This window comes from Bradyrhizobium sp., from assembly GCF_035652035.1.
GTDB lineage: Bacteria > Pseudomonadota > Alphaproteobacteria > Rhizobiales > Xanthobacteraceae > Bradyrhizobium.
Genome location: NZ_DASREO010000001.1, coordinates 1 through 53,470, shown reverse-complemented (window position 1 = coordinate 53,470; position 53,470 = coordinate 1). Strand labels below are relative to the sequence as shown.

42 protein-coding genes are annotated in these 53,470 nt (G+C 63.3%); 25 read left to right on the top strand and 17 right to left on the bottom strand.

Features of this window, described 5'->3' with window-relative positions:
* Nucleotides 1-155 precede the first annotated feature (155 nt).
* The 5 genes from VFB05_RS00215 to VFB05_RS00190 form a co-directional block, all read right to left on the bottom strand.
* Nucleotides 156-1,334, bottom strand: coding sequence for an acyl-CoA dehydrogenase family protein (locus VFB05_RS00215; protein ID WP_325007462.1), 1,179 nt, complete (start codon nt 1,332-1,334; stop codon nt 156-158).
* 10 nt (nt 1,335-1,344) lie between these two features.
* The gene (locus tag VFB05_RS00210) at nt 1,345-3,672 is read right to left on the bottom strand and encodes a bifunctional salicylyl-CoA 5-hydroxylase/oxidoreductase (RefSeq protein ID WP_325007466.1); all 2,328 of its coding nucleotides are present in this window, start codon (nt 3,670-3,672) and stop codon (nt 1,345-1,347) included.
* A 354-nt stretch (nt 3,673-4,026) separates the two neighbouring features.
* Nucleotides 4,027-5,322 carry a c-type cytochrome biogenesis protein CcmI gene (ccmI, locus tag VFB05_RS00200; protein ID WP_325007460.1) on the bottom strand — a complete coding sequence of 432 codons (1,296 nt, stop codon included), beginning with the start codon at nt 5,320-5,322 and terminating at the stop codon, nt 4,027-4,029.
* Nucleotides 5,323-5,395: 73 nt separating this feature from the next.
* Nucleotides 5,396-7,741 carry a hypothetical protein gene (locus VFB05_RS00195; RefSeq protein WP_325007458.1) on the bottom strand — a complete coding sequence of 782 codons (2,346 nt, stop codon included), beginning with the start codon at nt 7,739-7,741 and terminating at the stop codon, nt 5,396-5,398.
* Entirely contained in the window at nt 7,741-12,804 is a 5,064-nt protein-coding gene (locus VFB05_RS00190) for a hypothetical protein (protein WP_325007456.1), read from the bottom strand. Before VFB05_RS00190 ends, VFB05_RS00195 begins: the two co-directional genes overlap by 1 nt.
* Nucleotides 12,805-12,956: 152 nt before the next feature.
* Between VFB05_RS00190 and VFB05_RS00185 the strand changes: the two genes are divergently transcribed.
* Nucleotides 12,957-13,451, top strand: coding sequence for a hypothetical protein (locus VFB05_RS00185; RefSeq protein ID WP_325007454.1), 495 nt, complete (start codon nt 12,957-12,959; stop codon nt 13,449-13,451).
* Between the two features lie 91 nt (nt 13,452-13,542).
* Complete coding sequence (locus VFB05_RS00180) at nt 13,543-14,121, top strand: hypothetical protein (RefSeq protein ID WP_325007452.1); 579 nt, start codon at nt 13,543-13,545, stop codon at nt 14,119-14,121.
* A gap of 58 nt (nt 14,122-14,179) precedes the next feature.
* Here VFB05_RS00180 and VFB05_RS00175 read toward each other — a convergent pair whose 3' ends face one another.
* From VFB05_RS00175 to VFB05_RS00165, 3 genes are all read right to left on the bottom strand, one after another.
* A complete protein-coding gene (locus VFB05_RS00175) occupies nt 14,180-14,683 on the bottom strand; it encodes an RNA polymerase sigma factor (RefSeq protein ID WP_325007450.1) in 504 nt (167 codons plus the stop codon).
* 113 nt (nt 14,684-14,796) lie between these two features.
* Nucleotides 14,797-16,164: a cytochrome c3 family protein gene (locus tag VFB05_RS00170; protein WP_325007447.1), complete on the bottom strand. Its 1,368-nt coding sequence runs from the start codon at nt 16,162-16,164 to the stop codon at nt 14,797-14,799.
* 17 nt (nt 16,165-16,181) lie between these two features.
* Nucleotides 16,182-16,988: a pyridine nucleotide-disulfide oxidoreductase gene (locus VFB05_RS00165; protein WP_325007445.1), complete on the bottom strand. Its 807-nt coding sequence runs from the start codon at nt 16,986-16,988 to the stop codon at nt 16,182-16,184.
* Between the two features lie 418 nt (nt 16,989-17,406).
* On the opposite strand from VFB05_RS00165, the gene VFB05_RS00160 reads away from it, so the two are divergent.
* Nucleotides 17,407-18,567 carry an ankyrin repeat domain-containing protein gene (locus VFB05_RS00160; protein ID WP_325007444.1) on the top strand — a complete coding sequence of 387 codons (1,161 nt, stop codon included), beginning with the start codon at nt 17,407-17,409 and terminating at the stop codon, nt 18,565-18,567.
* Nucleotides 18,568-18,624: 57 nt separating this feature from the next.
* On the opposite strand, the gene VFB05_RS00155 is transcribed toward VFB05_RS00160, so the two are convergent.
* On the bottom strand, nt 18,625-19,260 hold the full coding sequence (locus VFB05_RS00155) for a hypothetical protein (RefSeq protein ID WP_325007443.1): 636 nt from the start codon (nt 19,258-19,260) through the stop codon (nt 18,625-18,627).
* A gap of 527 nt (nt 19,261-19,787) precedes the next feature.
* Between VFB05_RS00155 and VFB05_RS00150 the strand changes: the two genes are divergently transcribed.
* The 22 genes from VFB05_RS00150 (at nt 19,788) to VFB05_RS00045 (ending at nt 43,850) form a co-directional block, all read left to right on the top strand.
* The gene (locus tag VFB05_RS00150; RefSeq protein WP_325007442.1) at nt 19,788-21,092 is read left to right on the top strand and encodes an NAD(P)-binding domain-containing protein; all 1,305 of its coding nucleotides are present in this window, start codon (nt 19,788-19,790) and stop codon (nt 21,090-21,092) included.
* Between the two features lie 44 nt (nt 21,093-21,136).
* A complete protein-coding gene (locus VFB05_RS00145) occupies nt 21,137-21,505 on the top strand; it encodes a hypothetical protein (protein WP_325007440.1) in 369 nt (122 codons plus the stop codon).
* Between the two features lie 267 nt (nt 21,506-21,772).
* Nucleotides 21,773-23,023, top strand: coding sequence for an ABC transporter substrate-binding protein (locus VFB05_RS00140; protein ID WP_325007438.1), 1,251 nt, complete (start codon nt 21,773-21,775; stop codon nt 23,021-23,023).
* 125 nt (nt 23,024-23,148) lie between these two features.
* A complete protein-coding gene (locus VFB05_RS00135) occupies nt 23,149-23,976 on the top strand; it encodes an AraC family transcriptional regulator (RefSeq protein ID WP_325007436.1) in 828 nt (275 codons plus the stop codon).
* Between the two features lie 194 nt (nt 23,977-24,170).
* Nucleotides 24,171-25,181: a branched-chain amino acid ABC transporter permease gene (locus VFB05_RS00130; RefSeq protein ID WP_325007433.1), complete on the top strand. Its 1,011-nt coding sequence runs from the start codon at nt 24,171-24,173 to the stop codon at nt 25,179-25,181.
* A 1-nt stretch (nt 25,182) separates the two neighbouring features.
* Nucleotides 25,183-26,265, top strand: a complete 1,083-nt coding sequence (locus tag VFB05_RS00125) for a branched-chain amino acid ABC transporter permease (RefSeq protein WP_325007431.1) — start codon at nt 25,183-25,185, stop codon at nt 26,263-26,265.
* The gene (locus VFB05_RS00120; RefSeq protein WP_325007429.1) at nt 26,258-27,040 is read left to right on the top strand and encodes an ABC transporter ATP-binding protein; all 783 of its coding nucleotides are present in this window, start codon (nt 26,258-26,260) and stop codon (nt 27,038-27,040) included. The genes VFB05_RS00125 and VFB05_RS00120 overlap by 8 nt, the downstream gene beginning before the upstream one ends.
* Nucleotides 27,033-29,249, top strand: a complete 2,217-nt coding sequence (locus VFB05_RS00115; RefSeq protein ID WP_325007427.1) for an ABC transporter permease — start codon at nt 27,033-27,035, stop codon at nt 29,247-29,249. The genes VFB05_RS00120 and VFB05_RS00115 overlap by 8 nt, the downstream gene beginning before the upstream one ends.
* A 2-nt stretch (nt 29,250-29,251) precedes the next feature.
* On the top strand, nt 29,252-30,085 hold the full coding sequence (locus tag VFB05_RS00110) for a phosphoenolpyruvate hydrolase family protein (RefSeq protein WP_325007425.1): 834 nt from the start codon (nt 29,252-29,254) through the stop codon (nt 30,083-30,085).
* Nucleotides 30,086-30,106: 21 nt separating this feature from the next.
* Entirely contained in the window at nt 30,107-33,007 is a 2,901-nt protein-coding gene (locus VFB05_RS00105; protein ID WP_325007423.1) for a flotillin family protein, read from the top strand.
* 8 nt (nt 33,008-33,015) lie between these two features.
* Entirely contained in the window at nt 33,016-33,453 is a 438-nt protein-coding gene (locus VFB05_RS00100) for an SRPBCC family protein (protein WP_325007421.1), read from the top strand.
* Between the two features lie 2 nt (nt 33,454-33,455).
* Nucleotides 33,456-33,899 (top strand): SRPBCC family protein, encoded by a 444-nt coding sequence (locus VFB05_RS00095; RefSeq protein WP_325007419.1) that lies wholly within the window; start codon nt 33,456-33,458, stop codon nt 33,897-33,899.
* Nucleotides 33,900-33,912: 13 nt separating this feature from the next.
* Nucleotides 33,913-34,731, top strand: coding sequence for an FAD binding domain-containing protein (locus VFB05_RS00090; protein WP_325007417.1), 819 nt, complete (start codon nt 33,913-33,915; stop codon nt 34,729-34,731).
* Nucleotides 34,732-34,749: 18 nt separating this feature from the next.
* Nucleotides 34,750-35,226 (top strand): (2Fe-2S)-binding protein, encoded by a 477-nt coding sequence (locus tag VFB05_RS00085; RefSeq protein WP_325007415.1) that lies wholly within the window; start codon nt 34,750-34,752, stop codon nt 35,224-35,226.
* Nucleotides 35,227-35,237: 11 nt separating this feature from the next.
* A complete protein-coding gene (locus tag VFB05_RS00080; protein WP_325007413.1) occupies nt 35,238-36,812 on the top strand; it encodes a xanthine dehydrogenase family protein molybdopterin-binding subunit in 1,575 nt (524 codons plus the stop codon).
* 1 nt (nt 36,813) lies between these two features.
* Nucleotides 36,814-37,836: a xanthine dehydrogenase family protein molybdopterin-binding subunit gene (locus VFB05_RS00075; RefSeq protein ID WP_325007411.1), complete on the top strand. Its 1,023-nt coding sequence runs from the start codon at nt 36,814-36,816 to the stop codon at nt 37,834-37,836.
* 11 nt (nt 37,837-37,847) lie between these two features.
* Nucleotides 37,848-38,729: a MoxR family ATPase gene (locus VFB05_RS00070; RefSeq protein WP_325007409.1), complete on the top strand. Its 882-nt coding sequence runs from the start codon at nt 37,848-37,850 to the stop codon at nt 38,727-38,729.
* Nucleotides 38,726-39,844: a VWA domain-containing protein gene (locus tag VFB05_RS00065; RefSeq protein ID WP_325007407.1), complete on the top strand. Its 1,119-nt coding sequence runs from the start codon at nt 38,726-38,728 to the stop codon at nt 39,842-39,844. The genes VFB05_RS00070 and VFB05_RS00065 overlap by 4 nt, the downstream gene beginning before the upstream one ends.
* Nucleotides 39,841-40,731 (top strand): amidohydrolase family protein, encoded by an 891-nt coding sequence (locus tag VFB05_RS00060; RefSeq protein WP_325007405.1) that lies wholly within the window; start codon nt 39,841-39,843, stop codon nt 40,729-40,731. Before VFB05_RS00065 ends, VFB05_RS00060 begins: the two co-directional genes overlap by 4 nt.
* Nucleotides 40,732-40,771: 40 nt before the next feature.
* Complete coding sequence (locus VFB05_RS00055; RefSeq protein WP_325007402.1) at nt 40,772-41,620, top strand: MBL fold metallo-hydrolase; 849 nt, start codon at nt 40,772-40,774, stop codon at nt 41,618-41,620.
* Between the two features lie 18 nt (nt 41,621-41,638).
* Nucleotides 41,639-43,210, top strand: a complete 1,572-nt coding sequence (locus tag VFB05_RS00050) for an isochorismatase family protein (protein ID WP_325007400.1) — start codon at nt 41,639-41,641, stop codon at nt 43,208-43,210.
* 13 nt (nt 43,211-43,223) lie between these two features.
* Nucleotides 43,224-43,850 carry an FMN-dependent NADH-azoreductase gene (locus tag VFB05_RS00045; protein WP_325007398.1) on the top strand — a complete coding sequence of 209 codons (627 nt, stop codon included), beginning with the start codon at nt 43,224-43,226 and terminating at the stop codon, nt 43,848-43,850.
* A 124-nt stretch (nt 43,851-43,974) separates the two neighbouring features.
* Here VFB05_RS00045 and VFB05_RS00040 read toward each other — a convergent pair whose 3' ends face one another.
* The 8 genes from VFB05_RS00040 to VFB05_RS00005 form a co-directional block, all read right to left on the bottom strand.
* Nucleotides 43,975-44,907, bottom strand: a complete 933-nt coding sequence (locus VFB05_RS00040) for a sugar-binding protein (protein ID WP_325007395.1) — start codon at nt 44,905-44,907, stop codon at nt 43,975-43,977.
* A 92-nt stretch (nt 44,908-44,999) separates the two neighbouring features.
* The gene (locus VFB05_RS00035) at nt 45,000-46,082 is read right to left on the bottom strand and encodes an ABC transporter permease (RefSeq protein WP_325007393.1); all 1,083 of its coding nucleotides are present in this window, start codon (nt 46,080-46,082) and stop codon (nt 45,000-45,002) included.
* A complete protein-coding gene (locus VFB05_RS00030) occupies nt 46,082-46,846 on the bottom strand; it encodes an ATP-binding cassette domain-containing protein (protein ID WP_325007390.1) in 765 nt (254 codons plus the stop codon). Before VFB05_RS00030 ends, VFB05_RS00035 begins: the two co-directional genes overlap by 1 nt.
* Nucleotides 46,847-46,858: 12 nt before the next feature.
* Nucleotides 46,859-48,181 (bottom strand): xylose isomerase, encoded by a 1,323-nt coding sequence (xylA, locus tag VFB05_RS00025; RefSeq protein ID WP_325007388.1) that lies wholly within the window; start codon nt 48,179-48,181, stop codon nt 46,859-46,861.
* Nucleotides 48,182-49,636: a xylulokinase gene (xylB, locus tag VFB05_RS00020; RefSeq protein ID WP_325007386.1), complete on the bottom strand. Its 1,455-nt coding sequence runs from the start codon at nt 49,634-49,636 to the stop codon at nt 48,182-48,184.
* Between the two features lie 346 nt (nt 49,637-49,982).
* Nucleotides 49,983-51,332 (bottom strand): carbohydrate porin, encoded by a 1,350-nt coding sequence (locus VFB05_RS00015; RefSeq protein WP_414643120.1) that lies wholly within the window; start codon nt 51,330-51,332, stop codon nt 49,983-49,985.
* Between the two features lie 180 nt (nt 51,333-51,512).
* Nucleotides 51,513-52,568, bottom strand: coding sequence for an ABC transporter permease (locus tag VFB05_RS00010; RefSeq protein WP_325007384.1), 1,056 nt, complete (start codon nt 52,566-52,568; stop codon nt 51,513-51,515).
* Nucleotides 52,565-53,470, bottom strand: a 906-nt coding sequence (locus VFB05_RS00005) for a sugar ABC transporter ATP-binding protein (RefSeq protein ID WP_325007382.1), incomplete at its 5' end; no start/stop codon positions are given. The genes VFB05_RS00010 and VFB05_RS00005, both read right to left, overlap by 4 nt.

Sequence of the window (53,470 nt, the reverse complement as noted above, 5' to 3'; positions counted from 1 at the left end):
GGCATCAGCCAGCGTTCGAGCTCGTCTTCCCATCCCGCCATGGTCAGCCCTCCAAGAGCCGACCACCCATGAATCATTGAAAAATTGATTCGGGAATCCTATAAAGCACGCAGAACCGACATTCTGCCAAAGTAGTGCTAGCTAGTCAATAGCGCTCACCGAGGTTCCAGCAGCTCGCGCGCGACAATCAGCTTTTGGACTTCGGTCGCGCCCTCGTAGATGCGAAGCGCGCGGATTTCGCGATACAGGCTTTCGACGACCTCGCCCTTGCGCACGCCGCGCCCTCCGAACATCTGCACGGCACGATCGATGACGCGTTGCGCGGTCTCGGTGGCCGTGAGCTTCGCCATGGCCGCCTCGCGCGTGGTCGGAAGCCGCTGAACGTCACGGCGCCAGGCCGCGCGATATGTCAGGAGCGCCGCGGCGTCGGTGTCGGTCGCCATGTCGCCGAGGGCGGCCTGGGTCAACTGGAGGTCGCCGAGCGTCGCGCCGAACATGTGCCGGCTCCTCGCATGCGACAGTGCCTCATCGAGCGCGCGACGCGCAAAGCCGAGCGCCGCCGCGGCGACCGAGGCGCGGAAGATATCGAGCGTTTGCATCGCGAGCTTGAAGCCGCCGCCCGGCGCGCCAAGCCGACGGCTGGCCGGGATACGGCAGTTCGTAAACCGCAACGTCGCCAGCGGATGCGGCGCAATGACCTCGATGCGATCTGCAACAGCGAATCCGGGATCATCCGGGAAGACGACAAAGGCCGAAATGCCCCGGGCGCCCGGCGCCTCCCCGGTTCGCGCGAACAGCGTATAGACGTCGGCGATGCCGCCATTGGAGATCCACGTCTTCTCCCCGTCGATGACGTAGTCATTGCCATCAAGACGTGCCGCGCAAGACATGGCCGCGACATCCGAGCCTGCGTCCTTCTCCGAGAGTGCAAAGGCTGCCAGCCATTCGCCCGAGCGGACCTTGGGCAGCACGGCCCTGCGCAGCTCCGCAGAGCCCGCCAGCGCGATAGCACCCGAGCCAAGCCCCTGCATGGCGAAGGCGAAGTCAGCGAGACCATCGGCATAGGCGAGCGACTCGCGCGACAGGCAGATCGAGCGGGAATCGATCGTGGTGGCATCACCATCGGCTGCCGCGACGGCGCAATCGAGCAGCCCCGCCTCGCCCATCGCACGCACGAGCCTGCGGCAGGCGCTGTCGACATTGTCGTGGTCGATCTCGTCCAGGCTCCCCGACCGCACGAAGCGGTCAAGCGCCCCGGCCAGCGAATGATGGCGCGGCTCGAAGAACGGCCAGTCGAGCCACTCGCGCCTGATCGCCTTGGCAACGGAGCCCATCTGTTGCTCCTCAGCTCACCTGTGCCGCCGCCGCTGCGGCAGCGCGCGCCAGATTGGTCTCGTATTGCCCCTTGGCGGACAGATATTGCTTCGGCCAACTGACCGCGGTGATCCCGATGCGCGCAGCTTCATGCAGCGTCCACGCCGGATCAGCCAGATGCGGCCTTGCAATGGCGCAGAGATCGGCGCGACCCGCTGCGAGGATCGAGTTGGCATGATCGGCCTCGGAGATAGCGCCAACCGCGATGGTTTCGACGCCGACCTCGTTGCGGATCAAGTCCGCAAACGGGGTCTGGAACAGGCGTCCATAGATCGGCCGTTCCTCCTTCCAGACCTGCCCGGAGGAGCAGTCGATCACATCTGCACCCGCCTGCTTGAACATCGCTGCGAAGATCGCGGCATCGGCCGGTGTGTTGCCGCCTTCGGTCCAGTCGTGGCAGGACAGGCGCACCGACATCGGGCGATCCGATGGCCAGGCCGCGCGCATTGCCTTGAACACTTCCAACGGAAAACGCGCCCGATTGTCGTGGCTGCCACCATATTCGTCGGTGCGACGGTTGGTCAGCGGCGACAGGAAGCTCGACAGCAGGTAGCCGTGGGCGCAATGCAGCTCGAGCCACTCCACGCCGGCCGCCGCGGCGCGATGCGTTGCCGCGACAAAATCGTCACGCACGCGATCCATGTCACTGCGGTCCATCGCCCGCGGTACCTGACTGTGGGGCAGATAGGGCAGCGCAGAGGCAGAGATCAGCGGCCAGTTGTCAGACAGCAGCGGCTGGTCGATCCCTTCCCACGCCAGCCTGGTCGACCCCTTTCGTCCGGCATGGCCAAGCTGAATGCCCATCTTGGCGTGGCCGAGGCTGTGGACCAGATCGACCAGGCGGCGCCATTGCGCGGCCTGAGCGTCGTTCCAAAGCCCGAGGCACCCGGGCGTGATCCGCGCATCCGGCGAGACGCAGGTCATCTCGGCGAAGATCAACCCGGCTCCGCCCATGGCGCGCGCGCCGAGATGAGCGATATGGAAGTCGTTAATCAGCCCATCTTGCGCCGAATACATCGCCATCGGCGAGACCATGATCCGGTTCGCAAGCGTCAGGCCGCGCACGCGGTGCGGTGTCAGCATTGGCGGCGGCGCACGCTGCTCGTCCTTCACCGCAACGCCGGAGCGCGCCGCGAACCAGCGCTCGAACCCCTCCAGCCAGCTGCGATCGCGGACCCGAAGATTTTCATGGCTGATACGCTGCGACCGCGTCAGCATCGAGTAGAAGAATTGCGGCGGCTCGAGCGTATCGGCATAGCGCCGGCCCACCACCTCGAACCATTCCATTGCATTTCGGGCCGCGTTCTGAATCCGCGCAACGTCGATCCGCCGTACCTCCTCGTAGGCCTCCAGCACGGCTCCTATCTTGTCGCGATCGTGACCATGACGGTCGAACTGATTGGCCAGTTCGATCGCGTCATCGAGCGCCAGCTTGGTGCCCGACCCGATCGCGAAATGTGCCGTGTGCGCGGCATCTCCCATCAGCACGACATGCGAGCGGCCGTTGAACACGCTCCATTTGCCGCAGATCAGACGGCTGAAATTGAGCCAGGCCGAGCCGCGCAGATGGCGTGCGTTGGTCAGGAGCTTCGCGCCACCGAGCGTCTCGGCAAAGAGCCGTTCGCAGAATGCAATCGAGCCCTGCTGATCGAGATCGCCGAGACCATGGGCATTGTAGGCTTCCTCTGTGGTCTCGACGATGAAGGTCGAGGTCTGGCCGTCGAATTTGTAGATGTGCGCCTGGAACCAGCCATGCTGGGTCTTGCGGAAGTCGAAGGTGAAGGCATCGAACAGCTTGTTGGTGCCGAGCCAGATGTAGCGGTTCGGCCGGATCACCATGTCGGGCTGGAATTGCCCGGCGTAGCGGGCGCGGATCCTGGAATTGACGCCGTCGGAGGCAACGATCAGGTCGGCATCCGGAAACTCGAGATCGGACTCGACCTCGCGCTCGAAGACGAGTTCGACACCCAGCGCCTCGCAGCGCTTCTGCAGAATATTGAGCAGATGCTTGCGTCCGATGCCAATGAAGCCGTGGCCGGAGGTACGCTGCCGTGTCCCCTTGAAAACGAGCTCGATATCGTCCCAATGATTGAAGGCATCTTCGATCTCGGCGGCGCTTTCGGGATCGGCGATCCGCATCGCCTGCATCATGGCGTCCGAGAACACCACGCCCCAGCCGAACGTATCGTAGGGCTTGTTGCGCTCGACGACGGTGACGAGATGTTCCGGATGCCGGCGTTTCATCAGGAGACCAAGATAGAGCCCGGCCGGGCCGCCGCCGATACAGACTATGCGCATCATCCCTCGCTTTCGCGCGCCGCGCCGCTTGCTGAACTGCCGCCATCGAATTATTTTAAGTATAAAATATTTCGCCGGAGTGCCGCTTGTCAAGACGCTTGTCGACGGCCGGCGGAGACGCCCGGTTCTGGACCCGAGCGATAGGCACGCTTTCTCGCGGCCATGCAGCCAATTGGCCTCTTTGGGGAGATAGAGGACGTCGTCGACGTCGTTCTCTATCTTGACAATGCGACCTTTGTCACAGGAGATATCCTGGAAGTCGACGGCGGCGCCAATGCAGCGCGGCGGTGGCCGGGTGGATCTCCGGAAGTCAAACTCACCGCCCTAAGCCGTCGCTTTGCTTGCGGGTCGCGTTCAATTCAGCCCGAGTTCACGCGCGCTGGCCACGATCCGGTCGCGCTCTTGGACATCGTCGGCAAAGACCTCGAGGCCGCGCGATAGCGCCTGCCGCGCCTGGTCGATCTCGCCCAGCACCATGCGCGAGCGGATCAACTTGATCCATCCGTCCGCGTCCCGTGGCGATTGCTCAAGTCGTTTTGCCAGGCGCTCAACCATACCACTGATCATGGCCGACCGATCCGTCGGGGACATTGCCTCAGCAGCCGCGACATCCTGTGCATTCGGCCCGTTCTCGGCCAAGCGCGGCGTCTCCACGTCCCGTTTCAAGCCCTCGACCACTTCGCTGGAGATCGCCGAGTTCGGCCCTGCAGCAGGCGTCGCTGTCTCGATCCCGAGATCGCGCTCGATTGCCGCTATCGTACTCTTGAGTTCCGGCAGCCACGGCTCGTCGGGCTTGATCTCCTTCAACAGACCGACGCAGTCGGTCAGGGCGGAGGTCTTGTCGCCCTGCTGCTCTTTTGCCAGAGCCTTGAAGAACCGCGCACGCGCATTTCGTGAATCGCTTGTGAGCACGTCATCAATGACATGACTGATGTCGGGCGTGATCTTGCCGCCCGCGGCACGGACCATTGCGTCGATGCGCGCTGTTTTCAATTCCACGTTGCCGGGACTGGCGTCGATCGCTTTCGCGTAGGCATCGCTGGCCTCGGCAAACTGCCCGGTGTTGAAATAGGACCAGCCAAGCGTGCGCCAACCTTCGCTATCGGCCGGGTTCTTCTCAAGCCGAACGAGCAGGCGTTGGATCATCTCGTCGACTGACGGCAGACCGGATCGCTTCTGCGGCTGCGCCCAGCTCTCGGGTGCCGAGCTCTGTGCCAAGGCTGCAAGGCGCTTCACGGCTGGCGCATCCTCCGCAGGCGGCGCGGGCATTTGCTGTGCGGATACGGGATCTGCCACCTTGGTCGCATCGAACTCTCTGCTCGTCGTGTAAAATCCGACCGCGCCCGCTATCAGAATTCCAGCGACACACGCCAATGCAAACTCCGGGACGCCCCTGGAACGCATGGAGACGAGCGGCGATGATCGGCGAGCCAGCGCACGCTCCACGACCTCACGCCGGGCGGTGTCCGCCTCGGCTTTCTGGATCGATCCTTGTCGGAGCCCGCTCTCGATTTCTTCCAATCGATCCAGACAGGCTTCGACATCGACGGCTCCGTCCGCCCGCGGCAGCCCAAACCGTCGCACAAAAACAAGGGATAGCAACACCGCGATCATGGATGTCGCAATTGTCTGAACGAGCCATAATGTCATCAGCTACTCCTCACGCTCGGCAATGCCTCGAAATTGCGGCTCAATCGATCCGCCGTTCTCCCCCAAAGCCCCATTATCTTCCGGCTGCAGCGGACTGAGAGCAATTACCATCGGGGCGGGCGCTATATCTGCACAAGGCGGACGCCGCGGGCGCCCCGAACTTGCTCTTCTCGTCGCTCGGCTTGCTGTTGCCGTCGGTGTAGAAATCGTAGCGAATGCCCATCGTGGCCAACAGGTCGGTGGTCTGGCTCTTGATGCCGCTTTGAACGGTGTTCGTCCATTGCGCGCCCACCTCGAGCTCGAGGCTGAGATTCTTGGTCCACTGGTAATCGACCAGGACCGATGGAAGGACTGTATATTCCGTCAAGGCCGTGCCCCCACGGCCCATGGTGTAGCCGAGCCTCAAGCGCGGACTGATGCGTAGGTCGGGCGTCACCGGAAACCTGCTGTTGAAGTCGAGGACATACATATTCGACGTTGTCATCTGCGAGTAGCGCAGCGCTGCGATATACATGTCGCCGTCCCTCATGATGTTGTTGGCGATAAGCTGGGTTGAATAATAGTATTCGTTGCCCGCCGGCAGCGCGGCCAGCGCCGGGTCGAGGCCGACCACCGGCGCAAGCGGCTGGGTCAGGTTGACGACGGTGGCATCCGCGCTCACCTGAAGCTTGTCATTCAGCGGATGCGAGAAGCCGATCATGGCCGACTTGTAGATTGGGGTCTGCTCGAGCGCAAGCTGCTGCAGCGGCGCGTTGGCATTGGCCTTGAGCAGGTCGTAGAGCGTTGCGAACGGCTGGTTGAGCAGAGCGTTCCAGGTCGAGAGATAGGGAGTCCTGCGATAGTCCGCGCCTCCGTAGATCGTCGACTTGTCGGGCAGAATCCATGATCCCGAGAAAATGGCCGCGTTCAACCGGTTGAAATAGACGTCGTAGTCGACGTTACCGAACATGAACTTGTTCGCGTCGTAGTAGCGGGCATCAATCCCGACAGCCCGGCGATCCAGCAGCGAGCGATCCCGTTGCTCCGTCACGTACAGCGTCGTTTCAAAGCCGCCAAAGAACGGCCCGAGGCCCACGCCCGCGCTATAGAAATACTTGTTGTCCTTGAACGGCAAATCGAAACGACTGAGCGCCGGCGAGCCGGCAACGACGTCAAGTCTCAACATGGTCAGCGGCTGCCAGCTCAGCAATGCACCGTCAAAGCGACCAAGCACGCCGTCGGTATTGAGGGTCTGACGACCGAATACCGAGCGGACGTTCCAGTCTTTCACCAATGTGTCGACCGAAAACGCGGCGATACCGACGAGATCCTGCGAGGCAGGGCTGAACATATGTTCTTCGCTGCCCGAAAACCGGATCTTGCCCTTGGTCTGGTCGTTGTTCCAGGTCGCAGTCGCATCGAGGCTCGAGAGTATTTCGTTCTGGTGCACGCGGTGCGTATCAGGATCCACATTGGGATTGGGCGCCAGCGTCGGATCGCGCGCCGCGGTAAAACTGTCGTTCCGGATATAGAACGCGGATGCGCTGCCGACGAGCGTCCAGTTGGTTTCGCCGCTCCGCGTGAATTTTCCAGCGGGAAGCATCGCGGGCGGGGTACGCAGCGGGCCGCTCGCCTCGCCATTCGGCGCAATTGCAGTCAGCCGCTGCCTAACACGATCACTCGCCTCACCGATCGGATAGCGGCGGAGATAGTCCTCGTATTGCGCCCGCGCCTCTGCCGTCTGGCCGTTCTTCTGATAAGCGAGAGCGAGAAATTCCTGCGCTTCCGGGCTGTATTGATTTTCCGGATATCCGAGAATGCGGCTGAAGAGCTGGATTGCTCCGCGGGGATTATTCTTGTGCAGCGCCGCCCTTCCCTCGTCCATCCAGGCGGCAACGGACCTGAGATCCTGCTGGGAAATCCTGCCAGGGGGACGATTGCCAGGAGATCCGACGGCGGCCGATTCAGGGAAGACCGGTTTGCAGGCCGGCGATGGCTTAGCCCCGGCAATCGCGACGACAATGCTCTGGGTATCGGAGTCTGCGGCGACCCGATAGGCAACGGGATGGTCGAAATTGATCCGCAGCACGGGCCCGGTCGGATTTGCGGTCTCGAGCACGATGGAGTTGACACCCGCTCGCTTGTCGGCGGGAACGGTGGCAGCCTCGCGTTTCAAGCCCAGAAGTGCTGTTGCTTCCTTGCGATCCACCGGATTGACCGTGATCCGCAATTCATCGCCACGTTCGAGCGGAAAATGACTCGCGTAGCGAATGCGAATATTGAAGTTGACCTTGAGGATCGCGCACCCCTTCTGAACCACCATTTGCGCGTCCGCCAGCGCCTGATCCACGACGGGCTCGGCCGAAGCGCCGCGCACGGCCAACATCACCGCGGTGGCAGCAATAAGCGCCAGCGTTTGGCGACAAGCGGTTCGTTTCATTACCAACCGCCTCCGATGGCCCGGTGCATACCGGTCCGCCGCGTCTGGATCGTTCGTTGCGTGTTGTCCGTGTAGATGTGACAGGCCCCCGCACAATCCTTCAGTTCCATGGCGGTGTAGTAGACCTGGACTGGATGCTCGAACTTCACATGCGCCGGCGGGCGATACTTGTCCGCATGACAGCCCGCGCAGTCCGGTTTCATTGCCGGGAATTTCCAGGGCACCACCTGCGCGTTCGATACGTGGCAGCTGTTGCAAGCCAGCGCCGGTCCATGATCGACAAAGGCCGGCGAGGTGTGCCGGTACGTCACCGGGGTCCAGGTCACGGTTCGATGGCACAACTCGCACGGCAAGTTGGTGACGAAGTGCCGGGTCGGCTTGCCCTCGGCTGTCGCGCCGTTGTGGCAGCTCGCACACGGCGCACTGACCCGGCTGTGATCGAGCCGCGCGCCTGCAAAGGTCACGGTGCTCCGGTGACAGGTCTCGCACGGGGCAGTGGTCGGGATGTGGCTCGTCGGCTTGCCGAGCGCGATCACGCCGTTGTGGCAGCTCGCGCAATTGCCGGTGATGCCGGTGTGATTCATCTGCGCGCCGGCAAAGGTCACCGTGCTCTTGTGACAGGTGTCGCAAGGCGCATTGGTGATGACGTGACCGGTGGGCTTTCCGAGCGCGGTGATGCCGTTGTGGCAGGTCACGCAGCCGCTTGTGATTCCGGCATGATTCATCCTGGCGCCGGCGAACGTCATCGTGCTCTTGTGACAGAGCTCGCAGGGTGCGCTGGTGGCGATATGACCGGCCGGCTTGCCGAGCGCGGTGACGCCGTTGTGACACGCGGCGCAACCGCCGGTAATTCCGGTGTGATTCATCCTGGCGCCGGCAAAGGTCATCGTGCTCTTGTGACAGGTCTCGCAAGGCGCACTGGTGGCGATATGACCGCTCGGCTTCCCGAGCGCAGTGACGCCGTTGTGGCATGTCGCGCAGCCGCCGGTGACCGCAGGGTGATTCATTTTGGTCGGCAGCGCGGAGCCCGCGATGTTGGGCATCGCTGAAGGTGCGGCTGCGGAACCGGGGCCAGTGAAGCCGGGCGGTGCCGCAGGCGCGGGAGCGGCACCGAGCATCGCTGCTCCAGGTGTCAACGCGCCCGGAACTGTCGCCAGAGGCGCGACAAATGGCGTCGCAGGAGCAGCCGCAATCAATGGCGCGTTCGTTGCCGGAGCGGCTGGCGTGACGGCAGGCGCCGCCACGTTGGCGGTCGCAATGTTTGGCGTTGCGGTCACGGGGGGCGCAGCGACGAGCCGAGATGCGGTGGCGGCGGTGCTGGGCGTGGTCGCGGCCGGCGGCGCGGCGGTCGCGAGCGCAGCGGCTTGTTTCGCCACGGCTGAAGTCGGCGATGGCGACGGAGCAGGCGTCGGCGTTGCCGTTGCCGTAGCGGCAGCGGCCGGCCGGGACGCGGTTGCTGCGGCATTGGGTACTGCCGTCGCCGTCGGCTGCGCGGCCGTCGTGAGCGCGGCAGCTTGTTTCGCCACGGCTGAGGTCGGCGATGGCGACGGAGCAGGCGTCGGCGTGGCCGTTACCGTAGCGGCAGCGGCCGGCTGGGACGCGGTTGCTGCGGCGGTGGGCGCTGCCGTGGCCGCCGTCGGCTGCGCGGCCGTCACGAGCGTAGCGGCTTGTTTCGCCACGGCTGATGTCGGCGACGGCGACGGAGCAGGTGTCGACGTCGGCGTCACAACAGCGGCCGACTTCAGCGTCGTCGTCGCAGCGGTGGACGTTGCGGTCGGCGTCGGCGTCGCCCTGTTCGCGGTCTGTGTGCCGGTCGATTGCGCTCTGTCTCCCCTCGTCGGGCTTGGTGTTGGCATCGGCGACGGAGTTGGCGTCGAACTCCCTGTCGGCTTGGGGGTGGGCGTCGGCGTTGGTGTCCCAGTGGGCTTCGGCGTGGGCGTGGGCGTGGGCGTTGTGGTCGCACCCGCAGAGTAGTTGCCGCAGGCGGTATCCTTTGCCTGGTGGCATTGGCCGCAATTGGTACCTTGTCCGTGATTGCCCTTGGCGTTGACGCCGTTGTGGCAGGTGGCGCACGTCACTCCAGTTACCGCCGCATGGACCATCTTACATGTCGCGGATGAGCCGCCACTGTCGAAGCTCGTCGTGCTTGCGTGACAAGTGGTGCAATCGGCCGGAGCTGTCGGGATATGTCCGCTCGGCTTGGCTTCGGCGCCGATGGTGCCTTGGCCGGTGTAGGAACCATTGTGGCAGGAGTCGCATCGGCTCCCTGCCACGGCAGTATGACTCATCGTGTATGTCGTGAAGCTCGTTGCCGTATTGGAGTGGCAGTTGCTGCACTGGATTCCGGTCACGGGGATATGCGGCGGTGTGACCATGCCGGTTGCGGTGGTGCCGTTGTGGCAGCTGGAGCAATTGGTGTCGGTTGCGGTATGGGTGAATCCGCCGCCGGACCAGCTGGTGAAGCTGGTGGCTGCGCTGGCATGGCAAGTGATGCAGTCCTGGCCATTGGTGGCGACATGGCTCGGGAACGACGCTGTGCCCAGCGCGCCTTTGGTGCCCTGACTGGTGTAGGAGCCGTTGTGGCAGGAGTCGCAGCGGCTCGCGCTCACCGCCGAGTGAGTCATGGTGTAGGTCGTGAAGCTCGCCGCCGTATTGGTATGGCAGCTGCTGCACTGGATACCCGTGACCGGAATGTGCGGTGGCGTGGTCAGACCGGTCGCCGTGGTGCCGTTGTGGCAGCTCGAGCAATTGGTGTCGGTTGCGGCATGGGTGAATGCGCCGCCCGACCAGCTGGTGAAGCTGGTGGCCGCGCCGGCATGGCAGATGATGCAATCCCGGCCGTTGGTGGCGACATGGCCCGGGAACGACGCGGTGCCCAACGCGCCTTTGGTGCCCTGGCTGGTGTAGGAGCCATTATGGCAGGAGTCGCAGCGGCTGGCGCTTACCGCCGAGTGAGTCATGGTGTAGGTCGTGAAGCTCGCCGCCGTATTGGTGTGGCAGCTGCTGCACTGGATGCCCGTCACCGGGATGTGCGGTGGCGTGGTCAGACCGGTCGCCGTGCTGCCGTTGTGGCAGCTGGAGCAATTGGTGTCGGTCGCCGCGTGCTTGAACGCGCCTCCAGACCAGCTGGTGAAGCTGGTGGCCGCGCTGGCATGGCAAGTGATGCAGTCCTGGCCATTGGTGGCGACATGGCCCGGGAACGACGCGGTGCCAAATGCGCCTTTGGTGCCCTGGCTGGTGTAGGACCCATTATGGCAGGAGTCGCAGCGGCTCGCGCTCACTGCCGAGTGAGTCATCGTGTAGGTCGTGAAGCTCGCCGCCGTATTGGTGTGGCAGCTACTGCACTGGATGCCCGTCACCGGGATGTGCGGCGGCGTGACCATGCCGGTTGCGGTGGTGCCGTTGTGGCAGCTCGAGCAATTTGTGTCGGTTGCGGCATGGGTGAACGCGCCCCCGGACCAGCTGGTGAAGCTGGTAGCTGCGCTGGCGTGGCAGGTGATGCAATCCCGGCCGTTGGTGGCGACATGACCCGGGAACGACGCGGTGCCAAATGCGCCTTTGGTGCCCTGGCTGGTGTAGGAGCCGTTATGGCAGGAGTCGCAGCGGCTGGCGCTCACCGCCGCGTGAGTCATCGTGTAGGTCGTGAAGCTTGGCGCCGTATTGGTATGGCAGCTGCTGCACTGAACGCCCGTGACCGGAACATGCGGCGGCGTGGTCAGACCGGTCGCCGTGCTGCCGTTGTGGCAGCTCGAGCAATTCGTATCGGTGGCTGCATGAGTGAAAGCGCCGCCGGCCCAGCTCGTGAAGCTGGTGGCTGCGCTGGCATGGCAGTTGATGCAATCCCGACCATTGGTTGCGACATGGCTTGGGAATGATGCGGTGCTCAACGCGCCTTTGGTGCCCTGGCTGGTATAGGAGCCGTTGTGGCAGGAGTCGCAACGGCTGGCGCTTACCGCCGCATGGCTCATGGTGTAGGTCGTGAAGCTTGCCGCCGTATTGGTATGGCAGTTGCTGCACTGAACGCCCGTGACCGGAACATGCGGCGGCGTGGTCAGACCGGTTGCCGCGCTGCCGTTGTGGCAGCTGGAGCAATTGGTGTCGGTCGCCGCGTGCTTGAACGCGCCACCGGCCCAGCTCGCGAAACTCGCAGCCGCGCCGGCATGACAGGTGACGCAATCGGCGCCATTGGTCGGCACATGACCGGCAAATGCGGCGGTCCCCAGCGCGCCCCTGCCGCCCTGGCTCGCGTACGACCCGTTGTGACAGGAGTCACAACGGCTGGCGCTGACCGCCGCGTGATTCATCGTATAGGTCGCGAAGCTTGGCGCCGTGTTGGTGTGGCAGCTGCCGCACTGCACCCCGCTCACCGGAATGTGCGGCGGCGTGGTCAGCCCGGTCGCGCCGCTCCCATTGTGGCAGCTGGAGCAATTGGTGTCGCTCGCCGCATGCGCGAACACGGCGCCCAGCCATGTCGTCGTGCTGTGGTGGCAGGTCTCACACGCCGCGATCGTCTGGACGTGGTTGGCGGGCTTACCGAGGGCCATGGCGCCGTTGTGGCAACTCGCACAGCCGGACGAGATGCCGGCGTGATTGAAGGTGGTCGCACCGGCAAAGCTGGCGGTGCTCTTGTGACAACCGTCGCACGGCGCGGCCGTGACCACATGATTGGCCGGCTTCCCAAGCGCAATCGTGCCGTTGTGGCAGTCGCCACATGCCGCAGTCGCCTGCATGTGGTCGATGAAAGGCAGGTTGCGCCAGTCCAACGTCTGGTGACAGCCCTCGCAGAAATTCGTCGTCTTTGGATGTGTCTGCGATCTTCCCTGCGCATTTGCGCCATTGTGACAGGCAAAGCACCCACGCGGCGTGCCCTTGAAGCGGCCGTTGGCATGGCATGAGCCGCAGTCGACGCTGGAATGCGCGCCCGTCAGCGGAAATCCCGTCGTGAAGTGATTGAACGACGATGTCGCTGCGGATTGGGCATAGCCAGGCAGCGCGGTCACAGCGAGCATCGTCGCGATGACCGACAACACCAACCCGATTGATCTCCACGAGATCAGCGCCATGCGTTCCCCATTGACCCCAAAAGAGCCGCGCGTCCCTCTGCGCAGCCAACTCTAAAAGCGATGTTTGATCGGGCTCCTCCTCAGCACCCTAGGCAGCATTGAGCGTCGCGCTCGCTTCGAGCGCGCCCGTGACGTCGGGTCGTGGAGATTGTTTGCCGCACGAACGGCGGCAAATTGAAACACCTGAACTCATCCACCACTACCTGCGCACGTTCTCGATACGCTCAACGTCAAACCATCAAGCAACGACGCTCAACCGATTTGCGAATTCGAAATGCGTTCGAGATGCGCAATCCAAAGACGCCTCACTCGCCCCGAGCTTGCCGCTCGTGAGCGTCGACGCTTATGGCATCACCGGATTCGGCCACGGATCGGGCATCTGGTCGGGCTATTTCGTGGCGCGTGCCTCAGCCGACTTGTCGCTAACGAACGACGCGGCGATTTCTTCCGAACGTGATTCATCAACGCCACAGCGTGTTGCGATGCCGCCTCACCAATTACTTTGCTATCGCCTCGCAACTGCAATTGCTGCGACCGGGCGTACTCATTCGTCGTCAGCACATGCCGCGTCGCAGCGTCATGATGCGGCCTTTTCTGTCCCTGAGTTTGCCAGCGACGCAGGAAACGCGAACAGAGCCAGCGGGTGATCGAATGCAAAGGACCGAGCCGCATTTTCAGTCGGATTCCCGGTCAAACAGGATCGCGCGACCGACCACCGATCCCTCGCCTGAGGCCGCAATGAGGCCGCCGGCAGGGGTCCGCGCGCAAGCCGCCTCCTCAAGTTCGCTACGCGCCGGCAATGCGAGCAACGCCCCCGTTCGACCAGCCGGTCCAATCGCCTGGGTCGCGGCGCTCGCTGCTGCTCCGCTGGCATTTGTCGCCGCGCTGTGGCTGATGAGCCCGCGTGCGCCCGCCGCGGACATCGCCGCTTTGACCAAAGCGACAGTTTCGGACGCCACAACGCTTATGGCAGCCGTGCAAAATGCGGGTCTCCGCGGCACCACCGATATCAGGGGCGCAATTGACGAGATCAATCGCCTGGACGGCGCGCATGTCACGGTCCGTGGCTGGGCTAGCGACGTGAGATCATCCGGCAGCCCTCTGACCGTCGTCGCCTTTGCCGAACAAGCTTACGTCTTGACCGCGACGAGCGATGCAAGCACGTATCTTTCGCATCTTGTGGGGTTATCGGACGCCGCCCGGTCGAGCACATCGTTCCAGGGAACGCTTGCCTGCTCGCACGACAAGACAGTCGTCGTCGTCGCGGTCACCAGCGATGGCCGGTACAGCCAGTTTCGCTCCCTCCGCTGTCCCTAGCGGCCGATCTTGCCGCGAAGGGCAGCACGGATTTACCAAACGCGCGACGCGCTTAGCGTTACATGTCCGCCGCAATGAACTTCTGCAGCACTCCCCGCACGCGTGCCATCCGGCTCATCACAGTGCCTGCGGGCAGGTTGAGGATCCTGCCCGTCTCCTTGTACGACAGGCCCTCGAGCCAAACGAACTTGATCACGTTGCGCTGCTCCGCCGACAATTCCGCGATGTCCCTTCTCAGCTCTCGAAGCACGATGCGATTCTCCGCAAGAAGCTGGCCGTCCGAGCTCAAGAGATGATGGACCGCCTCTATGTCGACAGTCTCGCCGCGGAATTTTTCCGCCCGCACCTGATCGATCCACAAGTTTCGCGCGATGCGAAACATCCAGCTATCGAGCCTCGATCCCGGTTGCCATTGGTGCAGATGCGAGAGCGCACGCACAAATGTTTCCTGGACCAGATCCTCCGAACATTCCGCTCCGTGGGTCAGCGCGTAGATGAAACGCCGGAGCCTTGGCAGGATGTTTACCATCCGACGATGCATCTCGCCAATCGGCGCGCTCACGCGTCTCTCGGGCAAATAGCTTGCCCCGTAGGTAGGCGCCTGTCGAATGGTCTTGATGTACCGATGCGACCTGCTCGCCGCCCGGCGCCCCTCCGCAGGGCATTTTTCGGCCTTCATGGTCGCCTGCCCATTTGCTTGAATGATGTTGTGGTGTGACAGCGCTCGCAGGCCCGTCCGAATGCGCCCTGGTGCGTATCGTCCTGCCGATGACAAGAGAAGCAATCCGTCGGCGTCACCACCTTCGTCATATTCTTCGTGATGTGGCAGGCCTGGCAGTTGAGATCGCGGTGCGCACCGGTCAGCGGGTATTTTGTCCTGGTGTCGTGCTCAAAGCGCCACTGCTTCCAATTAAAGGCATCGTGGCAGAGGCCGCAATTCGGCCCGAGCCGCCCTTCGTGATGCTTATCGCGGTGACATTCCACACATTCCAGCGGCGTCTTCTTGAATTCCGGCGAACGATGACACGCTTCGCAGCGAATGTTCGCATGGCGACCGATCAGTGGAAATCGCGTGATATCGTGATCGATCGGTATCGTCTGACGCCAAGAGATCTCGGTGTGACAGTCCTCGCATATGACGCCGAGCTGTCCTTTGTGCCGATCGTCCTTGCGGTGGCACGACATACACGGGGTCGCCAGCTTGTCGCGATAGAGATCGCCGCTGTGGCAGGCGTCGCACTTGACCTTCGCATGGGCGCCTTTCAAAGCGTATTTGGTGTCCTTGTCGTGGTTGAAGTGAACCACCTTCCACTTGTTTTCGGCGTGGCAGTCTGCGCAACGTGATCCGTAGCGTCCCACATGGACGTCCTGGATCACGTGACAGCTCACGCACTCCGTCCCGATCCCCTTGTACTTCTCGCCGCCGTGACAGGCGAGACACGACACCGAACGATGGGAATCCCGGAGCGGAAATTTGGTCGTCTCATGATCGAACGGCTTGACGCGGTGCCATTCCGCCTCGTTGTGACACTTGTCGCAACTCTCTCCGAGATTGCCTTTGTGCGGTTCAATCTCCTTGTGGCAGCCGACGCATCGCCCGGGAGCGTCGCGGAACTTCACTGTTCTTGCATGACAGCTCCCACACGACAGTGAAACATGCGCATCTCGCAGCGGGAAGTTCGTGGTGGCATGATCGAACGTCTCACGATCGAACTGAACGATATCGCTGCCTCGCCCCTCGTGATCGCCATGGCAATGGTTGCAATCCTGCTTTGCGGCATCCGGCCGTCGCCCGTGAAAGCGCACGCCGGTCGACCTGTCCGCGGCGATCTCCTTGTGGCAGGCCAGGCACAGCTTTGCTTGCGATTTGCGCGAGAATGGCTCGTGGCATTTGCCGCAATCATTCTCCAGCTTCGCGTGCCCCTCGATGACCGGCCCGGGAAGCACGAGCTTTTCGAACAGATTTTGCGAGCGCGAGCCCGACGCCAAGACAGTTACGAAAACGCCTGCGATCGCCGCCATGCCTAACAGCCGCCGCGTCACCCGCGACCCTCCAAATCTCAGAAGAAATGTGCAGCGAACACGTGCACGATGGCCGCGATCACAAGCAGGATGAACAACGGCAGGTGAAAGACGTGCCAGAGCCCGAACAGTCGCTCATAGAATGCGAGCGCCGCGGCCTTCTTCACCGTTCGCACAAAAAGCATGACATGGTCATCCACCAGACGATGCTGCCGGCGACGAACTTTGCGCGACCATCCGCGGCGCCGGCTCTCGCTCGCGATGACGGCTCGCGCCTCGCGCATAAGCCTGATCCGCAACACGAGCGCGTGCAAGCTGACGGCGGGCAGCAAAAGGAGCCCGCTCAAGATCCCCCTTGGCGCGGCGATGCCGCGCTGCGCAAATGCGTTCAGCTCCGCAACGACACGGCTTCCGGCTGCGAGATCAGTGCCAACAACCTTCTTCAGAGCATCGGCGTCGGCCAGGATCTCGCGCACCTCGGCCTTCCGTCCATACAGCCCGACATGGATCTTGCCGTAAAGGTAGCGTCCGACGACACCGCTGATTGCGACGATAAGCATGGCTGCGAGCGCCATATTGCTGTTGATGGAGCCGAGCCGGAAATTTGAATGCAGCACGATCAGGACAGGGCCCGCGACCCCGAGCACCATGTGGGCTCTAAACCAGAAGGCCACGGATCCAAGCACGCGCGGCATGCGCACACGTTTTCGCAACGGGTAGAGCAAGAGCAGGATCATCAGCGCGCTGCCGACGATACCGAGCCAATAGCCGAGGCCACTTTCAGGCGTGAGACCGCTATCCTCACGCTTGAGCCAGCCGACACACAGGACGGCGGTCGTAGCCACGCCGAACGCCAGCGGGATCACGCCGCGCGACCGTCTCGAGCCACCTTGCTCAAGAGGTGTCCGCGACGCCGCAGACTTCCGGGGTACCGCAAGCGCTTCATTTCCCGGCGCCGCGCGCGGGTGCTGTGGCCGCTTCCAAGATTCGACGGGTGACTGCGCAAGCGCAGACTCGGTCATTGCATCCCCCAAATGACTACGGACCAGTCTCAGCACTACGCCGCGACTGGTTTTGAGAAATCCGATTTTGAAGAAATCCGGGCCCTTGAGGAAGGCGAGAGCTTGAATAAAGCCGTACGGTTTTGTGGCGCGCGACAGCGCCGAGCCACCGAAATGTTGCTACCATTCTGCCGTAATCCGTCTGCGACACTCACCTCGACGACGAGCGCTCACGAACCGATATGCGGACGCGTGACAGTCAATGATCTTCGATCTATATCAGCTCATGGCATCATCGAAGATTGCGCAGTTCTGCTTGGGTATGAGTGCGGCATTCGTTGCTGCGTCACTCGTCCCGGCCGCGTCACGTGGCCAGCCGACCGTCGGTCCTGCAGCCCGATCTGCTGCGGCGCCTGCACAGAAGCACGTCGAGCAGGCAAAGGTCGCAATCCGGGCAACCCCGATCAATCCCGCCGACTTATTGGATGCCGCACGGCGTGGTCAGACGACGATACTGAACCGTTTGATCGCGGCCGGTGCGAGCGTGGCGGCACGGGACGATGATGGCAATTCGGCGCTTTCATTGGCAGCAATGGCCGGCAGGCTCGACACCGTTCGCGCGTTGCTATCGACCCAGGTCGACGTCAACGCCAGCAATCATGCAGGCGACACTTCCCTCATACTCGCGCTTCGCGGCGGTCACGCCGATATCGCCGTCAACCTGATCGAGCGAGGAGCGGATATCGCGGCCAGGAACAAAAGAGGCGACACGGCTCTGAGTCTGGCAATTCATCATTGCCATGAACAGATGATCCGTCGGCTGGTTGATCACGGGGCGGACGTCCGAGGGGCGACCGATACGGGTACAACCGCGTTGATGGCTGCGGCTCCAGCATGCTCCCTTAACCTTCTGGAATTTCTGATCTCAAAAGGAGCCCCCGTCGACGCGCGCAACAATCTGGGTCAGACCGCGCTGTGGATCTCTGCCAATCACGGCAACACGGGGGGCTTGGTGGCCTTGTTGAAGCACAACGCCGACCGGCACATCGCTGACAACGAAGGCAGAACGCCGCTGCTGGCAGCGCTTGAATACGGCCAGCATGATGCCGCGCAACTGCTGTTGGGCGACCCGTCCCACACCGACCGCAGCACAAATGTCGGAAATACGCCGCTGATGCTTGCGACAAGGTCTGGCATGGCGGATATCGTTCGGCTGTTGCTGAAGAACGGCGCTCGGACCGATCTACGGAACAAGTTTGGCTACACGGCACTGATGATCGGCTGCCAGGAGGGTCATGCCGATATCGTCGCGACGCTTCTGAAAGCCGGTGCAGATCGCAATCTGAGGAACAAGAAGCGCGAAACCGCGATGGATATCGCCGCGGCCTCGGGACACGGCACGCTGGAAAGCCTATTCAAGTAGCGCCTCACCGACATTGATTTTCGATCGAGGCGACCGATAGTCGCTCGGTCGACCAATTCAGAAGCGATACGATCTGGCCCAATCTCCCCATCTCCTTGCAAATATCGCAGTCGCCTCGCTTATCGTGTCATCTTGGTCCAGGATGACAAATAAATGGGATGCGACAAGGCGCAAGCGCACGATCTCGACCAACTCGCACCCGAGCGACTTCATGCGATCCGCGAGATATTTGACCTCGGCCTTGCGGCCCGACTGGTGGTGGCCGATGATGAGGACACGGTCTTTCGCTCGCAGTGCCGCGATCTCGTCGAGCGCGACATGGCGGTTTGTCAGTCGATTGCCCTGTATCCCACTCTCCGGATCAAGGTAGACGAGATCGGCGTCACCGACCGAGTTGACGAGCAACTCCGCCCAGGCCGGCCGCAGGGACGCCTGCCGCGGCACCCTGTGCCGGACAAACAGAGCGTCACGCAATATCCCGCTCGTCCGCAAGGCGAACAGCGGATCGAGGCTGCTGGTGCGGCTGATTGCGAACTCTGCCAGCTGATCAAACAACTCCGGGGCCAGGTGACGAAATTTATCCGGCTGGCTCAGGTAATCGAAGTGTCTGGTCTTGTCCGTTCCTTCTCCGTCGGCGCCGCTGAGGCAAAAGCATACGGCGAGGCGACGACCCTGCATCAGATGACGAAGCAACGCGAACTTCCCGAAGTCGCCAATTCCCCCGACCTGTCGACTTTGCATAAGCGCACCACGCGAATAATCCCATTAGCTAGAACGAATGGCATCGGGACTTGATTGACGGCCGCGGCCCGAATCTCGACTCAATGTGGCCCGAAAGCCACAAATTCAACACCACGATGAATGAGCGACATTCGTCGCTTTCTCGGGATTCGATCTTTGATCCAGATCAAAAATCCCGAGCCGACGAGCCGGCCCTAGCTACCTGCCCCGCATGAGATACCGCCGCACGGTTGCGACGCACTCGTTTCGACTCGTCTATCGCACAGAGAATCAGCGCTCGGCTTGTAGTCGTGTCCGCTATGCGGACGCACCAATCGCGATGGTCAAAGCAGGCGCCGTTCGATGGTCAAGAATTTCGCCCCGTCGCGCCACACAAAAAGCGACGCCCTTTGTCAGCATTTCCCTTTGTCGCACGGCGATTTTGGAGATGCCGGCAATTCGTTGCGCCAAGGTGCAAGCGATATCAGGAGCACTTGTTGATGAGCCTCTATCCTGAGTTTGCCGTCTATGCTGCCACGATCGGTGTGATCTGGGCCTTCTATATGGGCTCGCGATTGCGCGCGGAGGCGCGCAGCCGTGCGACAAAGCAGGCGGCTGCGGAAGCGGGTCTTCTCGAGCCGGCCTCGTTACATCCGAAAATCGATCCACTCAAATGCATTGGCTGCGGCGCCTGCGTCCGAGCCTGTCCCGAGGGCGACATTCTCGGACTTATCAACGCAAAAGCCGAGCTCATCGAGCCGAGCCATTGCATCGGTCATGGCGCCTGCAAGGAGGTCTGTCCTCGCGATGCGATTACGCTGGTGTTTGGCACAGAGAAGCGCGGCGTCGATATTCCCGATGTGGCCGCCGATTTTCAGACCAACGTGCCGGGTATCTTCATTGCTGGCGAGCTCGGCGGCATGGGGCTTATTCGCAACGCGATCGAACAAGGACGCCAGGCGATCGAGTCCGTGCGGAAGCGGCAGCGACCGCGGTCGTCCGATGCCTACGATGTCATCATCGTCGGCGCAGGCCCGGCAGGGTTTGCGGCCAGCCTGGCGGCCGTCCAGCACCGACTTCGCTTCCTGACCATCGAACAGGACAGCTTCGGCGGCACCGTCGCCCACTTCCCGCGCGGCAAGCTCGTCATGACCAAGCCTGCCACGCTACCCCTGGTCGGAAAGCTGAACTTCCGGGAAGTCAGCAAGGAGGCCCTGCTCAAGGTCTGGCACGACATCGCCCAGAAGACCCGCCTGAAAATCAACTACGGCGAACAGGTCGAGACGATCAAGAACGCGGGGCCCGAATTTGAGGTCCAAACAAGCCGCGCGTCGTACCGAAGCTCCGCCGTGTTGCTCGCCATCGGACGCCGCGGCACGCCGCGGAAGCTCGAGGTGGAAGGCGAAGACCTGCCCAAAGTCGTCTATCGTTTGATCGACCCGCAGCAATACCAGGGTCAACACGTGCTGGTGATCGGCGGCGGCGACAGCGCGCTTGAGGCAGCAGCCAGCATCGCGGAGCAGCCAGACACCACGGTAACACTGTCGCACCGCAGCGAGGGCTTTTCCCGCGCGAAGTTGAAAAATCGCGACCGGGTCGCTGCGGCAGCGAAAGCCGGCCGGATCACTGTGTATTTGCAATCGTCTATCAAGCGGATCGGCCGGCAGGACGTTGAGATCGAGCATGACGGCCGGCAGATCAGGATCAGGAACGACGCGGTCATCGTCTGCGTCGGCGGCATTCTGCCGACCGCCTTTCTCAAGAGCGCGGGGATTGCGGTGGAGACGAAATACGGCACAGCGTAGCCTTGCTTTGTCAGCTTTGGTTTTTGGGTTTGTTGGAGGCGATTATGAAACGGCTCGTTGCGGGTGCCATTCTGTCCGTTGTTTCGGCACCGGTTCATGCCCAGATCAGTCCACAAGCTCTCACCTCGTCCGGCATCAGTGATTGCATCAGGGAAGCGATTGGAAACAGCTCGGTCGAGCAAAATGGAAATGCACTGTTCTTTTCCTGCTCGGAGGCCAAAGCCAAGGTCCTCTTCAATCTTCTTGCCAGGAAAATCCAGCTGGAAGTCGTGCAAGACCGCAACGGCAAGTTCGAAAATCGGCAATTCGGCAACAACGCCTGCTACCACCGGGTCGAAGATGCGACCGGTAAGCCGACAGATGATTTTCGCTGCGATGTGGTCGTGCTGATCGGAGACTCGCTGGCTGACTGAACCTGAGTAAGCATTCTGGGGCCCGTGGCATTGCAGAGTTCACCGGGACCAACATCGCTGTCTCGGGGCCTTCGTCGCCCACCTGGAACGTTCGGCGACGCAACATACGAAATGAGACTGCCGGTCAAGCCGTGCGCGATGGCAAGGCGCACTCGCGTCTCGTTCTCGGCTAGCCTTGCGCCATCACCTGACGGTTGCGGCAAGCCGCGAGCAAACGCGGCAACGCAGCCCGTCGACTTGAGCTTTGGCGACAGAGGGAGGACGACAATGTTGAAAGGCAGTATCGGACTGATTGCGTTGACGAGCCTGTTTCTGTCAAGCGCAGCCATGGCTCAGGAAAAGATCAAGGTCGGCGTCACTGCCACGCTCGAGGGCACCTATACGGTGCTGGGCGAGGACGGCATGCGCGGCTTCCAGACAGCGCTCAACACCTTCGGCAAGAAGATCGGCGACAAGGAACTCGAATATGTCGTGGCCTCGACAGATGCGACGCCCGATTCCGCAGTCCGCGCCGTCCGCAAGCTGATCGAGCAGGACAAGGTGCAGATCCTGCTTTCGCCATTGTCGGGCGATGAAGGCATTGCGGTGAAGAACTTCGCCAAGACCCATCCAGAGCTCACCTTCGTCAACGCGGCCTCCGGTGCGCAGGAGACGACTTACGTCGACCCGGCGCCGAATTTCTTCCGCTTCAACATGGACGGCGCGCAGTGGCAGGTCGGGCTCGGCAAATATGCCTATGAAAACAAGGGCTATCGCAAGATCGCAACGGTCGGCGAGGACTACTCCTTCGTCTATACGCAGGTGTTTGGTCTGGTGCTCGATTTCTGTGGCGCCGGCGGCCAGGTTTCGAGCCGGCAATGGGTCCCGCTTGGCACCAAGGACTTTGCCTCCGTCATCGCCTCACTGCCTGACGATGTCGATGCGATTTATCTCGGGCTCGGCGGCGCGGACGCGGTCAATTTCCTCAATCAATATCAGCAGGCCGGCGGCAAGGCGCATCTGATGGGCGGCTCCATCCTGGTCGATCAGACCATCCTGTCGGCCAAGGGCAGCGCCAAGAATGCGCTGATCGGCACGATCGCGGCGAGCGGCCAGGCCGACACCTGGGACGATCCGGGCTGGCAGAAGTTCGTCAAGGCCTACCAAGACTCCTTCCCGCCGGAGAAGCGCTTCCCGAGCCCGTCCCTCCTCGCGACCAATTACTATGACGCGACGATGGCGTTGATCCTGGCGCTGCGCGCGGTGAATGGCGACCTCAGCAACAACCAGGACAAGCTGAAGGCGACGCTCGCCAAGCTCGAGATTGATGCGCCCAACGGCAAGATCAAGCTCGACTCCAACCGTCAGGCAATCGGCACCAACTTCGTCACCGAAGTCGTGGACGACGGCAAAGGCGCGCTGTTCTCCAAGGTCGTCAAGGTCATCCCGAATGTGAACCAGACGCTCGGCTACGACCCGGCCACATTCGCCAAGATCGGCCTGCCAAGCCGCACAGTTCCGGAATGCAAGAAGTACTGACCTATTTTGCACTTGCGAGGCAACGCAGGTTAGACGAGCGATAAGTCCGCGCTCTGCACTTGCAATCCCTCCCGGGATGTTGAACGCTGTAAAAAAAAGCAAAGGCATCCAGCGGGAGGGAGGGTATGAGCCGGGCGCTCGCCGTCTTTCACGGCCGCTTCGGCCGCGCGACGGTGTACCAACTGAACCGGCCCTTCAATGTGCATGCACACCGCGAGGGGCACCTGATCTTTCACGTCGGCGGCACGCCGGCGCAAATCGACGTGTGCGACCAGCGGCATGTCCTCGCCGATGAGTCCGTCGTTGCCGTCAATCCTTGGGAACCGCATAACTTCCTGCCCGCCGATACGGATAACGGCGCGATCTTCTTTGTGCTCTATGTCAATTGGGAATGGTTAGCCCCAAGCGCGGCGAACGCAAACGGGCTACGGTTCGGCCGCACCTGTTTCCAGCGCACAGCGAGCCTGAAGAAGCAGATCAGACATACGGCCGCGCTCGTTTGCGGCGCGCCGTCGCTGGCCAGCCTCGACAGCGAACTCCGCCAACTGATCGACATCTGCCATGTCGAGAGCTGGCTGCAATCCGCGCCGGCAGGGGACGGCAAGGCCGCAGCATCCGTGACGGATTTTCGCGTGCGCAAATGCATCAAGCTGATGTCTGAAAGCCCGGGAGCCGAGATCGAGCTCGACACCATCGCTCGCGAATCCGGCCTCTCGCGCCCACATTTCTATCGGCTGTTCCGAACGCAAACGGGGGTCACGCCCCATCTCTATCTGAACACGCTGATCCTGGAGCACGCGCTGGATACCCTGGTTGCGACAGAGACGCCGATCGCCGACATCAGCGTCGATCTCGGGTTTTCCTCACAGAGCGCATTCACCCGCTTCTTTGCCGCCAATGTCGGGCTCGCGCCGACCGAATACCGCCGTGCCGCCAAGGTCTTGCGAGCTTGACACGCCCTTCGAAAAGATACTGAGGATCAAACACTGCGCCTGCGATCACGCTAGGATGTACGAAACGCGGCCCGAAAAGAGGTCGCTACCCGGTGAGGATGTACGTCCATGGCGAGGCGAGCGGCCGACTGCTTTGCGCCTGAGCTTGACGGGAGGGCCCGCACGGACGCCGCTTTGGTGATCGGACGGCGGCCGTGACCAGGTTGATCGAACGCCATCCGGCCTGGGCGCTCATCGCGATCCTTGCGATCGCGCTCCTGCTCTGGTTGATCTTCGCTGTCTGGCCGCCGGGCCTTGAGGAGGCGATCGGCAGGAAGAAGGTTTTTCTCAACGCTGTCTTCAACGGCATCACGCTTGGCGGCCTCTACTTCCTGGTCGCGAGCGGCTTCACCCTTATTTTCGGGTTGATGCGCAATGTCAATCTGGCACACGGCTCGCTTTACCTGTTCGGCGGCTACATCGGCTATATCGTCAGTAGTTCGACCGGCTCCTGGATCCTGAGCTTCATCGCCGCCTTCGTTGTCGTCGCGCTGGTTGGAATCCTGCTGCAACTCGCCGTGTTCCGCCGCATGGAAGGCCAGGACCTGCGGCAGACCATGGTGACCATCGGGCTTTCGATCGTGTTTGCCGACCTGATGCTGTGGGCCTTCGGCGGTGACTTCTATCAGATCCAGACGCCGAGCTGGTTGATCGGACCGGTGGAGATCCCGCTTGTCACCGCGGTGCGTTCCTCGGGCGAGCCGATCTATCTGCAATATCCGCTGGTGCGGATCGTGATCTTCCTCGCCTCGGTCGTCATCGGGGTCGGCATGTGGCTTGCGCTCAACCGCACGCGGATCGGCATGATCATCCGTGCAGGCGTCGATGACCGCGATATTCTCGCCGCGACCGGGGTGCGGATCCAGCTTGTCTTCGTCCTCGTGTTCGCCCTTGGAGCCGGGCTCGCGGGAATCGCTGGCGTGGTCGGCGGCACGTTTTCATCGCTCTCGCCCGGCGAGGATACGCGGTTTCTGCTGGCCTCACTGGTGGTCGTGATCGTCGGCGGCATGGGTTCGATACCCGGCGCGGCCCTTGGCGCAGTGATCATCGGGCTCGCCGAGCAGCTCGGTTCGGTCTACATCCCGACCTATGCGATCGTCGTGACTTTCCTGATCATGGTCCTGGTGCTGGCGCTGCGGCCCCAAGGCCTGCTGGCGAGGCGGTGACATGTCGCTCAGCCACGGCGCCCACGCTCATGCAACTCCACCGACCGTTGCCGCGCGTCCATCGCTCCGCGGCTGGCCTGAGATCAACAATCCGGCCGCATGGATCGTGGCGATCATCCTGCTGATCATGCCGCTGATCGCAAATGGCTTCTTTCTGATCGAGATCTTCGGCACCACGTTGATTCTCGGGACCGTGGCGCTCAGCCTGATGTTTCTTGCGGGCTATGGCGGCATGGTGAGCCTGATGCAGCTCACCATCGCAGGCTTTGCCGGCTACATGTATGCCATCTTCGGCATGAGCGCGAGCGCGAACATCAGCCTGGGCTGGCCCTGGTGGCTGGCGACGCCGATGGCGCTGGCGCTTGCGACCATCTTTGGCACGCTTGGCGGCGCGCTGGCGGTACGCACGGCCGGCATCTACACCATCATGATCACGCTGGCGATTGCCGCAGCGTTCTTCTATTTCACCAATCAGAACTGGCCGCTGTTCAATGGCCACACCGGCCTCAATACGATCGCGACCCCGCATTTCTGGGGCATCGACTGGCGCGCCGATATTCCGTTTTACTATGTGGTCCTCGCGGTCGCGGCGCTCTGCTACTTTGCGGTGGAATATCTGTCGCGTGCTCCGTTCGGGCTGACACTGCAGGGCGTGCGCGACAATCCACGCCGCATGGCCGCGCTCGGCTTCAACGTGAATGCGCATCGGGTCGCGGCCTACGCCGTTGCCTCCTTCGTCGCGGCGCTCGGCGGTATCTTGCAGGTCTGGAACTACAGGCAGATCGCTCCGGGCTCGGTCAGCGTCTCCGCCGCCATCGACATCCTGATCATCGCTGTCGTCGGTGGCATCACGCGGCCGGTCGGGCCGTTCATCGGCGCCTTCATTTTCGTCATGCTCCGCACCTTCGCCCTCGACTTCCTGGTCAAGGTCGGGCTCGACGGCAACCGCTTCCGCCTCCTGATCGGACTTGGCTTCCTCGCCGTCGTGTTCTGGTCGTCGGACGGTGTCGTCGGGCTGTGGGAGCATTGGAAACGCAGCCGATCCGCTTCGATGGGCATGAACAGGCGTCCTGGCCATGGATAGCGTCGCACAACGCCTGTCGGCCGTCGGTGCTGGAGCTGCGCTCGAGCTGCGCGGCGTCACGCGGATGTTCGGCGCGCTCGCGGCTTTGACCGATGTCACCATCACTGTGAAGCCGGGCGAGCGGCGCGCGGTGCTCGGCTCCAACGGCGCCGGCAAGACCACGCTGTTCAACTGCATCACCGGCGACTTTCCGCCCTCCTCCGGCACCATCCGTTTCTTCGGCGAGGACATCACCCATTTCCCGCCCTATGAGCGGATCCGCCGCGGCCTGCGCCGCACCTACCAGATTTCCGCCCTGTTTCCTGGCCTCACCGTCCAGGACAATGTCTATCTCGCCTGCCGCGGGGTGTCGCGCGGGCGCTTCTCCATGCTGCGCCCCGGCCACAACGATGCGCTGATGCAGTCGGCCGAAGCGCTGGTCCAGGCCGTGCATCTGAGCGCGGTCAAGGACCAGCGCGTTGCCGAGCTTGCCCATGGACGGCAGCGCCAGCTTGAGATTGCCCTCGCGCTCGCCGGCGCGCCGCGCTTGATCCTGTTCGACGAGCCGGCTGCGGGGTTGTCGCCCACCGAACGGCTCGAGTTGATCGAGATCCTGACCGGCCTGCCCGCCCATATCGGTTACATCATCATCGAGCACGACATGGATGTGGCGCTGCGCGTGGTCGAGAGCGTCACCATGATGCACAACGGCCGCATCTTCAAGGAAGGCCTGCCCCGCGACATCGAATCGGATCCCGAGGTGCAGGAGCTCTATCTTGGAGCCGGCCATGAATGAGGGGCCCCACACCGCCGCGCCTGCGCTCGATGTGAAGGGCCTGGACGTCTATTACGGCCATTCGCATGCGCTGCAGGGCGTCAACCTGACGCTCGAACAAGGCGTGTTTTCCGTGGTCGGCCGCAACGGCATGGGCAAGACCACGCTCTGCAACACCATCATGGGCCTGTTGCGCCCGAGCGGCGGTTCGGTGCGCGTGCGCGGCCAAGACGTCACGGGGCTCGCGCCGGCATCGATTGCGCGTCTGGGTGTCGGTTACGTTCCGCAGGGCCGGCGGCTCTGGCGCTCACTGAGCGTCGACGAACATTTGCATCTCGCCGCGGGAATGCGCCGTGGCAACTGGACGGTCGAGCGCATCTACGAGAGCTTCCCTCGCCTTGCCGAGCGCAAGAACCATGGCGGCGGCCAGCTCTCCGGCGGCGAGCAGCAGATGCTCGCGATATCGCGCGCGCTCCTGACCAATCCGCACCTGCTGATCATGGACGAGCCGACAGAAGGACTCGCTCCCGTGATCGTCGCCCAGGTCGAGGAGATGCTGGTTCGGCTTGGCGAGGATGGCGACATGTCCGTGCTCGTGATCGAGCAGAACATCGGCGTAGCCACCGCCGTGTCGCGCAACGTCGCGGTCATGGTCAATGGACGCATCAACCGCATCATCGACTCGGCGCGGCTGGCAGCCGACCGCGAGTTGCAGCAGCGTCTGCTCGGGGTCGGGCTGCATGCGGAAATCGATCCGGATGTTGCGGCTAGGCCGCAACGCGCCGAGACGGAACGGGCGCCGCAAGCGGCGCAATCGAACCGGCCCGTCCGTATCTATATTTCCAATCCGACGCCGCCGACGCGCTGGTCACAACCGGTACCGATTGCGCGGATCGAGGCCGCAGCGCGGACGCTATCAACGGCCGTTGCGCGCATCGAGGAGGTCCGACAGCGGCGCGACGCCCACGCGCCGCTGACATCCGGACCGCCGGTGGTGCTGGTCGCCGGAACACTCGACACCAAGGGCACGGAGCTGCGCTATATCCGCGACATCATCGCCGCAAGCGGCCTGCGGACGCGGCTCGTCGATCTCTCGACCAGCGGCAAGCCATCGACCTGCGACGTCACGGCGCAGGAGATCGCACTCAATCATGGGCGCGGCGGGCCGGCCGTGTTCGGTCATGATCGCGGCGCTGCGGTCACCGCGATGGCGGAAGCCTTCGCCAATTGGGTGCGCCGCCAGGGCAATATCGCGGGCATCATCTCCGCCGGCGGATCGGGCGGCGCCTCGCTGGTCGCCCCCGCGATGCGTGCCCTCCCGATCGGCGTGCCGAAGCTCATCATCTCATCGGTCGCGTCAGGTGATGTCGGCCCCTATGTCGGGCCTGTCGACATCACCATGATGTATTCGGTCACCGATATCCAGGGGCTGAACTCGATCTCGCGCGCGATCCTTGCCAATGGCGCCCACGCACTGGTCGGCATGGTGAAGCCGCGGCTCGATCGGGGCACGAGCCAGGAGCGCCGCACAGGCGCGCCCCTCCCGGCCATCGGCATCAGCATGTTCGGCGTGACAACGCCAGCCGTCCAGAAGATCGTGGCCCATCTGCATGATGAATTCGAATGCCTGGTGTTTCATGCCACCGGCGTCGGCGGCCGCTCGATGGAGAAGCTCGTCGACTCGGGACAGCTCGCTGCGGTGATCGATCTCACCACGACGGAGGTCTGCGACCTCCTGGTCGGCGGGGTGTTTCCGGCAACCGAGGACCGCTTTGGCGCAATGATTCGAACACGCGTGCCTTATGTCGGCTCGGCGGGCGCGCTCGACATGGTCAATTTCGGCGCCCCCGATACCATTCCCGAGCGCTTCGCCAAGCGCAAATTCCATGTCCACAATCCGCAGGTCACGTTGATGCGGACCACACCGGAGGAGAATGAGCGGATCGGACGGTGGATCGGCGAGCGGCTCAACCAGATGGATGGGCCGGTGCGCTTCTTCCTGCCCGAGGGTGGCGTCTCCGCGCTCGATGCGCCCGGCCAGCCGTTCTGGGATCCGGAAGCGGACGCGGCACTGTTCGGCGCGCTGGAGCGCACGGTTCGCCAGACCAGCAACCGCCAACTCATCCGCACCAAACACAACATCAACGATCCCGAGTTCGCCGCCACAATCGTCAGCGCCTTCCGCGCCCTGCTCGGACGGGCCGGTGCACGGCGCAGAGCCACGAGGTAGCCATGGCCAGGTTCGAACGCGGAGAGCTCCTGGAACGATTTCACGACATGGTCGCCCGCGGCCAGCCGATCGTCGGCGGCGGCGCCGGCACGGGGCTGTCGGCCAAATGCGAAGAGGCCGGCGGCGTGGACCTTATCGTCATCTACAATTCCGGCCGCTATCGCATGGCCGGACGCGGCTCGCTCGCCGGCCTCATGGCTTACGGCGATGCCAACGCCATCGTGGTGGAGATGGCGGCAGAGGTGCTGCCGATCGTGACCAGGACGCCGGTGCTCGCCGGCGTCAATGGCACCGATCCCTTCCGCGACATGGATATGTTCCTCGATCAGCTGAAGGCGCTCGGCTTCTCCGGCGTGCAGAACTTCCCGACCGTCGGGCTGATCGACGGCGTCTTCCGCGCCAATCTGGAGGAAACCGGCATGTCCTATGCGCTGGAGATCGACATGATCGCCAAGGCGCATGAGAAGAACATGCTGACCACGCCCTATGTGTTCAGCGAGAAGGAGGCCGCCGCGATGGCCATTGCCGGGGCCGATATCATCGTCTGCCATCTCGGCCTCACCACCGGCGGAGCTATCGGCGCGCACACTGCTCTGAAGCTGGAAGACTGCCCGAAACAGATCGACACCTGGGCCGCTGCGGCCTTGAGCGTCAATCCGAATATCCTCGTGCTCGCGCATGGCGGCCCGATCGCCGAGCCTGCCGATGCCGATTTCATCATGAAGAACACCCGGCACTGCCATGGCTTCTACGGCGCCTCCTCGATGGAGCGACTGCCGGTCGAGCGGGCGCTGACGGATCAGGTTCGCAAATTCAAGGCGATCGGCACGCGCTGATCGACTGTAGGGAGAACGACAATGTCGGGGTTTCTCATCGGTCAATTGATCCTCTGGCTGATCGTCGCGATCGTCCTGATCGTGATCGGCGTCTACATCGTCAACTGGCTTTATCACCGCTCGTCGAAGGAAACCTCCTTCGTTCGCACCGGCTTTCTCGGCGAACGCGTCGTGATCAATGGCGGCGCCTTCGTGCTGCCATTCATCCACGACTATACCCCCGTCAACATGAACGTGCTGCCCATGGGCATCGTTCGCGCCAGGCAGGACGCGGTGATCACCCGCGACCGCATGCGCGTCGATATCGAGGCCGATTTCTATGTCCGTGTCCAGGCAACGCGGGAGGCAGTCGCGATTGCCGCCGCCACGCTCGGTCGCCGCACCATGGAGCCGGAGAAGCTGCACGCGCTGCTCTCGGGCAAATTCGTCTCGGCCATCCGCTCGGTCGCCTCCGAAATGAGCATGGAGCAGATGCACGAGCAGCGCGGCGACTATGTCGCGCGTGTCAAGGCCGCCGCCGCCGAAGCGCTGGCCCAGAACGGCCTTGAGCTCGAATCCGTCGCAATCACCGATCTCGACCAAACCGACCTTGAATTCTTCAACCCGTCAAACCGCTTCGATGCCGAAGGCCTCACCCGCCTGATGGAAGACATCGAAGCCAAGCGCAAGCTGCGCAACGACATCGAACAGGATTCGATGATCAAGATCCGCTCCCGCAATCTCGACGCCGAACGGCAGGCGCTCGAGATCGAACGCGAGAGCGAGACAGCGCGGCTGGAGCAGGAGCGCGATATCGAGATGCGCCGTGCGCTGCAGCGAACCGAAGTGGCACGCGAGCGGGCATTGCGCGAGACCGAGGCCGAGCAGGCCCAAATCACTGCGCGCGAGGCCATCGAAAAGGCGCGCATTGCGAACGAGCAAGCCATAGCGGAAGCGCGCATCGCCTCGGAGCGCGAAACCCGACAGAAGGAGATCGAGCGCACCCAAACCATCGAGGAGAAGGAACTCGCCGCCCGCGAGGAGGTGGAGAAAGCCAGGATCGCCAACCAGCGCGCGGTTGACACTGCCCGCATCGCCTCGGAGCGTGAAGTGCGCCAGCACGAAATCGAGCGCATGCGCACGGTCGAGGAGACCGAGATCGCCGCGCGCGAGGCGGTCGAAAAGGCGCGTATTCAGCAGGATCGCGTCGTCACAGACGCCCGCATCGCCAACGAGGAAGAAACCCGTCGCCGCGAGATTGAGCGTACCCGCGCCATTGACGAAGCCGAGATTGCGGCGCGCGAGGCGACCGAACGGGCACGGATCGCCCAGACCACGACAGTCAACGCGGAGCGCATCGCCTCCGACGAGCGGACGCGTGCGCTCGAGATCGCACAGGTGCGCGTCATCCAGGAGGCCGAGATCGAGGCCCAGCGGGCGGTCGAAGCGGCCAGAATCGCGCGCGAGCGGACGCTTGCTGCCGAGCGCATCAGTTCCGAGCACGCGACGCGGAAGCTTGAGATCGAGCGCAATCAGGCGATCGAGGTTGCCGGCATCACCGCGCGCGAGGCGACCGAAGCCTCGCGCATCGCGCAGGAGGAGCGCGTCCGCTCCCTCGAGATCGCCCGAAACCGCGCGGTCGAAGAGGCCGATATCGCCTCCCGGGAGGCCATCGAGGCGGCGCGCATTGCCCAGGAAAAGGCGATAGCGGCCGAGCGCATCCGCTCCGAGCGGGACACGCGGTCGCTGGAGATCGAGCGCACCGAGGCGATCGAGGCCGCCGAGCTCAAGCGGCGTGATGCGATCGAACGGCAGCGGATCGGGGTCGAATTGACGCTGGAATCCGAGCGCATCGCCTCGTCCAGGACCCGGGAAGTCCTCAACATCGAACAGAAGAAGGCGATCGAGATCGCCGACGAGGACCGGGTGATTGCGCTCTCCGCCAAACGCGCCGAGCGCGTCGACGCCGACCGCCAAGTCAAGCAGGCAGAGATTGTCGCCCGCAAGGAGGTCGAGACGACCGACGTGTCGCGCGAGCAGGCCTTGGACGCGGCGCGACTGGAGCGGCGTCGCGCCACCGAGCAGCTCGAGATCGCCCGCGTGCAGACGCTGCAGGAGGCCGAGATCGCCTCGCGCGAGGAGGTCGAGCGCGCTCGCATCGCCTCCGACCGCGGTCTCGACGAGGCGCGGATCGGTCGGGAGCGCGACCTGCGCAAGCTGGAAGTCGGACGCGAGCGGGATGTCGAGACCGCGATGATGGAAAAAGCGATCGCAATCCTTCAAAAATCTCTCGAGGAATCGGCCGCCCGCACGGCCGCCGAGGAAGCGCGCATGCGCGCAACGGAGGCGACCGAACGCGTGGTGACCGCACGGGAGAGCGAGATCGCCAAACGGCGCAAGACGGTGGAAGTGCTGCTCGCGGAGAAGCAGGCCGAGGAGACGCGCATCGCCGCGGAAGCCGAGCGCGTGCGCGCGGCTGTGGAAGCCGAAGCGCAGCGGCTGCTCAACGAGGCCGAGAACGTCCTCACCGACGAGGCCCGCTACTCGCTGTTCCGCAGGAAGCTGCTCGACCGCATCGAGGGGATCGTGCGCGAGAGCGTCAAGCCGATGGAGAAGATCGAGGGCATCCGCATCCTGCAAGTCGACGGCCTCAACGGCAATGGTCACGCCAACGGCTCCGGCCGCAGCGCGACGGACGAGGTGATCGACTCGGCGCTACGCTATCGCGTGCAGGCCCCGCTGATCGATTCCATTCTCTCCGATATCGGCGTCGAGGGCGGCAGCCTGGCCAAGATGCCGGGGCTGATCCGCGAGGCGCGTGACATGCAGGGCATCCGCGATTCCGCTCGCAAGGGCGGCGGCGACAACAAGGCCGCGGCTGCACCGACGGCGGCGGCCGCAACCGAAGCGCCCACTGAGCGCGGCCCACGCAAGAAAGGCTGAGGGTTGCCATGGCAAGAGTGTACGTGTCGTCTGTCGTCAACGCCCGCAACGATCGTGTCTGGGCGCGGGTGCGCGATTTCAACGGTCTCCCCAACTGGCATCCTGCGATTGCGGAGAGCCGGATCGAGGGTGGCGAGCCCGCCGACAAGATCGGCTGCGTCCGCGATTTTCGCCTGCGCAACGGCGACCGCATCCGCGAGAAGCTGCTTGGGCTCTCGGACTACGACATGTTCTGCACCTATGCGATCCTGGAATCGCCGATGGGAGTCGAGAACTATGTCGCGACGCTGCGGCTGACGCCTGTCACCGACGGAGACAAGACGTTCCTGGAATGGACCGCCGAATTTGATTGCGCGCCGGAGCGGGAGGCAGAGCTCGTCGGCAATATCGGCGGTGGTGTGTTCCAGGGTGGATTTGACGCGCTGAAGCGGGCGTTCGGAGGCTAGCCGTGCCGCATATCGTCAAGAGCACCATCCTCGACGCGCCGACCGGCACGGTATGGGAGGTGCTGCGCGACTTCAACGGCCATGACCGCTGGCACCCGGCGGTTGCGACGTCTGCGATCGAACGGTCGCAGCCATCCGACAGGATCGGCTGCGTGCGCCGCTTCAAGTTGAAGGACGGCTCGGAGCTGCGTGAGCAGCTGCTGGCGCTCTCCGATCTCGAGCAGACCTTCTCATACTGCCTGCTCGACACGCCGATCCCAATGTTCAACTACGTGGCCCACGTCCGCCTGCTCCCTGTCACCGACGGCGACCGCACCTTCTGGCACTGGGAATCGCGCTTCACCACCAGGCCGGAGGACACCCAGAGCATCACCCAAATGGTCGCGGAGCAGATCTATCAGGCCGGCTTCGAGGCCATACGAACCCATCTGCGGGAGGCCGCGTGAGAGCGGAGGCACCATGCCCATCACGGTAAAGACATTTGCGAGCACAGGCGAAGCCGCAACCGCCCTGTCGTCGGACCGGGCCGCTCGCTATCTCGGTGGCGGCACGCTGGTGATGCGCGCGCTGAACGAAGGTGACATCTCGATTTCGACCATCGTGCGCGCGAGCGATCATGCGTTGCGGCGGATCGAGGCCGCGGGGCCGCGGGTGACGATCGGCGCTGCAGTCACCTTCGCGACCATCCTTGCCGAACGCGAGCTTGCCTTCTTGCACGCCGCCGCCCGCTCGATCGGCGGCCCCGCGGTGCGCAACATGGGGACGGTTGGCGGCAATCTGTTCGCGCCGAATCCATTCGGCGATTTCACGGTCGCACTGCTCGCGCTGGACGCCACCGTCGCCCTGCAAGGCGGCTTCGGCGCACGTGACGTGCCGATCGAGGAGTTCCTGCAGGGACGCGAGCGACAAGCCGGTAGCGTCGTGATCTCGATCTCCTGCCAGAGACCAACAAGCACCGAAGCATTTCGCTATCGCAAGGTTACGCGTATCAAGCCGAAAGGCGGCTCCGTCATTACGGTCGCTGCGCACGTGCCCATCAGCAGCGGCCGCGTGGTGGGAGCGCGTGTCGCGCTCGGCTCGATGGCGCCCACCCCCATTCGTGCCAGGGCGGCCGAACGCGCACTCGAAGGCCGTCCGCTCGATTCGTCCAGCATTGCCGCTGCTGCGTCGGCTGTCACCGAAGGCACCTCGCCCGTCGATGATGCGCTAGGCAGCGCCTGGTATCGCCGCGAGTTGGCCGGCGTGCATCTGCGGCGGCTCCTCTCCGGGCAGGAATAGATAACAGGAACAGATTTCATGTCCAAGACCGCCCTTCAATTCCGTCACAATGGTCGCGACGTCGCGATTTTCGTCGACGGCGGCACCAATCTGCTGGTCGCGCTGCGCGACCTGATCGGCGACATGACGCCGAAATTCGGTTGCGGTCAGGGCGGCTGCGGCGCCTGCAGCGTGTTGATCGATGGCGAGTTGCGTCTCGCCTGCCTGACATTGGCCGAGACTGTCGCTGGATACTCCGTCGAGACGCTGGATGGGATGAAGGAAGGTCCGAGCCTGCATCCGCTGCAACGCGCCTTTGCCGACAATTTTGCCGCCCAATGCGGCTACTGCACGCCGGGGATGCTGATGGCGGCAAAAGCACTGCTTGACCGCAATCCGCAGCCGAGTCGCGCCGAGGTGGTCGAAGCGATTTCGGGCAACATCTGCCGCTGCACCGGCTACGAGCCGATCATCAATGCCGTGCTCGCCGCCGCGGGCAGTCGCGCCCGCGCCTAGAGGACAAGACCATGCTGGAACTGCGCAAGGATATCTTTGCCGACGAGCGCGACGACGATTTGAACGAAATCGGCAAGCCGACGCAGCGGCAGGACATGCTCGGCCATGTCACGGGCACCTCGACCTATTTCAATGACCACAAGCTGCAGGGTATGCTGCATTTGAAGGTGGTGCGCAGTACGCATTCGCATGCTCGGCTGCGTCGGATTGACACGACGGAGGCCGAGCGATCGAGCGGCGTGCGTCGCATCATCCGCGGCACCGACGTGCCACGCAACCTGAATACATTGCTCAGTCTGATCAACTTCGGCAAGGATGACGAGCCATCGCTCGCGGTCGACAAGGTGCGCTACAAGGGCGAGCCGATTGTCGCTGTCGTCGCCGACTCTCCGCGCGAGGCCTATGAGGCCATGGCAAAGGTGCGGATTGACTACGAGCCGCTGCCCACCGTGTTCGACGTCGAAGACGCGCTCAAGCCGGGTGCACCTGTCGTGAATGAGACCTATCCAAAGAACGCGTTCACTTATTACGAAAAATACGACCATCAGAGGCTGCGGTTCGGCGATGTCGAGCGCGGTCTTGCGCAAGCCGATCACGTGCTGGAACAACGCTACCAGATGTCGCCGATCGAACATGCGCCGACGGAGACCAATGGCTCGATCGCCGCACCCGATACCAATGGGCGCTACACGGTCTACACCTCAACGCAGGCACTGTTCTTCTCCGTCGACACCTGCGCCAAGATTCTCGACGTTCCCTCAAACACCTTCCACTTCATCGGCGGCACGGTGGGCGGCGGATTCGGCGGCAAGGTCGATACCATCACCGAGCCGCTCTCCATTCTCGCGGCCATGCTGACCGGACGGCCGGTGCGTTACATACTTGGACGTGAGGAGGAGATGCAATATGGCCCGCCGCGCGGCGCCGAGCGCATCTATATCACGGATGGCGTGATGCGCGACGGCCGCGTCGTCGCGCGCAAGGTTCGCGCCTATTTCGACAGCGGCGCGTATACAAGGCTCTCGAGCTATGCCGCGGTAAAATGTGCAGCGCATCTACCGGGGCCGTACACCATTCCCAACGTCTATGGCGACGTCTATTGCGTCTTCACCAATCGGACGCCAGCGACTGCGATGCGTGGCTTCGGGGTCACCGCGATGGACTTTGCCATCGAGTGCCAAATGGACAAGCTCGCGCATCTCGTTGGCATGGACCCGATGGAGTTTCGCATCCTCAACGCCTATCGCGACGGCGACATGAAGGCGCATCGGCGCGAGGCCAAGAACACCGCCCTGATCGAATGCGTCCAGGTTGCCGCCGAAAAAGCCAAATGGCCGCTGCGCGATGAATTCAAGCGCGCGTCGTCACGCCAGGGTGGCGGCGGCGCAGCCGTGCCGCCGCCGTCGCGCGAAGCCCATGTGCCTCCCGTAGCGGCGGCCCAGCAGCGAACCGCTTACGACCGTGCGGCGGCGAGCGCGTCCAGAGAGCTACCGCCTCCGCCCTCTCCGCCCCCTCCTCCGCGCCCGCAGTCTCCGTCGCACGGCGCGACCCGCTTCTCTTCCGTGTTCGGCACCAGGAGGCGCTGACATGGCAAAGCATCGCGGCCGCGGCATCGCCTCAATCAACTATCCCATCGGCATGAATCTCGGTGGCGATCCGAGCCAGGCCCTGGTCCATTCCAACCCTAGCGGCAAGTTCACGGTCGCGCTGTCCTCCATAGACCTCGGCCAGGGCATGAAATCGGTGACGCGCCAGATCTGCGCCGAGACCCTCGGCGTGCCGGTCGAGGACGTTTATGTCGATACCGCGGATTCCGATACCGGGCCGCATTGCATGGGCTCGTTCGCCTCGCGCGGCACCCATCGCGTCGGCAATGCCGTCATGGCCGCAGCCAAGGAAGCACGTGGCGTCATGATGGAAGCCGCGGCAGAGGAACTAGAGGTCAATGCGACCGATCTGGAAACCGACGGGCGCGGCAATATCCATGTCAAGGGCGCACCGCATCGATCCATCTCAACCAAGGACGTCGCGATCGCTGCGCAGTTCAAGCAAGGCAAGACGATCTCGGGTCGCGGCATCTTCCTGGTGCCGCTGTCCGATGTCGATCCCGAGACCGGGGAAATGTCGCCGGCCACCTGCTATGCGCACGCCTGCCTGGTCGCCGAGGTCGAGGTTGACGACGAGACCGGCGACGTCGCTATGATCCGGATGGACAGCGCCTATGAGCTCGGGCGCGCACTCAACCCTCGGCTGGTCGAGCAGCAGCTGGTCGGCGGCGCCTGGATGGGCATCAGCCACGCGCTCTATGAGACGACGGAGCCATATTATCCCGATTCGCGTCATGGGCCGCGTGACTTTGTCGAATATCTGATGCCGGGGCCCGGCGATATCTGCCCACATGACATCGCCGTGCTGGAGCGCCCGGCGGCCGACGGGCCGTTCGGCGCCAAGGGGCCGGGCGAGATGTGCGCCAATCCCGTGCTGCCGGCTATCGCGAATGCGATCTTCAACGCGGTCGGCGTGCGCATCGATGAGTTACCGATGACGCCGGAAAAGATATTGCGGGCGATCAAGGCGCAAGGCGGCGCGCGGCCGCAGGCGCGACGCTGAGGACACAAGCGGTGGCAGTTCGCAGCAACATCGTCGGGATCGACAGCCCGGAAGCGCTGGAGAAGGCGCTGCGCGCGGCCTACTACCTCGCCGACGAGGGGCTTGCGACCGCCGCCTATCTCGCGCTCGCGCTCGGCAAGCCGCTGTTGCTGGAAGGTGCACCTGGGGTCGGCAAGACCGAGGCCGCCAAGGCCATCGCGGCCGTGCTGTGCCGCCGCCTGATCCGCCTGCAGTGCTATGAGGGAATCGACGCAGCGGCGGCCCTTTACGAGTGGAACTATCCGCGCCAGATGCTCGCGATCCGTCAGGCGGGAGACGAAAGCATCGACATCTACGGCGAGACATTCCTGATCGAGCGTCCGATGCTTGCGGCCCTTCGCAACGCAGACTCCACGGTGCTGCTGATCGACGAGATCGATCGTGCCGACCAGGAATTCGAAGCGTTCCTGCTCGAATTTCTGTCGGATTTCCAGATCTCCATCCCCGAGCGCGGCACGGTGCGCGCGGCCGAACGCCCCGTCGTGGTGCTGACCTCGAACCGCACGCGCGACCTGCACGAGGCGTTGCGGCGTCGCTGTGTCTATCACTGGATCGACTATCCCACCGCCGAGCGCGAGGCACGTATCGTGATGATGCGGGCGTCCAGCGTCGCGGAATCAACCGCGCGCGCAGTGGTCGCGGCCGTCGGCAAGTTGCGCCGCGAGCCACTGACCAAGGCACCGGGAATAGCCGAAGCTGTCGACTGGGCGGAAGCCGCGACTGTGCTGCACCAAGGCGGCGCGCGCTGGCCGGACGCTTTCAAGCGCTCTATCGGGCTTGCGCTGAAGGACGAAGAGGATCTGCGGTTCATCGCACCGCGGTTGGACGCGTTGATCGCGGAGGCCGCAGCATGAGCGAGCAGATTCAGCTGCCGCGCGCGGCGCGCGTGTTCATCTCCTTTGTGGCGCTGCTTCGCGCCAACGGCTTTGCCGTCGCTCCGGAGCAGACGACCGCCTTTCTTGCCGCCGTCGAACTTCTGGGACCAAGGAGCCTCGACCACATCCGTCGGGCAGGGCTCGCAACGCTCGCACCGCCGCCCGAGCGGCTCGCCACCTATCACCGGCTGTTCGACATTCACTTCATCGGTCATGAGCAGCTCACAGCCGAAGGCGCCGAGGATGACGAGATCGTGCGCCTGCAGGAAGAAGGAAGCGGTGACGAGGAGCCACTGCTGGGCGAGGAGGCCAATGAATCGGGGCTCATCGCGACGCGTTCCGAGGCCTTGGTCGAGCGCCGATTCGGACAAGGCACGAGCGGCGACGCCTTGCGGCGGCTGTCGCGCGAAGCCCGTTCCCGCCTGCCGCGCCGGCGCGGCTATCGGCACCGGCGTGCGCGGCGTGGTCCATGGTCGGATCTCCGCCGTACCTTGCGTGAAACGGTGCGAAACGACGGCGAGATCCTGCATCTGGCACGCCTGAAGCGGCGGACGCGGCTGCGTCGGATGCTGCTCCTGATCGACGTGTCGGGATCGATGAAGGCGCGCACCGAGGAGAACATGCGACTGGCGCATACGCTGGTGCAGGCCACAGCCAATATCGAGGTCTTCACCTTCGGCACCCGCCTCACCCGGGTCACGCGCGCGCTTCGCCTCAAGCGCCGCGAGCAGGCGCTGGATGCGGCTTCGCATCTCGTCAGCGACTGGGACGGCGGCACCCGGATTGGCGACGCGTTGCAGGCTTTCCTGGCGGTGCCACGATTTGCCGGCTATGCGCGCGGCGCCGTGGTCGTCGTGATTTCGGACGGCCTGGAACGCGGTGATCCCGCGGGCTTGCGCGATGCCGTCGCAAAGCTGTCGCGGCGCGCCTGGCGGCTCAGCTGGCTTACGCCGCTCGCGACGGGCCCCGATTTTGTGCCACGAACGGAGGCGCTGATCGCAATCGCGCCTCTCGTCGATGAGATCGTCGATGGCGGCTCAGCTACGGCCGTCGTTTCGCATCTCTTGTCGCTTGGATCGAGGAAAGCGGCATGACCGAGATCGTGGACGCGCATCATCACATCTGGCGGCAGTCTGACCTGCCCTGGCTATCCGGCCCGATGCAGCCGCGGATCTTTGGTCCTTATGAACCGATCCGCCGGGACTACAGCATCCGCGAATATCTTGATGACCTCGCGGGGACCGGCGTCACGCGCTCGGTCTATGTGCAAACCAATTGGGCCAAAGAAGGTTTTGAGGACGAAGCAGCCTGGGTGCAGCGCACCGCCGACCAGCACGGCTGGCCGCACGCGATCGTCGCTTATGCCGACCTTACCGTCGAAGACGTCCGTCCGCAGCTCGACCGTCTCGCGCGCTATCCGCTTGTGCGCGGTGTGCGCATGCAGCTGCACTGGCACGACAATCCGCTGTATCGTTTTGCTGCACGCCCGGATCTCTGCAACGATGCTGCCATCCAGCGCAACATTACCCAGCTTGCCGATTACGGCTGGAGTTTCGATCTCCAAGTCTTTGCGCCGCAAATGGCCGACGCAGCCGGCCTCGCCCGAGCTTGTCCCAAGGTCACCTTCATCCTGCAACATGCGGGCATGCTCGAGGACCTCTCGCCGGAAGGCCGCGCCGCCTGGCGCGCAGGGCTATCGCTGCTCGCTGCCTGTCCGAACGTCGTGTCAAAGCTTTCCGGCCTCGGCACCTTCATTCATCGCAATGACGCCGCGCACGTCGCCGACGTGCTGAAGCAGACGGTTGCAATGTTCGGCGCGAAGCGTTGCCTGTTCGGCTCGAACTTCCCGATCGAGAAATTGTGGACCAGCTACCGGAGCCTGGTCGATGCCTATCTCGCCGCAGCCGCACAGCTTGACGCGGATCAGCGCGATGCAATCTTCAGAACAACCGCCACACGCGTCTACCGCTTAAATCCATAAGAGCGCGCGTGGCGAAACAACACAATCGGGGAGGACATCGATGCCCTTGGAGATCAAGATCCTGGATTATGGCGATATCGAACTGGAATCGAGCTTCCTTGTGCTCGGCCGCGATTGCGGCCGGACGCGCCGGGTCCTGACGCTGGGATTCCTGATCCTCGGCGGTCCCTACCCGGTGGTGATCGACACCGGCTATCGCTCCAACCAGATCATGGAAACGCTCGGCATGCGCGGCCTGCAATTCCACGAGAACATGATCGAGAACCAGCTCGCTCGCCATGGCGTGCGCATGGGTGACGTCCGCTTCGTCTGTCACACGCACCTGCATATCGACCACGCAGGCAAGGATGATCTATTTCCGATGAACACGACCGTGGTGCTCAATCGACGCGAGCTGGAATATTCCGTCTCCGGTCTGATGCATCCGCAGTATCCCGCGCCCGACATCAAGCATCTGGTCGATCGCCTCCATACCAAGGGCGCGTTGCGTTTCCTCGATCTCGAGCTGACCGGCCCGATCGAATTGATGCCGGGCGTCTATTGCGAAGCGGCTAATGCCCACACCGAGGGCTCGATGAACATCCACGTCCATACCGCTGACGGCGTTGCGACGATCTGCGGCGACGTGATCTATGATTTCAATGACCAGATCGTCACGCCGTTCAATGAGATCCAGGATTGGGAGCCGCGCACCACCGGCAATCACGGCACCAGCAAGCGCGCGGAAAAAGCCGCGATCAAGAAGCTGCTCAGCAACGCACGCTATCTCCTTCCCGTTCATGACAGACCCGCGAAAATCGAAGGCGGCGCAGTCGTTGGGCGGCTGCATGATCAGGTCCCCGGCCCGATTGTCCAAACCATGCCACGGCGTGATTGGTTTCCCGCTTAAGCCAGCGAGCACACGCAAATGACACACGTCACCCTGCGCAGCGAATTTGAAGGCCTGATCGATCCCTATGCACCGGTCGGCCAGGTCGGGACGGGCTTTGAGTTCACGGAGGGACCGATCTGGCATCCGCTCGATCACTACCTGCTGTTCTCCGATATGCCGGCGGATGTGCGCCGGCGATGGGACGCCCGGCGCGGCGTCGTCGAGGTCAGGCGTCCCGCGAACAAATGCAATGGCATGACCTACGACGCCGAGCTCAATCTGATTGTCTGCGAACACGCGACGTCATCCCTCATTCGCGAGCGTCCTGACGGCCGGCGTGAGGTGTTGGCTTCGCATTTCCAGGGGCAGGAGCTCAACAGCCCCAACGATGTCTGCATACATTCCTCCGGCGCGATCTATTTTTCCGATCCTTGGTACGGTCGCATGCCGGTCTATGGCGTCGAGCGGCCTCGCCAGCTCGGCTTCCAGGGTGTCTATCGGCTGCCGGGGGCCAGCGGTGAGCCAAAGCTCGTGGTCGATCGCGACCTGTTCGACCAGCCGAACGGCCTGTGCTTTTCGCCGGACGAACGGCGGCTCTATGTCAACGACACCACGCAGGCGCTGATCCGGGTCTTCGATGTCGAGCCCAATGGCAATCTCGCCAACCCGCGGGTGTTTGCCAGCGGCATTCGCTCCGAGCTCGAGCCCGGCGTGCCGGACGGCATGAAATGCGACCAGCACGGAAACGTCTGGGTCACCGCGCCCGGCGGCGTATGGGTGTATTCGCCGAATGGAGAGCTGCTCGGCAAGGTGCGCGTGCCTGAGCTGGTCGCCAACCTCGCCTGGGGCGGTGCCGATTTCCGCACCCTTTATCTGACCGCGACCCATTCAGTCTATGCGATCCCGACCAAGGTCGGGCCGCGGCATGAGCCCTATATGAGCGCCAGGCGCGCCGGCAGTGCTGCCGCCTCGTCTGCGCCAACGGCAAAATTGCTGGACGGCGAGATGCGGCTCGATCCGCAGCGCTGCGCGATGATCATCCAGGACCTGCAGAACGACGTGATCATGGACGGCGGCGCCTTTGCCGAGTCCGGCGCGCCACAGCATGCGCGGCAGCAGCGCGTGGTCGACAATGTCCGCCGGCTTGCCGAAGTCGCCCGAGCCCGCGGCGTCGTTATCATCCTTGTCTGGTTCGTCGTCGAGCCGGGCGCGCCCGGCGTGACGTTGAACGCGCCTCTGTTCGAGGGGCTGGTCGACAGCAAGGCGATGGTGCGCGGCAGCTGGGGCGCGGCACCTGTGTCCGGGCTGGAGCCGCGGCCCGGCGACTTCATTGTCGAGAAGATGCGCATGAGCGCCTGGGAAGGCACCAGGCTCGAGACAATTCTCAAGGCGACCGGTCGCGACTTCATCATCAACACCGGTGCGTGGACCAACATGTCGGTCGAGCACACCGCGCGCACGGGAGCGGACAAGGGCTACTTCATGATCGTCCCCGAGGATTGCTGCTCGACGATGAATCCCGAGTGGCACAACGCTTCGATCAACTTCGCCCTGCAGAACGTCTCCGTCGTAACCAATGCCGATGCGGTCATCAAGGCTTTGGGCTGAATGAGGGCTAAGGATGCCCAAGCTCCTGCACCTCGCCTGCTCGCCGCGTCCCGATTCCGAATCGGCAGCCGGCGCGCGCGTCTTTCTCGATCGCTTCCGCCAGGCGCGGCCGGAGTGGGACATCGATGTCATGGATCTGTGGCGCGACAGCCTGCCGGAATTTACCGGCGCGCTGCTCGAAGCAAAATATGCGCGCATCAATGGACGCGCCTTCACCGATGCGGAGCGCGATCGATTTGCGGTCGCAGAGCGCATCGCCGTTCGCTTCGCGCTCGCCGAGCGGGTCGTGATTTCGACGCCGATGTGGAATTTCGGCATTCCCTACAAGCTGAAGCAATGGTTCGACATAGTGATCCAGCCGGGATTAACCTTCCGCTTCGATCCGTCCCAGGGCTATTTGCCTTTGCTCAAGGACAGGCCGACGCTCGTCATCCTCGCGAGCGGCGGCGACTTTGCAACGGGCATGAACCGCGGCCGCACCGACATGGCAACTCCGTATTTGCGTGAAGCGCTCCGGTTCATCGGCGTCAAAGACGTGCGATTCGTACCGATCGGCCCCACGACCGGTCCGGTTGAGCCCGTTCGCCTGGCACGAGAGAACGCACATCGACGACTTGCCGAAATGGCCGGGCGATTTTGAGGCTGACGGCCGCACCGATGTCATGGGGAGCCTCGCGCGCCGTATTGACGTAAATGGGCGGAGGCTCCCCACCACCCCTCTCCTGAACAAGAGAGGCGCGCAGGAACGTCGGGCTGGTACGTTCCTACTTCAGCATCGCGGCAACGTTGTCCTTGGTCACGAGGTCAAGACCGGTGTAGATGATCTCAGGCACCTTCTGGCCCTTCTTGATTGCAAGAAGCGTATCCATCGACTTCTCGCCCATCTCGAACGGACGCTGGCCGACCAGCGCATTGACGTAACCCTCGTTCAGAAGCTCCAGCTGCATCCTGAGGGTGTCGGCGACGACAAGTGTGAACTTGCCTGCGTCGATGTCCTTCTTGCTCTTGCTGGCGAACGCCTTGAAGCCTTCCGGCGCGAACATCGGCCAACCGCCGACCGGGATGATGGCCGCGAGGTCGGGCGTGGCGGTGCGCAAGTCTGTCATCTGCTGCACGGCAAGCGCGGGGTCGTCATTGCAGAAGGTCGGCGAGCCCTGGACCTCGGTCCATTTCGAACCCTTCAGCGCCTCGCGGACGCCGTTGACGCGCTCGGCCAGGTTCTCCGCACCCGGCCCGCCGGAGACCATTGCGTATTTGCCGCCATCGGGCCGGAGCTTCAGCAATTGCTTGCCAAGCGCGATGCCGAACTCCTTGTTGTTGGTGCCGATATACGCAATCCGCTTCGAGCCCGGCGCGTCGGCGTCGAACGTGATGACCGGAATGCCGGCCGCCGTCGCCGCCTCGATCGACTTGGTCATCGCAGCAACGTCGGCCACCGAGATGGCCAGGCCGTCCACCTTTTGGGTGACAAAATCCTGGATGATCTGCGCTTGCGTCGCCGGCTCGTGCTCGACAGGCCCCTTGTAGATGCATTCGATATTCCCGAGCTCCTTGGCACGCTTCTCGCAGCCGTCGCGCGCGAAGTCGAAGAACGGATTGTTCATGGCCTTCGGCACGATCACGAATTTGTAGTTCTGGGCGAACGCCGGTGTCGCCATCATGGCAACTGCGATGCCGGCAAGAAGAAGTTTCCGCATTGCTTCCCTCCACTCTCTTGTGCCTATCCTTTTGAAAGCTGTGCTCCGGGAGGCGGATAGGCCATCTTTGATTATCCTCCAGGAGGGACTCTTCAGGCCATGCGCGATCGGATGCGATCGACCAGCACCGCCACGATGATGATCACGCCCACCAGGGCCTGCTGCCAATAAGAGTTGACCTGCGCGAGCACGAGGCCGTTGCGGATCACCTCCAGCAGCACGCAACCGACAATGGCGCCGAGTGGCCCGCCAACGCCGCCGGCGAGATTGGCGCCGCCGATAACAGCGGCCGCAATGACGTTGAGCTCATAGGAGGTCGCCATGTTTGCCGGGGCCGATCCCAGCCAGCCGGAGACGATGATGCCCTGCAGTCCCGCCGCCAGCGCGCAGATGACATAGACCGCCATTTTCACCCGCACGACCGCAATGCCGGTCAGTGCGGCCGCCTTCTCATTGCCCCCGAGTGCAAAGACGTGACGACCGAAGCTGGTGTGATGCAACACCACCGCCATCGCCACCGCGAGGCCCACGAGATAAATGAACGGCGCCGGCATCCCGAACACGACGCCCGAGGTCAGGCCGTAGAAATAATCGGCGTCGGGGCCGCCGGGAAAACTGCCGCGGCCGTTGGTCACGACATAACCCAGTCCGCGCACAATCGAGAGCATTCCGAGCGTGGTGACGAAGGGGGACAACCCAAGCACCGCGATGCAGAAGCCGTTGACGAGGCCGACGATGAGCGCAACGCCGAGCCCTGCCAGGACCGAGACGCACATGATCAGGCCCGGCACATTCGCGACCACCGTCTTGCCGTCAGCGGCCAGGTGCACGAACCACTCGGCCCCAGGCATGCCCGGCGTCGAGAGGTGCGTCATCACCATTGAGGTGATAATCGCGGAAAAGCACATCATCGAGCCGACCGAAAGATCGATTCCGGTGGTGATGATGACAAAGGTCATGCCGAGCGTTGCGATCGCGATGAAGGAAAAATTCTTCGCCACGTTCTGCAGATTGCCTTCGGTGAAGAAATAGGGGCTCGCGAAGTTCATCACCACGAACAGCGCCACAAGTGCGAGCAGCACGTAGCCGGTCTGCGACGCAAAGATGCCGCTCTGCCACCACTTGGCTTTGCCGACATTGCTGAATGTAATGGGAGATTCGATCGGCATGGCCATTACGCAGCCTCCTTCGCTCCGGTAATGAGGGAGGTGACCTCCTCGGGGCTGGTATCGCCGATCGCCTTGTCGGCGCGCTTCTCGCCACGGCGCATCACCACGACACGGTCGCAGACCGCGAACACGTCCGGCATGCGATGCGAGATCAGCATCACCGCGACACCCTGCTCTTTCAGGCGATGGATCAGGCCCAGGACTTGCTCGACCTGGCGCACCGAGATCGCGGCGGTCGGCTCGTCCATCATCACGAGCTTGGCGTTGGAGAGCCGCGTCCGCGCAATCGCGACCGCCTGACGCTGGCCGCCCGACATCTGCTTGACCAGGTCATGCGGACGGGTCTCCGAGCGCAGCTCTCCAAACAGCTCGAGCGCTCGCGCCGCCATTGCCTTGTGATCGAGAAACGCGAACGGCCCAAGCTTGCGTTTGAGTTCGCGGCCGAGGAAGACATTGGCTGCAGCGGTGAGATTGTCGGCGAGCGCGAGGTCCTGGTACACCACCTCGATTCCGACCGCGCGGGCATCAATCGGACGGGTGAAATGAACCGGTTTGCCATCAAAGCGTATCTCGCCGCGACTCGGCGGGAAATTCCCGGCGATGATCTTGACGAGCGTCGACTTGCCGGCGCCGTTGTCACCCATCAAACCAACGACCTCGCCGGGCGTGATGCGCAGATCGACACCGTGCAGCGCACGAATGGCGCCGAACTCCTTGCCGACGCCCGTCAATTCCAGGACCGGTTGTCCGGCAGCGTGAGGGGTTACCATGTTTGGCCTCGCTCAGACATGCAGGTTGACCAGCGATTCCAGATATTCCTGGCGTCCCGAACGCGGCGCTGGATCGAAGCCGGGCGCGAGCGCACGGTCGGCGAGATCGGCGAGTGAACGCTCTCCCGCGAGGATCGCTTGCCCCTCCGCACCGGCCCAACCTTCATACCGCTTCGCAAGCGGATCGCTGAGCACACCCGCATCGAGCATATCGGCGGCGGCAAGGAAAGCGCGGGCGCAGGCATCCATGGAACCAGCATGGGCGTAGATCAAATCGTCGGGATCGATCGACTGGCGCCTGATCTTGGCATCGAAATTCAACCCGCCCGTGGTGAAACCGCCGTTGCGCAATACCTCGTGGAACACGAGCGCCAACTCGGGCACGTTCATCGCGAACTGGTCGGTGTCCCAGCCGAGCAGTTCGTCGCCGCGATTGATGTCGAGCGAACCGAACACACCAAGCGCCTGGGCGAGCGCGACCTCGTGCTGGAACGAATGCCCTGCAAGGATGGCATGGTTCTGCTCGATGTTGAGCCTGACGTCCTTCAACAGATCATAGCGCTCGAGAAAGCCGTAGCAGGTGGCGACGTCGAAATCATATTGATGCTTGGTCGGCTCTTTCGGCTTGGGCTCGATCAGGATGGGACCCTTGAAGCCTATTCTGTACTTGTGCTCGACGACGAGCGAGACGAAGCGGCCGAGCTGGTCGAGCTCGCGCTTGATGTCCGTGTTCAACAGCGTTTCATAGCCCTCGCGGCCGCCCCAGAGCACATAGTTCTGGCCGCCCAGCCGGTGCGTCACGTCCAGCGCGGCGCGCACCTGGCCGGCTGCGTAGGTGAAGACGTCGGGGTCCGGATTGGTCGCAGCGCCCGCCATGTAGCGGCGATGGGTGAACAGATTGGCGGTACCCCAGAGCAGGCGCACCTTGCTCGCTGCCATCTTCTGTTCGAACAGCTCGGCAATGACGTTGAGATTCTTCACGGACTCGGCGAGCGAGGCGCCTTCCGGGGCGGCGTCGACGTCGTGGAAGGTGAAGAACGGCACGTCGAGCAGCCGAAACAGCTCGAACGCGACGTCGGCCTTGGCGCGTGCCAGCGCCATTGGGTCGGTGCCGTGATGCCATGGCCGCAGGAACGTCTCGCCGCCGAACGGATCGCTGCCGGGCCAGCAGAACGAGTGCCAGTAGCAGACGGCAAAGCGCAAATGGTCCTCAAGGCGCCGGCCCTGGACGATGCGGTCCTTGTCGTACCAGCGGAACGCGAGCGCCCCCTTTGTGTCCTTGCCGCCGTAGGCGACCGGCTCGGTCACAGCAAAGAATTTGGCTGAGGTATTCACTTAAACGTCCTCCTTCAGCGCAGGATAGAGCTTTCGCCATTGGTGATAGGCGTCCTCATAGGCGGCCGCGGCGGTTGCGCGCGGCTCGAACGTCGCAAGACGCCGCGGGCGCGTGCACACAGCAGCCGGCCTCTCGCCCGTGGCCGCGAGCCTGCCGAGGCGTGCGGCGCCGAGCGCAGCGCCCACCTCGCCTTCCTCGACGCGGTGCACGGGAATGCCGAGCACATCGGCACAGATCTGCGCCCACAGTGCCGATCGCGAGCCGCCGCCGACGAGATCGAGCTCGGTGATTGCCGAGCTCGCATGACCTAGCGCGACAAGATTGTCGCGCGCGGCAAAGGCGACACCCTCAAGCACGGCCTGCACCATCTGGTCGCGCCCGGTCACGCCGCGAAGGCCGACGAACGCCCCCGTTGCCGCAGCATCATTATGTGGCGTGCGCTCGCCATCGAGGTAGGGCAGGAATTTGACCGGGCTCGGCCCGTCGACTGCTTCGCCAAGCGGCGATAGCAGCGCCGCAGCCGACGTTCCCATGATGCCGGACAGCCAGGCAAGTGAAGCGGCTGCAGACAACATCACGCCCATCTGGTGCCAGAGGCCCGGAAGCGCGTGGCAAAACGCATGCACCGCCGATGCCGGTGCCGGCGCGAACCGATCGGTGACGCGGAACACGACGCCGGACGTGCCGAGCGACAGGAATGCATCGCCAGGCGCGATCGCGCCGAGCCCGATTGCGCTTGCCGCGCAATCGCCTGCGCCGCCCGCGACCAGAACGTCATTCGCCATGCCCCAGCGGCGGGTGAATTCCGGCGCAAGATGGGCGCTCACCTCGCTACCTTCGACCAGTCGGGGCATGTGATGCAGATCGAGGCCCGTGGCTTTGAGGAGCAATTCCGACCAGCGGCGCTGACCGACGTCAAGCCACAACGTTCCCGCTGCATCCGACATGTCCTCGACCATCTCGCCGGTCAGGCGATAGCGGACATAAGCCTTCGGCAGCAGCACCTTTGCGATTCGCTCGAAAATCTCCGGCTCATGCCGCGCCACCCATAAAAGCTTGGGTGCGGTGAAGCCGGGCATCGCAAGATTTCCGGAAATATTCCGAAGCAGCGGACAGTAGCGCTCCAGCGCGGCGCATTCGGCATGGGAACGGCCGTCGTTCCAGAGAATCGCAGGCCGGAGCGGACGGCCATCCTCCCCGAGCAGGGTGGCGCCATGCATCTGGCCGGAAAGACCGATGCCGCGGACCTGGGCGATCTCGCGCGAGTTGGAGGAGGCAAGTGCATCGACCGCCCCAACCGCCGCCTCGAACCATGCATCCGGATCCTGCTCGGACCACAGCGGCGCGGGATGCGAGAGCGTAAGCTCGCGCGCAGCGGTCGCGACAATCGCGCCAGCCTCGTTCACAAGCACCGCTTTCACACCGGACGTGCCGATGTCCATTCCGAGATGCACGCCTTCCTCCGTTTCACGCTGCGTTGCGGTCAGCGAACTGCGCCGCCATTTCCGCAATAGGCCCCTGCTAGCACTGACTGCAGCCGGCCGACGACACGGCCGCAAAGGGTTCGCTCTTCCGGCCAAGCAATTGTGGTCGCACCTCGGTGCGTCCTGGCCGTTGTTCAAAACCTCCGAGCACGTCGGCCTCTGCAAGCCGCGCCGAGTGCTCTCCATTACAACCGAGAGCCGCCCTGATGATCGGGCGAGCTCTAATCAAATTCCTCGGCATGCCCGCGTACGGGCATGCCGCATATTTCGCGTCAGCGTCACTCAATCCTTCGGCTGACCTCAGTCTGTCGCCGCATCAGAAGTGAACCAGGGTGCGCATACCAAGAACCCAAGCATTATCGGTCTTCACGCCGGCGGCGTTATAGCCGCGCCCGCCAGGATTGATCACATACTGCGCGTCAAACTTGAGGTTCATCCAGCCGGTCGCCTGCCAGCCATACCAAACTTCGAGCGGAACTTCGTTGCCGCCTGCATTCGGACCGAAGGCGGCCGAATTCACGTGGGTCGTGCCCACCGCAAACGCGACTTCGTCATCGGGACGGAAGGAGAATGTTCCGGTGTGCTTGATGCCCCCGGCGATCTGGTAGTCCTGGAAAGCGGTCCGGTGATCGGCCCAGGTCGTATTGAGGAAGGCATACCAGCCTTGCGCCTTGGGGCCGTCGACGGTCAACCGTTGCAGGATCGACTCATAGATTCCGTAGCGGCCTCTTTGATCCCCGAGATTTTGATCCGGGACACCACCGACGCCCGGTATGGTCGCGATGATGCCGGGCAGGCCACCGTCGATGGTCGAGGCATTGTCGTACCAGCCGCCGAATCTCCAGGTCCCGTAGAGCGGACCGCTCGGGCTCCAGGTCAACTCCACCGGCACCATCACGCCCGAGCCGGGGTTTGAGCCGGGGACGCCGGGCAAGAAGTAGATGCTGGGATCTGACGTTGTCAGATAGTTCGGATTGGCGTCGTACACGCCGGCCGAAATCTGCAATTCCTTCGTGATGTTGAAATGGGCCACGCCAGCCCATTGGCTCACCGGCCAGTTGTAGATGTAGCCACCCTGGATGTTGCCGGGCTGGCCGCCGCAGAAGGTCAGGTTGATGAACTCGCACAGACCGAAGAAGAAGTCGGAACCGACCGGAAGGCGGCCGCCCTTCAGTTCGAGGCGGTCATCGAAAAGCTTCTGCGAGTAGTAGAGTTCGGTCAGGCGCAGAATATTGCCGCGGCCGAAAACTTCGTTGGTCAGTTGCAGCGCCGGAATGCCCGCCTGGGTATTCAGATTGTCGCCGAAGCGATCGACCAGCGTGAGGCCGACCGTGCCGCCCGGGATGCCAGCAAGCTTCGCCATGTCGAGCTTGGCCTGAAAGAACAGTTGGCCCGCATTCGCCCCAGTCTTCTTGTCTCCACCCGATAGGTTGGTGACGGCTTCGTCACCCAGCGTCAGGGCCAGCGAGATGCCCTGCTCCTTCAGCTTCGTCCTGCCGAGATCGCCAAACAGATACGGCCTCGTCCAGAAATTATCGTCAACATAAGGAACGGGCGGAGCCTTCGTCATGAGATCGGCCGCATGGGCCCCCCCGCTCAACAGCGATGATAAGGCAATCCCGACCCCCCACAGGCATGCGATGTTAACAGATCTATTGAACAACATATTCTGGTACTCCCAGCGTCCCCGGGCTTTGTATGTCCTTGTGTCACGTCCCGGCCCAAAGCCCTTGCGCCTGGAACGTGTCTCCTCCCCAGTACAAACCGATTCAGCCGACGGAGAAGCGGCTGCTCGCTCCAACTGAACTATTTGGACCGCATAGTCTGGCCTCTGATTATTGAACGGTCATACCTGTTCACCCCCGCTCGTCGGCAATGCTGCACCACGCGCTGGCGCGCTCTGCTTTCCTTCACGTGTCGATCTCGGCGCGGTACGCGCCAGCCCGTCCAGCGCCGCCCTACGCCGTCGACGGGCCTGCAATTGCTGATCCGCCAGCACGCCGAGCAAAATCACCGTCCCCATCACCGCGAAGTTGAGGGAATTGGGAATACCCAGGATGTTCACGAGGTTCTGCAGCACCTGCAGCAGCGCCGTCCCCAGCACGATACCGAGAATGGAGCCCTCGCCGCCGCGCAGGCTGCATCCACCCAGGACGGCAGCCGCGATGGCATAGAGCTCGTAGAAATTGCCGAACGAACTCGGAGACACTGAGTTGGTGTAGAACACGAACAGGACGGTCGAGACGCCGGCGAGCCCGCCACTGATGATGTAGGCGGTCGCGATCACGAGATCGGTGTTGATACCGGAGAAGCGCGCCGCTTCCTCGTTCTTGCCCACGGCATACAGCCAACGCCCGTAAACGGAGCGGTGCAGCAGCACGCCGAGGATCAGCGCAAGGATGATCAGGAAGATGAAGGTGTTCGGGATGCCCGCGATATTGCCGGAGGCGATGTTGCTCAGTGTGCTGGCCTCGTCACCGTAACCAAAGCCGCGCGTCGAGTCGCTCGTATAATAGCGCGCGGCGCCGCGATAAATCAGCAACCCGCACAGGGTTACGATGAAGGGCTGCATTTTCAGCCGCGTGATCAGGAAACCCTGGATGGCCCCGAGCGCGAGACCGCCGAGTAGAACCAGCAGCAGCGCCAACGGCCAATAGATCTCATAAGTGGTCAGAAGGTCGACGAAGACGACGCCAAGCAGCGCGAACATCGAGCCGAGCGACAGATCGATGCCTCCGGTAATGATCACGAGCCCCTCGCCCAGCGCGAACACGCCGAACAGGCCGATCAAATTGGCCATATTCAGCAAGTTCACGAACGACAGGAAGGCCGGATTGATCGCGCCCGTTATGGCGGAAATCAGTGCCAGCAGCAGGAACAGGCCGAGTTCTTTCTTCATCATGGCGAAGCGGCTTCCATACTCTCAAGCGCTTGGCCAATCGCCAGCCGCAGCACGTTGTATTCGCTGAACTGCTCGCGCTCGAGCACGCCGCTGACACTCCCCTCATGCATCACGGCCACCCGGTCGGAGACGCCGATGACCTCCTCCATGTCCGAGGAGATCATCACGATCGCGACGCCCTTGTCGGCGAGCTCGCGCATCAGCGCGTAGATCTCGCTCTTGGCACCGACATCAATGCCGCGGGTCGGCTCGTCAAAGAACATCACGCGCGGCGCCATGGAAAGCCACTTGGCCAGCACCACTTTTTGCTGATTGCCGCCCGACAGCGTGACAGCCTCCGTATCGATGCTAGGCGCCTTGATGGACAAGCTCCTCGCTTGCTCTTTGGCGACCTTGCGCTCGGCCGTGCCACTGACCAGCCACATCCGCGCATAGTTCAGCAAATTCGCGAGCGTCACGTTTTCCCGGATCGGCAGTTCCAGCACGAGCCCGGATTTCTTGCGGTCCTCCGGCACGAGATAGATGCCTTGCCTGATCGCGTCCCGCGGCGAGGCGACCCCGATGGGCACGTTGTCGATCCTGATCTCGCCGCCGAGCAGCGGGTCAATCCCGAATGCGGCGCGCGCGAGCGAGGTACGGCCAGCGCCGACGAGCCCCGCCAGTCCGAGAATCTCACCGCGCCGCACGGACAGATTGATCTGCCGGTCGGGAAAGGCCGATGTCACGACCTCGACGAGATCGCAGCCGCCCGGCTGCGGCGAGCTTTGCGGCGGCGTATAGAGCGCCTTCAGGTCGCGGCCGATCATCAGCCGGATCATTGCGGAATGGCTCAGCTCGTCGCGCGCCAGCTCGCCCACCGTCCGTCCGTCGCGCAGCACCACCACGCGATCGGCGCAGGTCAT

What these genes read in the sequence shown, in the direction of transcription:
- VFB05_RS00040 (WP_325007395.1), bottom strand. Translation starts at nt 44,907, where the DNA reads ATGCGGAAACTTCTTCTTGCCGGCATCGCAGTTGCCATGATGGCGACA.
- VFB05_RS00110 (WP_325007425.1), top strand. Translation starts at nt 29,252, where the DNA reads ATGGCCAGGTTCGAACGCGGAGAGCTCCTGGAACGATTTCACGACATG.
- VFB05_RS00065 (WP_325007407.1), top strand. Translation starts at nt 38,726, where the DNA reads ATGAGCGAGCAGATTCAGCTGCCGCGCGCGGCGCGCGTGTTCATCTCC.
- VFB05_RS00010 (WP_325007384.1), bottom strand. Translation starts at nt 52,568, where the DNA reads ATGATGAAGAAAGAACTCGGCCTGTTCCTGCTGCTGGCACTGATTTCC.
- VFB05_RS00180 (WP_325007452.1), top strand. Translation starts at nt 13,543, where the DNA reads ATGAGGCCGCCGGCAGGGGTCCGCGCGCAAGCCGCCTCCTCAAGTTCG.
- VFB05_RS00090 (WP_325007417.1), top strand. Translation starts at nt 33,913, where the DNA reads ATGCCCATCACGGTAAAGACATTTGCGAGCACAGGCGAAGCCGCAACC.
- VFB05_RS00150 (WP_325007442.1), top strand. Translation starts at nt 19,788, where the DNA reads ATGAGCCTCTATCCTGAGTTTGCCGTCTATGCTGCCACGATCGGTGTG.
- VFB05_RS00030 (WP_325007390.1), bottom strand. Translation starts at nt 46,846, where the DNA reads ATGGTAACCCCTCACGCTGCCGGACAACCGGTCCTGGAATTGACGGGC.
- VFB05_RS00015 (WP_414643120.1), bottom strand. Translation starts at nt 51,332, where the DNA reads ATGTTGTTCAATAGATCTGTTAACATCGCATGCCTGTGGGGGGTCGGG.
- VFB05_RS00145 (WP_325007440.1), top strand. Translation starts at nt 21,137, where the DNA reads ATGAAACGGCTCGTTGCGGGTGCCATTCTGTCCGTTGTTTCGGCACCG.
- VFB05_RS00135 (WP_325007436.1), top strand. Translation starts at nt 23,149, where the DNA reads ATGAGCCGGGCGCTCGCCGTCTTTCACGGCCGCTTCGGCCGCGCGACG.
- VFB05_RS00035 (WP_325007393.1), bottom strand. Translation starts at nt 46,082, where the DNA reads ATGGCCATGCCGATCGAATCTCCCATTACATTCAGCAATGTCGGCAAA.
- VFB05_RS00140 (WP_325007438.1), top strand. Translation starts at nt 21,773, where the DNA reads ATGTTGAAAGGCAGTATCGGACTGATTGCGTTGACGAGCCTGTTTCTG.
- VFB05_RS00100 (WP_325007421.1), top strand. Translation starts at nt 33,016, where the DNA reads ATGGCAAGAGTGTACGTGTCGTCTGTCGTCAACGCCCGCAACGATCGT.
- VFB05_RS00050 (WP_325007400.1), top strand. Translation starts at nt 41,639, where the DNA reads ATGACACACGTCACCCTGCGCAGCGAATTTGAAGGCCTGATCGATCCC.
- VFB05_RS00080 (WP_325007413.1), top strand. Translation starts at nt 35,238, where the DNA reads ATGCTGGAACTGCGCAAGGATATCTTTGCCGACGAGCGCGACGACGAT.
- VFB05_RS00195 (WP_325007458.1), bottom strand. Translation starts at nt 7,741, where the DNA reads ATGAAACGAACCGCTTGTCGCCAAACGCTGGCGCTTATTGCTGCCACC.
- VFB05_RS00060 (WP_325007405.1), top strand. Translation starts at nt 39,841, where the DNA reads ATGACCGAGATCGTGGACGCGCATCATCACATCTGGCGGCAGTCTGAC.
- VFB05_RS00055 (WP_325007402.1), top strand. Translation starts at nt 40,772, where the DNA reads ATGCCCTTGGAGATCAAGATCCTGGATTATGGCGATATCGAACTGGAA.
- VFB05_RS00190 (WP_325007456.1), bottom strand. Translation starts at nt 12,804, where the DNA reads ATGGCGCTGATCTCGTGGAGATCAATCGGGTTGGTGTTGTCGGTCATC.
- VFB05_RS00085 (WP_325007415.1), top strand. Translation starts at nt 34,750, where the DNA reads ATGTCCAAGACCGCCCTTCAATTCCGTCACAATGGTCGCGACGTCGCG.
- VFB05_RS00075 (WP_325007411.1), top strand. Translation starts at nt 36,814, where the DNA reads ATGGCAAAGCATCGCGGCCGCGGCATCGCCTCAATCAACTATCCCATC.
- VFB05_RS00105 (WP_325007423.1), top strand. Translation starts at nt 30,107, where the DNA reads ATGTCGGGGTTTCTCATCGGTCAATTGATCCTCTGGCTGATCGTCGCG.
- ccmI (WP_325007460.1), bottom strand. Translation starts at nt 5,322, where the DNA reads ATGACATTATGGCTCGTTCAGACAATTGCGACATCCATGATCGCGGTG.
- VFB05_RS00115 (WP_325007427.1), top strand. Translation starts at nt 27,033, where the DNA reads ATGAATGAGGGGCCCCACACCGCCGCGCCTGCGCTCGATGTGAAGGGC.
- VFB05_RS00125 (WP_325007431.1), top strand. Translation starts at nt 25,183, where the DNA reads ATGTCGCTCAGCCACGGCGCCCACGCTCATGCAACTCCACCGACCGTT.
- VFB05_RS00210 (WP_325007466.1), bottom strand. Translation starts at nt 3,672, where the DNA reads ATGCGCATAGTCTGTATCGGCGGCGGCCCGGCCGGGCTCTATCTTGGT.
- VFB05_RS00160 (WP_325007444.1), top strand. Translation starts at nt 17,407, where the DNA reads ATGATCTTCGATCTATATCAGCTCATGGCATCATCGAAGATTGCGCAG.
- VFB05_RS00120 (WP_325007429.1), top strand. Translation starts at nt 26,258, where the DNA reads ATGGATAGCGTCGCACAACGCCTGTCGGCCGTCGGTGCTGGAGCTGCG.
- VFB05_RS00215 (WP_325007462.1), bottom strand. Translation starts at nt 1,334, where the DNA reads ATGGGCTCCGTTGCCAAGGCGATCAGGCGCGAGTGGCTCGACTGGCCG.
- VFB05_RS00045 (WP_325007398.1), top strand. Translation starts at nt 43,224, where the DNA reads ATGCCCAAGCTCCTGCACCTCGCCTGCTCGCCGCGTCCCGATTCCGAA.